The sequence below is a fragment of the Stagnihabitans lacustris genome (assembly GCF_025950525.1).
In the GTDB taxonomy this organism is placed as follows: domain Bacteria; phylum Pseudomonadota; class Alphaproteobacteria; order Rhodobacterales; family Rhodobacteraceae; genus Stagnihabitans.
Window position 1 is genome coordinate 1 of sequence record NZ_JAPDGS010000004.1, and the last position, 56,075, is coordinate 56,075.

Consider the following 56,075-nt stretch of genomic DNA (forward strand, 5'->3'; position numbering starts at 1 on the left):
GCGCCAGGGATCGAACCTGGGAATGTCGGTACCAAAAACCGATGCCTTACCGCTTGGCGACGCCCCAACCGTGCGGCTGTCTTAGGCAATCGTGTCGCCGATGTAAAGCGGTCAGGGGCCAGAAAGTTGTGGTCGAAATCTGATGGCAAGACCACATGGCAAAGGCCCGGGGTCCGGTGTGCATCCATTTGATATTGCGGGAAGATTGGCTGGGGCGCCAGGGATCGAACCTGGGAATGTCGGTACCAAAAACCGATGCCTTACCGCTTGGCGACGCCCCAACCGTGCGGCGGTATTTACCCAAAGCCTTTGTCCCCCGCAAGGGGTAGGGCGCGAAAACTGTAACGATTTTCCTTACCCTTTATGCAATGGTTGCCCAAAGGATTGCCCCGCGCCCCCGGGCGGCATAACAGAGGCCCATGAAAACGTATGATGCAATCATCCTTGGGGCCGGTGCGGCGGGCCTGATGGCCGCCATCGAGGCCGGCCGGCGCGGGCGTCGCGTGTTGGTCATCGACCACGCCAAGGCCGCGGGCGAGAAAATCCGCATCTCGGGCGGCGGGCGCTGCAATTTCACCAATATGACGGTGTCGGCGGACCGATTCCTGTCCAGGAACCCGCGATTCGCGCTTTCGGCGCTAAAGCGGTTTGGGCCGGCGGATTTCATCGAAAGGGTCGATGCAGCGGGAATCACCTGGCATGAAAAGGCGCTGGGGCAGCTGTTCTGCGACGGGTCGGCCAAGCAGATCGTCGACCTTTTGCTGCGCGACCTGGCCAAGGCGGGGGGCGAGCTGTGGCTTGACTGCGCGGTCGGCGAAGTGCGGGGGGGCGAAGTGCGGGGGGGCGAGGTGCGGGAGGGCTTCACCGTCTCGACCGCGCGGGGCGATGTCAGCGCGCCGGCCCTGGTCGTGGCCACGGGCGGCAAGTCGATCCCGAAGATGGGGGCGACCTCTTTCGGCTATAAGCTCGCCGAGGCCTTTGGCCTGCCCGTCACCGAGACGCGGCCGGCGCTTGTGCCGCTGACCTTTGCCACGCAAGAGCTGGAGTGGATGGCGCCCTTGTCGGGTGTCTCCTTGCCGGTGGTGGCGCGGGCCGAGGGCGGTCCGGCCTTCCCCGAGGCGCTTTTGTTCACCCATCGCGGGCTGTCGGGGCCGTCGGTGCTGCAGATCTCCAGCTTTTGGCGTGAGGGGCAGGGGGTGCGGTTCGACCTTTTGCCCGGCGTCGATGTGGCGGGTCATCTGCGGACGATGCGCGGGACGCAGGGCCGTCAGGGTCTGGCTGCGGCGCTGACGCCCTTGATGCCGGAACGGCTGGCGCGGCACATGGCGGGGCTTCTGGCACCCGATGCCGCGCTGTCGACCATGTCGAACGCGGCGGTCGAGGGGCTGGCGCAAAGCTTGCATGGCTGGCGCCTGACCCCGGTCGGCTCTGAGGGCTACCGGACGGCGGAAGTCACCCTGGGCGGCGTCGATACCGCGGCATTGGACGCCCGCACGATGGAGGCAAAGGGCGTGCCGGGCCTGTATTTCGTGGGCGAGGTGGTGGATGTGACCGGCTGGCTGGGCGGCTATAACTTCCAATGGGCCTGGTCTTCGGGCTGGGCTGCGGGGCAGGTCATCTAGACCGCCCTGCAAAGCCACACTGACCCCGGGGGAAACCGGGGTCAGGAATCAGGATCAGGCCTTGCGGCGCCGGGCCAGCACAAAGGCGCCAAGCCCCGCCACCATCAGGGGCGCCGTTGCGGGCAGGGGGACGGCGGGAACCGGCGTCGCGACCATACCCGCTTTGGCGTAGTGGATCGTATAGGTCTGATCCCAAAGGAAGAAATCATAGTTGGCCGATCCGGTGCCCGCATAAAGCTGGGCCACCGAAGTGAAACCACCGGGGCGGCTGATCGTCCAGTTGATCGCGGCCAGCTTGGCGCCAAAGTTCCAGACCGGGTTGAAACAGCCGCCCGCGGCGCAAAGGCTCATCATGCCCGGGGTGGTGTTGTTCGAAAACCCGCTTTGGACAAAGGGGCTGCCCAGGGCGTCAAAGCCGAAGCCGTTGATCTTGTGCGTCCCGGCCGACAAAGAGGCCGCAATCGTGCCATCCGCGTTCAACGCCAAGACCAAACGGCTTGCCGCAGCCGCATCAAGCCCCGCATTGGTGTAAAGGAAGTCGCTCGTGACGGTATCGGCCGCCGCCGGAAGGCCCGCAAGCGCGAAAAGCGCTGCGAAAGCCGTGGTCTTGAAGGTCATGGGTCCTGTTCGCTTTGCCAGAGGCGGCCAAGGTTCGGCCGCACGGTAAACGCGGTGTAAATTTCTGGCCGGGAAAGGCAAGCGGCATATTGGCTAACGATCCAATACGCCGCCTTTCCCTTGTTTGGCAAATATCCCGTAGGGACAGGCGCTTGCCCGCCCTTACAACCGCAGGGGATCGGCCTTGGCCAGGCGGTCGATGTCCATCAGCAGATGAACCAGCCGGGCCATGTCCTTCAGGTGGATCATGTTCGGCCCATCCGAGGGCGCGTGGTCGGGGTCCTCATGTGTCTCGATGAAGACGCCCGCGATACCCAAGGCCACCGCCGCCCGCGCCATGGCGGGCGCAAAGCGCCGGTCGCCGCCGGAACTGCCGCCCTGACCGCCCGGCGCCTGCACCGAATGGGTCGCATCCATGATCACCGGATAGCCGGTCTGCGCCATGATCGGAAAGGACCGCATATCGGCCACCAAAGCGTTATAGCCGAACGAGGCGCCACGTTCCGTCAACAAAATGCGCTCGTTCCCCGTGCTGGCAACTTTCGCCGCCACATTGGCCATGTCCCAGGGCGCCAGGAACTGCCCCTTCTTGATGTTCACCACCGCGCCGGTCTGGCCCGCCACCAGCAAAAGATCGGTCTGGCGGCACAAAAAGGCCGGGATCTGGATGACGTCGACGACATGGGCCGCCTCGACCGCCTGGGCCGCGTCGTGAATGTCGGTCAGCACCGGCAGACCCGAGGCCCGCACCGTCTCCAGCACCTGCAACCCCGCCTCAAGCCCCAGGCCGCGCTTGCCCGACAGCGAGGTCCGATTGGCCTTGTCGTAGCTTGCCTTGAAGACATATTGCGCCCCCGCAGCGGCGCAGGCCTCGGCCATGACCCCGGCGATCATCTGCGCATGGTCCAGGCTTTCCAACTGGCAGGGCCCGGCAATCACCAACAGCGGCCTGTCGTTTGAAACCGTCAGGCCGCCGATCTTCACGTCTTTCATGTCTTACCCCGAGACTTGCTCGCGCAGGATCGCGATCGTCATCGAGACCATGAGGTAAAGCCCGAGGAAGATCAACATCACGACGATCGTATCCTCGAAGGCCTTGGGATAAGAGGCCGTATCGGGCGCCACCGGTCGCACGGCCAGCTCCAGGTAGCGCGTCTTGCGCGCGGCCTCGATCCGTGAGGTTTCCATCGCGGTCGTGGCCTGGGCCAGCATCATCTGGCGCGTCGCAACCTCTGCCGTGGCCATGGCCAGGTCCGATTGCACGGTCGCCAGCGACGGCCCCGTCCCCTCGCCCTCGGTCAGGCCCGAACGCAGGCGGGCGATTTCGGATTCCAGCGTGGCGATGCGCGACTTGACGGGGGCCATGCGGGCCTGGTTCGGGCTGGCATTGGCCTCCATCTGGGCGATGGCCAGCCGTTCCTGGGTCAGCTGCGAATCCAGCGCGGCGATCTGGCTGGTGACAAGGCCAGCCTCGATCTCGGAGGACAGGGTTTTGTATTTGGTCTGCAGGTCAACCAGGTGGCGTTGCGCGTCGTTCAGCTTGGCCGTGGCATCGGCAAAGGCCTCCTTGGCCGAGGTCTCTTGGTCGCCGCGCAACGTGGCCGAAAGTTGGTCCACCCGTTCCTCGGCATAGCCGATCAGCGCGGTCGAGAACTCTACCGCGGCCTGAGGCGAGGCGGCAGAGACCTCCATGTTGATCAGCCCTTCGGTCGGATCATAGCTGACGCGGACGAATTTGGTGTAAAGCGCATAGGCGGCCGAGTTGGTGGCGTCGCTTTCCAGCCTTTGCAGCGGATCGACCGACGGGTCCGAGAAATGCGCGCGAAAGCCCTTGTCCTGGTCCAGCCTTTGCATCGCATCATTGGACTGCAGGAAGTTTTGCACCGCCACCGAATCTTGCGAGGTGGCAAAGGATGTCCCGGTGAACAGCCCGGCAAGGCTGGAGGTCGCCGAGGCCTGCTGGATCACGAATTTCGACGTGGCCGTATACATCGGCGTGGCCACGGCAAAGAAATACCAGCCTGCAATCAGCGTCGGCAAAAAGACAAAGACCGCCAGCTTGGCCCACAGCAAGGCAAAGCGGCGACGCCTGCGCGCCACCAGATCGGCCTGGATGCGGCGCACCTCGGCCAGGTGGCTGTCCTCGGCCTTGACCTCGGTCGAGGGCAGGGGCGCGGGTTTCATCGTCTGTGGCAGACGCTCGCCCTCGGGCGGGACGGTCAAAGCGCGCGAGCCTTCGGCGTCGCCCTCCACCAGCTCCAGCACGGCAGAGCGGCCAAAGGGGTCGATCCCCGCCTGACGCAACAGCCGCACCGCGTCGAAATCCGAGGTGGCGGGCAGGTTGTGCTTTTGCGCCATGCGCCGCGCGATGCGCAATTGGCGCCCGGTCAGCCCCTCTTTGCGGATGACGTCGATCTCTTCGCCGGGCATGGCATCGGGGTTCGAAACGGCGGCTTCGGTCTGCTTGGCCTCGGGCAAATAGCTTTGCGCGCCAAAGCCATCCTCGTCGGGGTCCGGGGCAAAGGCGTCATCGGGGATCTGCCCGCTCGCAGGGCGCAAAGCCGCCGGCGCCACCCTTTGGGGCACCACCCGGGGCGCCGCCGCTGCGGCGGGGGCGGGCGACACGGGCTGCAGCTCTGGGGCTGCGACCTCTGCCGGCGGGCTCAGGCGATAGCGTTCAACTTTGAGCTTCATAGTCATAAAGCTGTTTCGCCTCTTCGAGGGTTTCGAATTGATAGAGTTGGCCGGCCTTCAGCACCGCCGCGGATCGGCAGAACTTTTCCAGCGTCTTGGCCTGGTGGCTGACCACGATGACCGTGGCCTTTTGCAGCCGGTCGCGCAGGATTGCGCCCGCCTTTTTGTTGAATTCGACATCGGTGGAAGAGGGCATCCCCTCGTCAATCAGATAGATGTCGAAATCCAGCGCCAGCATCAGCGAGAAGTTGAAGCGCGACTTCATCCCCTGGCTATAGGTGCCGACGGGCATGTCGAAATAGGTGCCGATGTTGCACAGCCAGCGGCAGAAGGCCTCGATGTAATCGGGGTCCAGCCCATAGATCCGCGCGATATAGCGGCAGTTTTCCTTGGCGGTGTGTTTGGGCAACACGCCGCCCATGAAGCCCAGCGGAAAGGAAATGCGCGAGGTGCGGCGCACGATCCCTTCGTCGGGCTTTTCCAGACCGGCCATCATGTTGATCAGCGTGGTCTTTCCGGTGCCGTTGCGCGCCAGGATGCCCAGCGAATTGCCCAGGGTGACGCGAAAAGAGGCCCGGTCCAGGATGACCTTGCGCCCCTCCCGCGTCCAGAAACTCTTGCTGACATTCTCGAACTCGATCATGTCCCGGTCACGCCTTCTGTCATTCCCCGCCTCGCCCCAAGGCTAGCGCATTATCCTTAACGCACCCTTTCCGCCAGAGGCCGAAAGCAAAGCGCCGATCTTGCCGTTCTGCGCTACAATACCCGGCAATCTGTCAGGAATAAGGCCCCAGCGGTAACAAACTGGTGCATCGGGGGGCCGGGCTGCTAGCGGTGCCGCCAAAGCCGGCCCAGCGACAGCGCCAGCGGCCCGAACAAAAGCGACATCGCCAGCCCCGCCCGCGCGCCCGAAGCCGCCCCTCCGCCGCCCAGACCCTGATCCAGCGCAAGCAGAGGCAGCGTCAGCCCCGGCGTCAGCAACAGCGCCACAAGGATCAGGTCGCGCCCCCGCATCCCCTGCGGCAGGCTGGCGCCCAGAAGGCCTATGGCCAGGACCGCGCCCGCCACCAGCCCCACCGGCCGCAAGGCCAGCGCGCCCAAGGTGCGCGCGGTATCCGGCCCCAGCGCGCCAAAGTCGATGCCCCCCGCCGTCAGCCCGAACAGAAACACCACCACGGGCAGCGCGGGCAGGATCAGCGACTCCAGCCGGTTCAGCGGGTCATGCAACAGCGCCTCGGCCTCGGCGAAAAGGCCAAGGCTGCGCGGGGCATGGGGGATCATCGGGATCATCGGCAACAGCGCCAACGCCGCAGGCAGGCCCGCCATCAAGACCGAGCCCCAGGTGATCAGCGCCGTGATCAGGATCGGCGTCAGGGCCTCGGAGCGGCGGTGCTGGCGCTGGCTGTCTTGGACCGCGTGATGGCCCCAGGTCGCGCGGTAGATCAGGGGCGCCAGGGCCGCGGGCAAAAGCCACAAGAGCTTGACCGCGCCCGCGAGGCGGTTGGCGCTGTCATAGACCTCGGGCGAGGGCAAAAGCGCCAAAAGCGCCGCCGTCAGCCGTTCAAGGGCGATGCCGCCGGCGGCGATCATGTCCAGCGCCACGGCGAGGAACAGCAACAGCGGCAGGGCGGGATGATCCTGGCCGAACAGGCGGCGGCCAAAGGTCCAGGCAAGGGCCAGATCGGCGCCAAGGCACAGGCTCCAGCCCTCGATCCCCGGCAGGTCGGAAAAGCCCATCTGCCCGGTGACCGTCCACAGCGCCAGGGGCAAAAGCAGGGCTCCGGCAAGGGTGGGGGCCAGCAGGCGGCGCGCGGCAGGGGCGGCCAGAAGGCCCCCCTCCAGGCGCAGGCTCTCGAAGAACTCTTTGCCAAGGACGAAGAGGAACAGCGCCATCAGCCCCTGGGTGATCAGGACCTGCGGCGTCAAAAGCGGCAGGAAGGGGCTGTCGGGCAGAAGCCGCGTCTCGATCAGGTCGTAATACAGGTCGGGGCGCAGGTTGACGGCCAGGGTGGCCAGCGTGGCGCCGGCCAAAAGCGAAAGGGCAAGGCGGTCGAGATGGGGGGAGACGCGATACATGACGGCGGATGCTGCTTTGGGGGCCCTTGGCGGGCCTTCTGGTGGCCTGTGCGGGGCGGCCCGAGTCGGCCCAAGCGGACAATCCCGGCCCCAAGCGGCATCAGGAGGGGGAGAAGGGCGGGGTGTCAACGGGGGTTCGGGCTTGCGGTTGCCGGCGCGGGGGCAGGCGGGTGGTGTTTGGCGCGGGGAGGGCTGGACCTGGTCCGGGGAGTGGGGGGCAGGCGCGGGAACGAGGGGGCAGCCAGGTGGTTTCTGTCGTGGGGAGGGCTGGACCTGATCCGGGGGAGTGGGGGGCAGGCGGGGGAACGAGGGGGCTGCCGCCCCCTCGTGCTCCCCTGCCCGGGGAAAGGCGGGGCCTTTCCCCGGACCCCTATCGGCGTGGCGCCGGGGGAAAGGTCAGGCGAAGAGGCGGAGAAGCGTCAGGGCCAGGCCCAGGATCAGGACATCAGCCAGCCAGAGGCTTGGGGCGGGCAAGGCGCGGGCAATGGCCTGGGCCCGGGCTGCGGTCGGGTTGCGCGAAAGGGGCGCAGGCCTTTGGCCGGCAATCGTCGAGGCGCGGGAGCTGCCTGCCCCCTGCGATCCGGGTGCCCGCAATGGGCGGTGCAAGGCGGTATTCGGGCGGCACGGGCGATGGGACATGAGCCTGACTCTCGCTGGAACAATCCGTTCAGACTGACAGGCGGGTGTGAAGACAAGGTTAACGTCTTCGGCTCCAAGTGTCCGGTCTAATTCCGGCGCCCCCCAACTCTGCCCCCCAACTCTGCGCCCCCAAATTCTGCCCCCCCGACGTTGCACCTGCGACTCTGCGCCCGCGACAGGGTTGCCCCAATCTGGTTGCCCCAAGCCTTGGGGCCCTGCGGTCTGTGGAAATGACCTGCATTGGTCCTTTGCACCGCGCCCGCGGTCAAATGCCCGACATGTTGTGCCGCAATCCATGCGGCTTCATTCCCCGGCAACCCGTCCAATTCCCCAAGGCCCCCCGCACGAGCACGCCCGGCCAACCGACCGGATGGCCAACTGCAATGGGACCCCCTGCCATCCCCCCCTCACCAGCCCGTCTTGCTGCGCCCCCCGCCGAGGCGCCCGCCGATCCCCGCGGCCGAGGCGCGCATCACGGCCACGCCTTGCCAGCCCTTGCCCGTCCAGGTCTCGAATCCTGCGCCGCGGTGGTGGCCGATCAACAACCCCTGATCGACCCGCGCCCCCGACGCGACATCGCCGCCGCCGAACTGTTGCCCCAGCCTTTGCCCAACCATCACATCGGCCCCCCGCGCGGCCAGAACCACGCCCTGCGCGTCCAGGATCGCGGCCGAAAGCGGCGTCTCGCCGAAGGGCAGGCTGTCCAGCACCGCCCGCGCCTGGGGCTCCCAGTCGAACTGCGTCACGATCAGACCCAGCGCGCGGCCGTCCTGCGCGCCACCGGCCCGGATCACCGTGGCCCAGGCCATGGTCGGGCGCTGACCCAGAAGGCTGGAGACCTCGACATCGCCCGCCACAAAGCCCGAGCCGTCGCGGATCGCCCGCGCCGGGTCCAGCCAGCGGCTGCCCTTGACCGACTGGCCCGCAATGGCAAAGCGCCCGGGGCGGCCGTTGCACAGGATCATCCCGTCAAGATCACACAGCCAGATGTCAGAATAGACCGTATAGGCGTCCAGGATCACCCCCAGCCGCCGGCTCGCATGGGCCAAGCTGGACTCTGACGGTGCCGCCACCGCCGCCACCAGGTCGGCATCCGTCGCCCACCAGCGCACATCGCAGGACCGCTCATACAGATTGCGATCCAGGATATCTATCGCAGTAAAGGCCAGGTCGATCAGCCGCCGCGAGGTCGCCGCCTGCGACAGCGCCGTCACCATATCCTCAAGCCCCGCCAGCCGCCGCGCCAGTTGCTGCCCCAGCGCCTCGGCGATCTGGTCGATCTGGCCCGAAACCTTGCGCACCTCTTCGGCCACCAGGGCAAAGCCCGCGCCCTGCTGGCCGACCCGCGCGGCCTCGATCCTGGCGTTCAGGCCCAGCATGTTGGTCTGGCGCGTGATCTCGGCGATGTCCTCGATGGCGCGGCGGGCAAAGTCGGCGCAGTCGCGGGTTTCGGCCGCAATGGCGGGCAGGTCGGGGATGGTTGGCGGCGGGCTGGTGGGCGGAGGGATGGTTGACGGCGGGGCGGTGGCGGTTTGGGGCAGGGTCAAGGCGGGCTCCTGTGGCATGACGGGACCAGAGAAGCGCGCGGCAGGATGAAGCAGGGGTTAACCCCGACCCCTCCCGGTGGAAAAAGAAAAGCGGCCCCGGGCAGGGGCCGCTTTCTTGGGCAGGTTGCCCGTTATTGCGTCGCGTGTCGCGCGCCGGGCCGTCAGGCCAGCGAGCGCAGGACGTAGTGCAAGACGCCGCCGTGTTCGACGTATTCGACCTCGATTTCGGTGTCGATGCGGCACTTCAGCTGGATCACTTTCACCGTGCCATCGGCGAAGGTGATGGTGCAGGGCACCATGGACAGCGGTTTCAGGTCGCCTTCCAGACCGGCGATCGAGACGACTTCGTCGCCCTTCAGGCCCAGGGTCTTGCGGGTGTCGCCGCCGGTGAACTCGAACGGAATGACGCCCATGCCGACCAGATTGGAACGGTGGATGCGTTCAAACGACTCCGCGATGACCGCCTTGACGCCCAAAAGCGCCGTCCCCTTGGCCGCCCAATCGCGCGAAGACCCCGCGCCGTATTCGATGCCGCCAAAGATCACCAGGGGCGTGCCCTGCGCCTGCCAGGCCATCGACGCGTCAAAGATCGAGGTCTGCACCCCATCCGGCCCCTTGGAGAAGCCGCCTTCAACCGCATCCAGCATCTCGTTCTTGATGCGGATATTGGCCAGCGTGCCGCGCATCATCACCTCATGGTTGCCACGACGCGCGCCATAAGAGTTGAACTCGGACACCGGAACCCCACGTTCGACCAGATACTTGCCCGCCGGCGTATTGGCCTTGAACGACCCCGCCGGAGAGATGTGGTCGGTGGTGATCATGTCGCCAAAGATGCCCAGGATGCGGGCGCCGTTGATATCGGAGATCGTTCCCGGCGTGGCCGCCATGCCGCGGAAATAGGGCGGGTTCTGGATATAGGTCGACGAGGCCGGCCAATCATAGGTCTCGGCCTCGGTGATCTGCACGGCCTGCCACTTTTCGTCGCCCTTGAAGACATCGGCGTATTTCTTTTGAAACGCCGCTCGGGTCACGGTGGCATGGACCAGATCCGAGATCTCCTTGTTCGTCGGCCAGACGTCTTTCAGATAGACCGGGCCATCGGTGCCCATGCCCAGAGGCTCGGTGGTCAGGTCGATGTTCAGGTCACCGGCCAAGGCATAGGCCACGACCAGGGGCGGCGAGGCCAGGTAGTTCGCGCGCACATCCGGCGAAATCCGGCCTTCAAAGTTGCGGTTGCCCGACAGGACCGCGGTCGCCACAAGGTCGCCCTCGTTGATCGCCTTGGAGATCGGGGCCGCCAGCGGACCCGAGTTCCCGATACAGGTCGTGCAGCCATAGCCCACCAGGTTGAAGCCCACGGCATCAAGGTCTTCTTGCAGGTTGGCCGCGTTCAGATATTCGCTGACGACCTGAGACCCGGGGGCCAAAGAGGTCTTGACCCAGGGCTTCGATTTCAACCCCAAGGCGCGGGCTTTGCGCGCCACAAGGCCCGCCGCAATCATCACATAGGGGTTCGACGTGTTGGTGCAGGACGTGATCGACGCAATCACCACCTTGCCCGAGGACATGGTGTAATCCGCGCCCTCAACCGCGACTTCGACGCCCTGGGGACGCTTGAACGACCCCTCCATCTCGCGGGCGAACGAGGCCTTGGCATCGGTCAGCGCCAGGTAATCCTGCGGACGCTTGGGCCCGGAAATCGCGGGAACGATGGTCCCCATGTCCAGGTCCAGCGTGGAGGTATAGATCGGCGCGTAATCCGCCCCACGCCACATGCCATTGGCCTTGGCATAGGCCTCGACCAGGGCAATGCGCGATTCCTCACGGCCGGTCATGTGCAGGTAACGCAAGGTCTCGTCGTCGATGGGGAAGAAGCCGCAGGTCGCGCCATATTCCGGCGCCATGTTGGCGATGGTCGCCCGGTCGGCCAAGGGCAGATGGTCCAGACCCTCGCCGTAGAATTCGACGAACTTGTTGACCACGCCATGCTTGCGCAGCATCTGCACGACCTTCAGCACCAGGTCGGTGGCGGTGGTGCCCTCGACCATCGCACCCGTCAGTTTGAAGCCGACAACCTCGGGGATCAGCATCGACACCGGCTGGCCCAGCATCGCGGCCTCGGCCTCGATCCCGCCGACGCCCCAGCCCAGAACGGCCAGACCGTTGACCATGGTCGTATGGCTGTCGGTGCCCACCAAAGTATCGGGATAGGCCACTTCGGCGCCGGTCTGGTCGCGGTCGGTCCAGACGGTCTGCGCCAGATATTCCAGGTTGACCTGGTGGCAAATCCCGGTGCCCGGCGGCACAACGCGGAAGTTGTTGAAGGCCTTTTGCCCCCATTTCAGGAACACGTAACGCTCCATGTTCCGCTCATATTCGCGGTCCACATTGGCCTGAAAGGCGCGGGGCGTGCCGGCCTCGTCGATCATCACCGAATGGTCGATGACCAGATCCACCGGCACCAGCGGGTTGATCTTGGCGGCCGAGCCCTTCAGCCCGATGATCCCATCGCGCATTGCGGCCAGGTCAACCACCGCCGGAACCCCGGTGAAATCCTGCATCAAGACGCGGGCCGGGCGATAGGCGATCTCACGCGGGTTCTTGCCACCCTGGGCGCCCCATTGCGCGAAGGCCTTGATGTCGTCGATGGTGACGGTCTTGCCATCCTCGAAGCGCAGCATGTTTTCCAGCACCACCTTCAACGAGGCAGGCAAGCGCGAGAAATCGCCAAGCCCGGCCGCCTGGGCCGCAGGGATCGAGTAATAATCGACGGTCGCGCCGCCTGCGGTCAGTTTGGACCGGGTCTTTGCGCTGTCATGTCCGACGGTGACGGTCATCGTGGCCTCCATGGGTGGGATGCCCCCTTTTGCCGCAATGCGGCAGATGGGGCAAGGAATCATCTGCCTGCAAATCATTGTATGCAATTGTATGCCGAAAATCCAGAGCCCTGCGCAGGCGAACCCGTCAAATCCAACGCAACCGGGGCGCGCAAAACGCCCGCGGTCGCAAAAGGGTGATTGGCCCGCGTGCGGCAATGCGACTAGAACCATGCCAGACCAAGGGGACGTTTCGATGAAAGTTGCGCTGATCGGCGCCGTGGTGGCCTGGGCTGCCGTGGCCACAAGTGTGATGTCGCAAGAAACCGTGCAGTTCGGCACGGTGGTCGAACTTTACACCTCGCAGGGGTGTTCCTCTTGTCCGCCTGCCGATGAATACCTGCGCGACCTGGCGCAGCGTCCGGGCGTTATCGCCTTGTCGTTACACGTGGATTACTGGGATTACATCGGCTGGACCGACAGCTTTGGCCAGGCCCGCTTTACCGACCGGCAAAAGGCCTATGCGCGGGCAGAGGGGTCGCGCACCATCTATACGCCCCAGATGATCGTGGGCGGTCAAAGCCGGATCGAGGGCGTCAACCCCGAGGCCGTGGACCGCGCCCTGACCGATCAACCGGCCCCGGCGCTGCAGCTGCGGCTTGACCGGCAGGGCGACCGCCTGACCGTGACGGCCGATCCGCTGGCACAGGCTGCGGGTCCGCTGCGGGTGCAGCTGGTGCGTTATATCCCCCGCACGCAAGTCATGATCGAGGCCGGGGAAAATGCCGGCCGCCTCGTCGATTACACCAATGTCGTGACCTCGTGGTCGCTGATGGGTGAATGGGACGGCAAGACCCCCCTGGCCCTGACGGCCGAGGTCACGGGCCCTGAGGCCGTTGTGGTGATCTTGCAGGTCGAAGGGCCCGGCCAGATCCTGGCTGCAGCCGCCACCCGCTGAGCCTTTTGACGCAGCGGGGCCTTCCGACTCGGGCGGGCGCAGGGCCGGAAAGACAGCCTCCGGTTGCAGCTTTCGCAGGGGACGGGGAAGGACATTCTCCACCTTGAACCACAGGCCGACGACGCGCCGCGAAAAGCGGCACGGCCACAGGGCCCCTGGGCGGATAGCGGGCAAAGTTTGCGTCGCTCTGGGCTGCAAAGCGGCGCAAAACCCCCTATCACAGGAAATGTGACAAAAAACCGGGCGGCTTGGGCGGGGCCCGGACGATGCGCAGTTGACAGGCCTTACCCCCCGCGACGTAAGCTGCGGCACAGGGATACCCGGGCCGTCGTGGAATTGTCATCCGCGCGGCCTAGACACCCAAATGAACGGGGGCAAACCCCGGTCCAATCCGCCGCAAGGCGGTTCACCAAGGGAGACTGACGTGACCAAGAATTTCACTCTCAACCGCCGCGGCTTCATGGCGGCGACCGCTGCCCTGGCCGCTCCGGCGATCATTTCCTCGAAGGCGCTTGCCTCGTCGGGCGAGCTGAACTTCACCGGCTGGGCCGGTTACGACAAGCTGAAGGCGGAAGTCTTCCCGGCTTTCGAAGCCGCGACCGGCATCAAGGTCAACTTCACCGAACTGCCCGACCAGGACACGATGTTCGCCCAAGCCAAGGTTGCGCTGCAATCGGGCGGGATCGACATGATCGAGCCGACCATCGACCGCTGGGGCGGCTGGAACTCGAACGGGCTGCTGCAGTCGTTTGACCCGGCCAAGCTGGCGATGGAAAACTATCTGCCGGGTCTGGCCGATGGCGCGGCCGGCGTGCGTTCGGCCGATGCCGATGGCAAGCTGTTCTACGTGCCGTCGAACTGGGGCACCGAAGCGCTTGTCGTCAACACCGCCGGCGCGAAACTGTCGGCGCCTGCTTCGCTGGGCGACCTCTTCTCGGCCGACAACCAGGTCGTGTTGCGTCCCCATTCGGCGCTGGCCGCCATGGGCCGTTACCTTGACGCCACCGGCAAGCTGCCCTTCCCCTGGCTGGAAGGCTACACCGACATGGCCAAGATGACCCAGCTGTGGGACATCGCTTTGGCCGAGGCGATCAAGGCCAAGGCCAATGTCGTTCAGTTCTGGTCGGGCGAAAACGAGGCCAACGCCGGCTTTACCGCCAACGGCGCGACCGTGGGCCTGTGCTGGGATTCGACCGGCTTCAACCTGCGCAACGACGGCTATGCCTATGTCGCTCCGGCCGAGGGCGCCTTTGCCTGGCACCAAGGCTTCGTCCTGATGAAGAACGCCGCCAACCTCGACCAGGCGCATGAGCTGGCCAAGTGGGTCTCGACCGCCGATGGCGCGGCGATGTGGGCCACCGCCTTCTCGTCGAACCCGGTCGGCAAAGGCTCGGCCGACAAGATGAACCCGGATGTGGCCGCTTATTACAACGGCACGTTCAACGATGACGCCCTGGGCAAACTGTGGTGGTGGCCCGACCAGTCGGCCGAATTCATCGCCAAGCGCGGTGAATATGCCGACAAATACAAGGCCGCCTGATATCAGGTGAACCGAAGAACGCCGGGTCGTCTTGACCCGGCGTTTGCCATCCATGCGTGTGGATGAACAATCGCATGGGTGATCCGTGACCAAAGCCCCTTTTGGGGTGATCAATGACCAAAGCCCCGCAGGGGGCGATAAATGACCAAAGCCCCGCAGGGGGCGATAAATGAAACGACGGCAGGGCAATGACCCGTGCCGCAAGGGAACAGGGAGTGGGGTCCTATGGGTGCAGGGATCGACCTTGATAACGTCGTCTGCGATTTTGGCAGCTTTCGGGCCGTCGACAATGTGAATGTCTCGATCAAGCCGGGGGAGTTCTTTTCCTTCCTCGGGCCGTCGGGCTGTGGCAAGACGACGATCTTGCGGATGATTTCGGGGTTCAACGACCCGACCTCGGGCGCAATCCGCATCGGCGGCGCGCCCACTTTGGGCAAGCGTCCCAATCAGCGCCCAACCGCGCTGATCTTCCAGAACCTGGCACTTTTCCCGCTGATGACGATCTGGGAGAACATCGCCTTCGGTCTTGAAATGCGCGGCATGGGCCGTGCGGAACGCCGTGCCAAGGCCGACGAGCTTTTGGCGCTGGTCGATCTGCAGGGCGCGGCCGACAAGATGGTCAGCCAGCTGTCGGGCGGCCAGAAGCAGCGCGTGGCGATTGCCCGCGCCTTGGCCGTCGAACCCCAGGTGATGCTTTTGGACGAACCGCTGTCCGCGCTGGACCTGAAGCTGCGCCAGCACATGCGGGCGGAACTGCGGGCGATCCAAAAGCGCACCGGCGTCACCTTCATCTATATCACCCATGACCAGGGCGAGGCCTTGGCCATGTCCGACCGCGTGGGCGTCATGAGCCAGGGCCGCTTGCAGCAAGTGGCCGATCCGCGCGACATCTACAACAACCCGGTCAACGGGTTCGTGGCCTCTTTCGTGGGCGAAAACAACATTTTCACCGGTGCGGTTGGCGCCACCTCTTCTGGCATGGCGCGCTTTGACACCGCCCATGGCCAGTTCCGCGCCCGTCTGGGCGAGACGGGCGGCGCGGCGGTCAAGCTGTATGTCCGCCCCGAACACACGCTGTTCACCACCGATGCGGGGGTCGAAAACTCGGTGCCCGTCACGGTGCAGGAAGTGGCCTTCGAAGGCAGCTTCATTTCCGTCCATGCGACCTCGGACAGCGGCGCCAGCCTGGTGGCCGAACTGCGCAACGACGGCAGCCAACTGATCCCCGAGGCCGGCCAAAAGGGCTTCATGACCTTTGCGGCCGAACGCGCCTCGATCCTGCCCGATGGCATCGTGAGGGCCAAGTGAGATGGGAGAGCTTCTGAAACGCTATGGGGGCACGCTGACCGGCGCCTTCATCCTGCTGACGGGTTTTTGGCTGTTGATGCTGATCATCCTGCCCAATCTGGCGCTGTTCGAGACCTCGTTCCGGCCCTATTTGCCGGTGGTCGACATGGGCGGGCCCCTGGACACCTATTCGGTCAACAACTATGCGAAGTTCTTTGAAAGCCCGGGGCCGATGTCGATCTTCGGGCTGGAACTTTCGATCCCCTTGCGGGCCCAGACCTTCATCAACACGGTGTTCTATTCGATCATCGTGACGGTGGTGGCCTTTGTCTTTTCCTATCCGATCGCGTTTTATCTGGCCAAGGTCGTGCGGCCAAAGTCGGTGCCGACGCTGATCCTGTTGCTGTTCATCCCGCTGTGGGTCTCCGAGGCGCTGCGGGCCTTTGCCTGGTATATCATCCTGACACTGAACGGGCCGCTGAATGCGGTTCTGGTCGGCATGGGCGTGCTGGAAAAGGCGGTGCGCTGGCAACAAGGCGTGCTGACCAATTACGACGCCATCGTGATCGGCCTGGTCTACAACTACATCCTGTTCATGCTATTCCCGATCTATAACGCCATGACCTCATTGGACAGCAACCAGATCGAGGCGGCGCAAGACCTGGGGGCGCCGGCGTGGAAGACCCATCTGCGCATCGTGCTGCCCCATTCCAAACCGGGGATCGCCAGCGGGTCGGTCATGGTCTTCATGCTGGCGGCGGGATCGCTGCTGGTGCCGACGACGCTGGGGTCGACGCGGTCGAACTGGTTCACCCAGACGATCCAGCAAGCCATGCTGGAAAGCCAGGACTGGAACACCGGCGCGGCCTATTCCTTCCTTTACCTGCTCTTGTGCACCGTGGTCGTCTTTGGCGTCATGCGGCTGTTCAAGGTGCGGCTGTCTGACATTGCCCGCTAAGGAGGGGAGATGATGACCGATAAAATGCGCAAGGTCCTGTATCACCTCTATATGGGCAGCTTTCTGTTCTATCTGCTGGTGCCTTTGGTGATCATGTCGGGGGCGGCGTTCAACAACAACAAGACGCCCTCGGTCTATCCGTGGAAGGGCTTCAGCTGGCAATGGTTCATCGAGCTGTGGAACGACGGCACGATGTGGACGTCCTTCGGCAACACGATCTGGGTGGCTTTGGCGGTAGTGGCCTTGGCCGTGCCGCTGGGGACGGCGGGGGCGATCCTGATCAACTCGGTGACGGGGATGACCAGGTCCGTCCTGTATTTCTTCATGGTGGCGCCGATCCTGGCGCCTGGGGCCGTGATCGGGATTTCGACGATCCTGTTCTGGAACAAGCTTTCGGTGCCGGTGGGGCTGCATCTGTCGGTTCTGGGCCAGGTAAGCTATATCGCGGCCTTTGTGATGCTGTTGGTGCTGGCGCGGTTGCAAAGCTTTGACCAGAACCTTGAGGAAGCGGCGCTGGACCTTGGGGCGACCCATAATCAGGTGCTGCGGCGCATCCTTCTGCCGCATCTTTACCCGGCCATCGGGGCAGGGGCGGCGATTGCCTTCTTTCAGTCGATCGAGAACTTCAACGTGACGCTGTTCACCCGCGGCACGCAGAACACGCTGACGGTCTATGTGTTTTCCAAGGTGCGCTCGGGGATCACGCCTTCGATCAACGCGCTGGCCTTCATGCTGATCGCTTTGACGCTGATTGCGGCGCTGGTCTATGAACTGCGCCGCCGCAGGCAGGCCGCACTTGAGGCCGCCCGCGAAGAAGAAGGGCGCCGCGCCTCGGATGCCGAAATCGCCTGAGCGGGTCCGGGAGGTTTTGCAGGCATGAAATGCCTGCGAAACCTCCCGGAGGAAGCCGGGGGGCTTGCAGCCCCCCGGACCCCCCGCCCAAAGGGGGATACATCCCCCTTTGGAAACCCCGTGGATATTTGGGAAAAGATGAATGGACGGGGGCGCCGATGCGAAAGGGCGCCCTTCGTCTTTCATACTGACATAAATACTCACGGGGAGGTCTGGAGGGGGCCCGTGGGTACCTCCAGGCGGGGTCCGGGGTATGCCGCTTGGTTCGCCACTGGTTCGAGAAACAAGTGGCATGAGCCCCGGCGTGTCTTCAGGCCGTGCGGCTGGGGGTTTGTGCCTCGAACCAGCGGAACAGCAGCACGATCAGACCGGTCAGGCACATATAGATCACCGCCAAAAGCAACAGCGGCTCATAGATGATGAACGTGTCCTGGCGGATGCGGCCGGCGACTGCATAGGTCTCCATGATGGTGATGGTCGACACCAGCGGCGTCGATTTCAGCTGCAACACCGTCTCGCCGCCAATCGTCGGCAAGACGCGCTGCAGTGCCTGGGGCAGCCAGATGCGGCGGAAGAGGGTGAAGCGCGGGATGCCCATGGCCTTGGCGGCCTCAAGCTGGCCATGGGGCACGGATTTGAAGGCGCCGCGCAGGACCTCGCCCTCATAGCCCGCGACGGACAGCGACAGGGCCACGACCGCATAGGGCCAGGCCTGACGCAGGATCGGCCAGAGGTCGCTTTTCTGCACCCAGGTGCCGGGGAACAGCGACCCCAGCCCATAATACAAAAGCCAGATCTGCATCAGCAGCGGTGTGCCGCGGATCACGGTGCAGAACACGCGGGCGGGGGCGGCCAGATACCAGGGGCCGACGGCCTGGGCCAACCCGATCGGGATCGCCAGCACCATGCCGACGCACATCGTCACCACCGTCAGCCAGATCGACAGCCAGATGCCCTTGACGAACAGCATCTGATACTTCGGATTGGCCAGCCACTCCCAGCGGCCATAGATCACGGCAAGCGCCACCAGACCCAGGGCCACGACGGCCATTCCCACCCGGTGCGGTTTCCAGAACCCCGCCATCAGCCCCTCACATCGCGTTGGCCGCGCCGCGCCCATTTCTCGATCTGGCCGAAGCCCAGGATCGAAACCAGCGAGATCAGCAGGTAAAGGCCCATGGCGGCCGGATAAAAGACGAAAAACGCCTTGGTCGTCGACGAGGCCTGAAAGGTCGCCTTGGTCAGCTCGGCAAAACCGATGACGGCCAAAAGCGCGGTATCTTTGGTGGCGTTCAGCCACAGGTTGCCCAGTCCCGGGACGGCATTGGCGGTCATCAGCGGAAAGATCACCCGCCGCGCCACCAGAAGGGGCGACATGCCCATGGCGCGCGCGGCCTCGATCTGGCCATGGGGCACGGCCAGGATGGCGCCGCGCAGGACCTCTGTCTGATAGGCGCCCTGCACAAAGGCCAGCACCACAACCCCGGTCAGGAACTGCGGCAGAACGATGGTCTCGCGGCCCATGGCCACAAGCGCCTGGTTCAACAGCCCCGGCACGGCGTAATACAGGATCAGGATCAGCACCAGTTCGGGCACCGCCCGCACCAGCGTCGTGTAAACGGCGGCCATGTCCTTTGTGACCGGGCCGCCGTAAAGCTTGCCAAAGGCGCCGGCCACCCCGATCCCGAAGCCAAGCGCATAGGCGCCAAGCGCAATCAGGATCGAGTTGCCAAAGCCCAGAAGCAGCGTGTCCCCCCAGCCACATTCGCCGAGGCCAAGCAGGTCAAAGGCTGACAGTTGCGAGACAGGGGGACAGGCCATTACTTGCCGTAGATGTCGAAGTCGAAATAGGGCTTCGAGATGGCGTCATAGGTGCCATCCGCGCGGATCGCCTTGATCGCCTCGTTCAGCGTCGCAAGCAGCGGATCGCCCTTGCGCAGACCAAAGCCGACGCCTGCACCCAAGATCTCGGCGTCATCGGCCACGGCGCCGACCGCTTCGCAGCAGGCCATGCCGGCTTCCGACTTCAGGAAAGCGTCCATGGCAATCGAGTCGCCCATGACCGCATCAACACGGCCCGCCGCCAGATCCTGATTGTGTTCGTCCAGGGTCTGATAGGTTTTGACCTCGGCCGCGACCGGGGCGAAATACTTCTGCGTATAGGCCTCATGCGTGGTGGCAACCTGGACGCCGATGATCTTGCCGGTCAGACCGGCCGGATCGGCGGTGATGCCAGAACCCTTGGCGGTGACAATCATCGCCGGGGTGTTGTAATACTTGTCCGAGAAGTCGATGGTCTTGGCGCGTTCCGCCGTGATCGACATCGACGACATGATGACGTCGATCTGACCCGAGGTCAGGGCGGGGATGATGCCATCCCAAGCCGTCGGCGTGATCACACATTCAATCGCGGCCTGCTTGCAGATTGCGACCATGAAATCGACCTCCCAGCCCACCCAGTTGCCCGAAGCGTCGGGCGAGGTGAAGGGCGGATAGGGCTCGGCTGCGACGCCGATCTTGACGGGCTCGGCCAGGGCGGCGGTGCCCAAAGCCAGGGCCGCGGCGGTGGCGAGAAGGATCTTTTTCATGGGAGTCTCCTTGTTGGACGTCTTTTGGACGGATTTTTGGGGCCTTAGCCCACGGTTTTCAGGAACTGCTTCAGCCGTTCCGATTTGGGCGCGCCGAACAGCTCTTCGGGCGGGCCTTCTTCTTCGATCACCCCATTGTGGAGGTAGATCACATGGCTTGCCACTTCACGGGCAAAGCGCATCTCATGGGTCACAAGGATCATGGTGCGGCCCTCGTCGGCCAGCCCCTTGATCACCTGCAGCACCTCTCCGACCAGTTCGGGGTCAAGGGCGCTTGTGGGTTCGTCAAACAGCATGGCTTTGGGGTCGATGGCCAGCGCGCGGGCAATGGCGGCGCGCTGTTGCTGGCCGCCCGACATGAAGGCGGGATAGGCGTCCTCTTTGGCCGCAAGACCCACGCGGTCCAACAGCTTGCGGGCGCGGGCAATCGCCTGATCCTTGGGGACCTTCAGCACATGCACCGGAACCTCGATCAGGTTCTCCAGCACGGTCTTGTGGGTCCAGAGGTTAAAGTTCTGAAACACCATGCCCAGGCTCTGGCGGATGCGTTCCAGTTGCTTGCGGTCGGCCGGCGCGCCATCGGGCTTCATCTTGACCGCCTCGCCCGCAACCTCGATCTGACCGCCCGAGGGGGTCTCAAGGAAGTTGATGCAGCGCAGCATGGTCGACTTGCCCGAACCCGAGCCGCCGATGATCGCCACCACATCGCCTTCGCGTGCCGTAAGGGAAACGCCTTTCAGCACCTCGTGGCTGCCAAAGCTCTTGTGCAAGCCAGTCACACGGATGGCGTCAGGCTGCGACGATATCGCAGATGTCATTCAGAACTCCCCGCACCGGCATGTCTCTGCCGTTTCAGGCAGTTGACCCAAGGCCGCGGGATTGTGCAAGCGATTATTTTGTCGGCACCCTGTGGGCAGGGCGCGAGGCCCCCGGCCTGCCTATTCCATGTTCGTATGGCGGGCGCGCATCTGGTCGGCGCCCTGTTGCAGGCGGTCGCGCAAGGTCAGGACCAGAAGTTCAAAGGCCAGGAACATCGTGCCTTCAAAGACCGACCCCATGGGCAGGATGGACGAGGGCGCCGATTGGTCGCGCGCCATGGTCTGCACCGGGATCACCATGCGCACATCGGCGGCCCGGGCATCGGGGCCGTCGGGCTCAGCGGTGATGCAGGCGACCTTGGCCCCCGCGCCGCGCGCCTGGGCGATCAGGGCGTTGACCGTCGCCAACCGCCCCGGACCGGAGGCCACAAACAGCAGGTCGCCGCGCCCGACAGGCGGACAGGACATGTCGCCCTGCACATGCACATCGCACCCCAGGTGATACAGCCGCATCGCCAGCGCCCGCATCATCAACCCTTCCCGCCCACAGCCATAGACCACGATCTTCCGGGCTGACGCGATGGTTTCGGTCAGGATGCGGAAATCGGCGGCCGAGATGGCCGCTGCGCCCTGGGCCAATTCCAGGGCGGCGGCGGTGGCGAGATCGGGAAGGCTCATGACCGGCTCCAATGCACATCCGCGGCGGGGATGGTGACACCGTCATGGGTGACGGCATGAGGATTGTAGTTGATCAGGAAGGTCCAGTCACCAGAGGTCCTGCGGCGCAGCCCCTGCGGCATGTGTTGGATTTTAAGCTTACGTTCACTGGCCATCGTGGTGACGATGCGGTCCAAAGCCTCGTCATCAGCCCAACCGCACAGGTAATGGACATTGCCTTGCCGCACCAGGGCCGGAAAGCCGTCTTGGGTCATTTCGACCACATGGGCGGTTTCCACCTTTTCGCGCCAATGTTTGAAATGGCCACCCAAGGCGAGGGGCACGGTCACATCGGGGGGAAAGGATTCGACCCGCGCCACCGTCGCCTCCAGCCCCGGCAGATTGGGCGGCAGGGGGAGGGGGGTGGCGAAGCTTTCCGTCTTGGCATTGGTCCGGGGGCCCGCCAGGACCAGCCCCGTGTAGTCGGCCAGGGCCGCCTTCATGGCCGGCGTCAGGGTCGCCACACCGGGCAGGGCCACGATCTGATAGGCCGAAAGATCGGTCGTGTCGGGGGCCAGGATGTCGATGTCCAACCCCAGCCGCCGAAAGGCGCGGTAGGTGTCAAAGGCCAGGCGGAAATAGCTGAAATCGCGGCCCTGGGGCTGCGTGGTCCAGGCCCAATCGGATTTGTAGTCGAAGACCAGCGCCACTTGGGCGCGGGCGCCTGCGACATCGGGGAGGTCTTTCAGCTCGCGGGCGACGCGGGCGACTTCCTCATAAGCCGGAGCCGGGGCGCTGTCGGGGCGCAGGATACCGGCGTGCATGGTTTCCTGCGCAAAGGGCGCCTGACGCCAGCGGAAATAGCTGACCACCTCGGCGCCATGGGCAAAGGCCTCCCAGGCCCAAAGCCGCGCCATGCCGGGCAGGGGATCGGGGTTCCAGGGCGCCCAGTTCACCGGGCCGGGCTGTTGCTCCATCACCCACCAGCGGCCGCCGACCTGGTCCTTGCCCGACCGCCGCGCCCCCACGGCGCGGTAGAGGTCGTGGTGGAAGGCCTGGAAGTCGGGGTCGCCTTGGCGCAGGAAGTGGCGCTTGTGGGCATCGCTGGCAAAACCCCGGTCGCCCAGAAAGCCGATGGGATAGGCGTCCCAGGTGGCAATCTCCAGATCGTCGCCCAGGTCGAAATGGTCGAAGTCGGTGACTTGGCCCATGTAGTTATGCGAGATCGGCGCCGGTGAGTGTTTGCGGATGATGTCGGTTTGCAGCCGGTTAAAGCTGACGACCTCTTCGCTGGCGAATTTGCGGAAGTCCATGACCCAGGCCGGGTTGGGTTCGGTCACGGTCAGGTTCGGCAAGCCGATTTCGGAAAAGTCGCGGTATTCCATCGACCAAAAGACATTGCCCCAGGCGCGGTTCAGCGCATCGACCGATTGGTAACGCTGCGCCAGCCAGTCCTGAAACGCGGTCTTGGCGGCGTCGGAATAGGACAGCACCGTCTTGTGGCAGGCATATTCATTGTCGGTCTGCCAGGCGGCGACATGGGGGTTTTTCCCATAGCGAACAGCCATTTCCGTGACGATCTTCGCGCAATCCTGCCGATAGCCGCGGTGCGAAAAGTCGTAATGCCGGCGCGAGCCAAAGCCGCGTTGATGGCCCAGCGTATCGACCGCCAGCATGTCGGGCCATTTGTCCAGCATCCAGCGCGGCGGCGTCGCCGTCGGTGTGCCAAGAACGACCCGCAACCCCTTGGCGCCCAAGACTTCTATCGCCCGGTCCAGCCAGTCCCAGTCATAGCGGCCGGGTTCCGGCTCCATCCGGCTCCAGGCGAATTCGGCGATCCGGACATAGGTCAGGCCCAGGTCGGCCATGCGGCGGGCGTCCTCTTGCCAGACCGCCTCGTCCCATTGTTCGGGGTAGTAACAGACACCAAGCGCGCGTTTCATCAGGGCCTCAGGGCAGGAATTTCGGTTCGTCGAGGCCTTCGCCTACGCCTTCAAAGGCAAAGACCTTGCCGGCGTCGGGATATTGGGCCAGAGCCTCGGGGGACATGTCTTCAAGCGCGGTGGTCACATACAGCGTCGCCATCCCCGGACCGCCAAAGGCGCAACATGAGGTATGGGGCGCATCCACCTTGATTTCCCTCAGGAATTCGCCCGCAGCAGAGTAACAGGCGACCCGCGCCGACCCCCATTGCGCGTTCCAGAAGTTGCCGGCCGCGTCGATGGTCGCGCCATCGGGGTAAATCTCGGTGCCGGTGAAATCAAGAAAGACCTCGCGTTCGGCACAGGGCCAGCCCGCTTCGTCCAGCGCCACTTTCCACACCGTCTGCGCCATCGTGTCGGCGAAATAGCCGGTGCGGCCATCAGGGGCAAAGCAGATCGCATTGGGAATGGAAACGCCGTCATAGATCTTGCGCGTATCGCCCTTATACAGCCGATAAATCGCGCCCTTGCCCTGACGGTCGCCCGCCTTGGCCATGGTGCCGATCCAAAAGCCACCCTGACGGTCGACCTTGCCGTCGTTGCTGCGCATGTCGGGCCGGTCGGCCTCGATGGGCACCAGGAGTTCCGTCTCGCCGGTTTCCAGCGACATCAGGTAAACCCCATCCTCGGCCGCCACGATCGAGATGTAATAGCCCACCGCCCCCATGGCCGAAACCATGCCGGGGAAGTCCCATTCGCGCGGCCCATTGCCATCGACCGAGCGCAACTTGCGCCCCAGGATGTCGAACCAGAAGGGGCGCAGTTGCGACGGGTGCCAGATGATCCCCTCGCCCAGGGTGTTGATGCGGTCGTCGTAGATCACTTCAGGGCCTCATCATATGCGGTGACGATGTCGCGGGCGCGGGCGGTGACTTCGGCCACCGTCAGCCCGGGGGTGTAAAGGGCGGTGCCGATGCCAAAGCCGTCGCAGCCCGCCTTGATCCATTGGCCGAAGTTATGGGCGCCTGCGCCGCCGACGGCATAGACCTGCGTGCCCTTGGGCAGGACGGCGCGCATGGCCTTGACGCCATCGGGGCCGATCAGGCTGGCCGGGAAGATTTTCAGCCCATCGGCGCCAGCCTTCAGCGCGGCAAAGCATTCGGTTGGGGTCATGACGCCGGGCCAGCTTGCCATGCCGCGCGCCTTGGTCGCGGCGATGACCTCGGCGTCGGCATTGGGGGAAACGATCAGCGTGCCGCCCGCGTCCTGCACCTGCGCCACCTGTTCCACGGTCAGAACCGTGCCCGCGCCGATCTGGGCCTGGGCATTGAACGCCCGTGCCATCTGGCCGATGGAGTTCATCGGATCGGGCGAGTTCAGCGGCACTTCGATGCGGGTGATGCCGGCGGCGATCAGCGCCTCGGCCATGGGCAGGGCCTCGGACGGGGTCAGGCCGCGCAGGATGGCGATGATGTTGCGCAAGTTCAGGTCTCCAGGTTCAGACGCAAGCCCGCAAGCCCCGCAAGGGTGCAGGCGGTGGCGTCAAGGATTTCGGCGGTCAGGCCTTGGGTGGCCAAGGCCCGGGCATAAGAGGCCGAAAGCGTGGATGCCCCGATCAGCTTGACCGGCTGGCCCAGCCAATAGGGCTTGGCGCCCGCCAGTTCGATGCCAATCAAGAGCCCCGAAAGCCGGGCGCGCGCATGGGCACCGGGCAGGGCGTGCAACAGCCCCTCGGCGCGCAGGGAAAACAGCCGGGCCGCGATGCGGTCAGGGCGGGAAAGGGCCTCGGACAGGCCCTCATCAAAGGCCGTGTCGTCCCAGCCATCCGCCATGGAGTGACGCAGCACCGATTGCCCCGACAAAAGCGCAAACAGCTCTCCGGTCATATAGGTCTGGAACGAGACGACCTCACCCGCCGAGATATGGGCCCATTTCGAATGGGTGCCGGGCAGGCAGAAGACACCGTCGAACCCGGGGTAAAGCGCCAGGGCGCCGGCCAACTGGGTCTCTTCGCCGCGCATGACATCGGCGGGTTTGGATTGGCTCAGGCCGGGGGCGATGCGGACATCCAGGCGCGGGTCCTGGGTCGCAACCCGGATCAGGCCATGCGCATCGGTGGGGGTGCAGGGGACGGCGCGGTAAGTGGCCTCACGCCAGCCTTGACGCGCGCCGACCATGCCGCAAGCAAGGACCAGAGTTTCACCGGCATCCTTGGGGGCAAGCCAGGGCTCTGCCAGCTCCAACAGGGCGGCTTCGAATTCATGAGGGGCAAGTTTGCCCATGCCCTTGGGGCTTTCGCCATGGGCTGTGGGACCATCGGGTCCCATGGCCCAGGCCCGCAGGTTCGACGTGCCCCAATCGACGGCAATCCAAGGTTTCATTCTGCCCCCCTTTTAGCTCGCGCAGTTTTGCCCTGACATCGCGGTCAGGGCAAGTGTTTCCCAAAGGGGTGGGAAAATTTTACTAAACTTCCCCCGCAGGGCCGCGTCCAAAGCGTGAAGGGTCATGCTTCCACCGCTCAGCCCGGGTCTCAGCCCTTTTTCACCAGGCGCGCGGCGTGCAACAGCGGTTCCGTATAGCCCGAAGGCTGCGTGCGCCCCTTGAAGACCAGATCGCGCGCCGCGTTCCAGGCCACACCGTTATAGGCGGGCGCCATCGGCACATACAGGGGATCGCCCGCGTTCTGCCGGTCGACCACAAGCGCCATCTTGCGCAAGGCGGCCTCGACGTCCCCTGCGCTGACCACCCCGTGATGCAGCCAGTTCGCGATATGCTGGGCCGAGATACGGCAGGTCGCGCGGTCCTCCATCAGGCCTATGTCGTTGATATCGGGCACTTTGGAACAGCCCACCCCCTGATCCACCCAGCGCACGACATAGCCGAGGATGCCTTGGGCGTTGTTTTCCACCTCACGCGCGATTTGGTCGGGCGTCCATTTCTGATAGGCGGCCAGCGGGATTTCCAGGATGGTTTCCACATAGGTCCGCCGCCCGCCCTTGGCCAGCCGCGCTTGCACCCCAAAGACGTCGATCCGGTGGTAATGCAGCGCATGCAGCGTGGCGGCGGTCGGAGAGGGCACCCAGGCGCAATTGGCCCCGGCCTTGGGATGGTCGATCTTTTGCTCCAGCATGGCCGCCATCAGATCGGGCGCGGCCCACATGCCCTTGCCGATCTGCGCCCGCCCCGAAAGCCCACATTCCAGCCCAATATCGACATTCTGGTTTTCATAGGCGCCGATCCAGGACTTGCGCTTGATGAAATCCTTGCGGGAAAACGCACCCGCCTCCATCGAGGTGTGGATTTCGTCCCCGGTGCGATCCAGGAAGCCGGTGTTGATGAAAGCCACCCGAGATTTCGCCGCCCGGATGCACTCTTTCAGGTTGACCGAAGTGCGGCGTTCCTCGTCCATGATCCCCAGTTTGACCGTATTGGCGGGCAGGCCAAGGAAGGCCTCGACCTGGGCCATGGTTTCCACGGCAAAGGCCACTTCCTCGGGCCCATGCATCTTGGGCTTCACCACATAGACTGACCCGCGATGCGAGTTGCGCGCCCCTGCGGTCCGGCGCAGATCATGTTTGGCGATCAGCACCGTGATGGCGGCATCCATCAGCCCCTCGGGGACCTCGCGCCCCTCACGGTCCAGAATGGCGGGGTTGGTCATCAGGTGGCCCACATTGCGCACCCACAGCAAAGCGCGGCCCTTCAGCACCTTGGTGCCGCCATCGGGGGCGGTGAAGGTCCGGTCCTCGTTCAGGCGGCGGGTCATGGGATGGCCGCCCTTGTCGAAGCTTGCGGTCAAGGTGCCCTGCATCAGGCCCAGCCAGTTTTCATAGGCGCCCACCTTGTCCGCGGCGTCGACACAGGCCACCGAATCCTCGCAATCCATGATGGCCGAGACCGCGCTTTCGATCACCACATCGGCCAGCAGCGCCTGATCGCGCGCGCCGATCGGATGGGCGCGGTCAAAGACCAGTTCGACATGCAGCCCGTTGTTGACCAGCAAAACCGAATCCGGCGCCTTGGGATTGCCCTTGAAGCCCGCGAATTTCGCCGGGTGCATCAGGGGCAGGTCGTCGATCAGAAGCGCTCCGTCGCGGATATGATAGCGCCGCACATCGGCATGGCTGGCCCCCGCAATCGGAAAGGCCTCGTCCAGGAAAACCCGGGCTTTCGCGACAACCCGCGCGCCATGGCCGCGTTCATAGGGGCCCTTGGGCGGCGTGCCAAGCGCGTCGGTGCCGTAAAGCGCGTCATAAAGGCTGCCCCAACGCGCGTTGGCGGCGTTCAGCGCGTAACGGGCATTGGTGACGGGGACGACCAGTTGCGGCCCGGGGATCTTGGCGATTTCCGGATCGACGCCTTCGGTCTCGATCTGGAAGGCCGGACCTTCGGGCTGCAGATAGCCGATCTGGCGCAGGAAAAACAGATAGGCGGCGGGGTCATGGGTGCGGCCGCGCTGCGACATATGCCATTGGTCGATGGCCTCTTGCAGCGCCTCACGCTTGGCCAGCAAAGCGCGGTTTTTCGGCCCAAGCTCATGGATCAGCGCGGAAAATCCTGCCCAAAAGGCCGCGGCCTCGGTGCCTGAACCGGGCAGGGCGCGGGTCTCGATGAACCCCGCCAGAATGTCATCGACCTGCAACCCGTTGCGTTCGACCCGTGCCATGTGACCCTCCATTTTCGGGCAGTTGAACAGGGATCGGGCGGGGTCGCAAGCGGGGGCTTGGGGCGAAGCCGTATCAATCCAATCCGAAAAATCGGCTCAAAGCGCTTTGAATTGGGCGCAGCGGGTGGTAAGACCGCGCCACAAGGGGGCGCCATGGAATATCCTGACCAGTCTTTGGGCGATCTGTTCACCGATCTGCATCTGTCGGGGCTGTGGCCCGATGGCAAGGTGATCTCGGATGCCGTGCTTTTGGCGCCTGCCGATCAGATCGTCTGGGCCTATCACGAGGCGCAAAGGGCGGGGGCGGTCGACCTGAAGGCCTTTTTCGCCCGCTGGTTCGCGCCGGTTTCACGCGCAGAGGCGGCCTATCGGACCGATCCGGCGCATGGCCCCTTGCAGCACCTGCAGGCCCTGTGGCCGCATCTGACCCGGGGTCCTGACCGGACCGAAAGGTCAAGTCGCATCCCGCTTCCGCATCCCTATGTCGTGGTGGGGGGCCGGTTCCAAGAGGCCTATTACTGGGACAGCTATTTCACGCAACTGGGGCTGTTGAAGACCGGGCGTCACGCGCTCGTGGCCGACATGCTGCGCAATTTCGCCTGGTCGATTGGCACCTTCGGCCATATCCCGAACGGCTTTCGGACCTATTTCCTGACGCGCAGCCAGCCGCCGTTTTTCCCCTCCATGGTGCGCGATTATGGCCGGGCGACGGGCAACCTGACCGCCGCCTATGCCGAATTCGGCCCCGAGATGGAGGCGGAGTATCAGTTTTTTCGTGACCGCCGCCATGTGGATGGCCTTGCCGCCTATGCCGACGAATCCCAGGCGCCGCGGGTCGAGATGCTGGGCCATGACCTGACGACCGGCGGCAGCGCCACCTATTTCCTGAACCTGCGGGCGGCTTGTGAAAGCGGTTGGGACTTCTCGGCGCGCTGGTATGGCGCGGGGGGGCTGGAAACGATCCGCGCGCATGAGCTTTGGGCGGTCGATCTGAATTCCATCCTGCTGGTCAACGAAGAGATCCTGTTCGAGGCGACCGGGAAAGAGGTCTATGCCACGGCCGCCAAGGCCCGGCGTCAGGCCTTGCAAGAGCGGTTTTTCGCGGGCGGGTTCTTCCGCGATGTCGAGATTGCGACGGGGCGGCCCACGGATTTCACCTCGGCGGCGGGGCTGTTTCCGCTGTGGGCGGGGGCTGCGACCCAGGCGCAGGCGGCGCAGACGGTGGCGCATATGAAGGCGCATCTTTGGGCCCCCGGCGGGCTTTTGACCAGCGATGTCACCTCGGGTGAGCAATGGGACGCGCCGAACGGCTGGGCGCCCTTGCAATGGATCGCGCTGCAGGGGCTGCGGCGCTATGGGTATCACGCCGAGGCCGAAGACCTGCGCCGCCGCTGGCTGGCGACCTGCGATGCCGTGTTCCGCGCCACGGGCAAATTCGTCGAGAAATACAATGTGATGGACCCCACCGGCCCTTCGGGTGGCGGGGAATATGCGCTCCAAGACGGGTTTGGGTGGTCGAATGGGGTCTATCTGGACCTGACGGACCCCGTCTGATCCCGCCTGACCCGAATTGCACTGGAATTTTCGTTCCAGCTTGCTAGAACCTTGTTCCATACCCCGGCAGAAGGGCGCCGCGACACAAGGGCAGGGACATGGTCGAGACCGACGAGGATATGCGCGCGCCCGCCACGGTGGAGGAATTCCGCCTGCGCCTGGCCGAGGTGCTGGACGACCTGCCGCGCCGGTTGCGGCAATGCGCCGACTACATCGCGGCCAATACGGAACGGATCGCGGTGTCGACGGTCGCAGAGCTTGCGGCGGGGGCGGAAGTGCCGCCCTCGGCCCTGATGCGGTTTTGCCAGATCCTTGGGTTTTCGGGCTTTTCCGAAATGCAACGGCTGTTTCGTGACGCCTATTCCCCCGGCTTTCCCGATTACTCCACCCGGTTGAAAAACCTGCGGGCCGGAGAGGCGGGGTCGCCGGCCGCACTGCTGGCCGAGTTCGTCGAGGCGGGGCGGTTGTCGCTGGAAACCCTGGCCAAGCAGGCCGACGAAGAGGCCCTGACCCGCGCGGTCGATATCCTGGCGGCGGCGGGGACGCTGCATCTGGTGGGCTACAGGCGGGCCTTTCCGGTGTCGAGCTATCTGGCCTATGTGCTGGAGAAGATGGCGGTTCCGGCGATGCTGCATGGCGGGCTTGGCAAGCTGGAGCATCGCCATGCCCTGCGCCCCGGCGATGCGGTCCTGGCCATCACCTTTGCGCCCTATTCCGAAGAGACGATCCAGATGGCCGCCGAGGCCTCGGCCCGGGGGCTGCCGGTCGTGGCGCTGACCGACCGGATGACCTCGCCCCTGGTGCGGCACGCGACGGCAATATTGACGGTGCCGGAGGTGGATTTCGGCGCCTTCCGGTCGCTGTCGGCGACGATTGCCATGGCGATGGCTTTGGCCGTCGCGGTGGGGACGGCGCGGGAGGTTTTGTAAAAGGGGGGGGCTAGGTCCGGGTCTTGCCTGCGGGCTAGCGCCCTTGTCTCGACCCGGAGGTAGCGGGGGGCTTTCGCCCCCCGCACCCCCCAACCAAGGGGGAGCACGCTCCCCCTTGGAACCCCCGTGGATATTTTTGGACAGATGAAATTGCAGGGGGGTTCTGGAAAGGGGCTTTCATTTTGACTGGGCGTGGAATATTTATTCCACGACGGCCCGGGCGATTCCCGGGAGCGGCTGGGGGGGAGTGCCATGAAGAAGCTTGACGTCATCACCATCGGGCGGTCGTCGGTCGACCTTTATGGCGCGCAGGTCGGCGGGCGGCTGGAGGACATGGGGTCGTTCCAGAAGTATATCGGCGGATCGCCCACCAATATCGCGGCTGGGACGGCGCGGCTGGGGCTGAAGTCGGCCTTGATCACCCGGGTCGGCGACGAACACATGGGGCGGTTCATCCGCGAAGAGCTGGCGCGCGAAGGCGTTGACGTGCGGGGGGTGAAAACCGACCCGGCGCGGCTGACGGCCCTGGTGCTGCTGGGCATCCGCGACGAAAGCCAGTTCCCGCTGATCTTTTACCGCGAGAATTGCGCCGATATGGCGCTATGCGAAGACGACATTGACCCTGCTTTCATCGCCGAGGCCCGCGCCGTGGTGGCCACTGGCACGCATCTGTCGCATGCCCGCACCGAAGCTGCCGTGATGAAGGCGCTGCACCTGGCCCGCGCCTCGGGGGCGCAGACCGCCTTGGACATCGACTACCGGCCGAACCTTTGGGGCTTGGCGGGGCATGGCGATGGCGAGAGCCGCTTTATCGAGTCGGCCGCTGTCACGGCCAAGCTGCAATCGACGCTGCATCTGTTCGACCTGATCGTCGGCACCGAGGAAGAGTTCCATATCGCCGGCGGGACGACCGATACGATTGGCGCGCTTCGGGCGGTGCGGGCGGTCAGTGCGGCGACTCTGGTCTGCAAACGCGGGCCGATGGGCGCCGTGGCCTTCACCGGCGCCATCCCCGACACGCTGGACGAAGGCCAGTCCGGCCCCGGTTTCCCGATCGAGGTCTTTAACGTCCTGGGCGCAGGCGACGGCTTTATGTCCGGCCTGATCAAGGGGTGGCTGGACGGCGAGGCCTGGCCCGTCGCCTTGAAATATGCCAATGCCTGCGGGGCTTTCGCCGTCTCGCGCCATGGCTGCACCCCGGCCTATCCGTCCTGGGAGGAGCTGCAGTTCTTCCTTGCGCGCGGCGTGGTGCAGCCCGCATTGCGCAAGGACAAGGCGCTGGAGCAGGTGCATTGGGCGACCAACCGCCACAAGGACCTGTCGACGATGCGGGTCTTTGCCTTTGACCACCGGATGCAACTGGAGGCGATGGAAGGGGCGACGACGGCCAAGATCGGCGCCTTTAAAAAGCTGTGCCTGAAGGCGGCGTTGCAGGTAAGCGCGGGCCGTCAGGGCTATGGCATCCTGTGCGACAGCCGCCTCGGCCGTGAGGCGCTTTATGCGGCTGCGGGCACCGGCCTTTGGATCGGCAGGCCGGTGGAATGGCCGGGCTCGCGTCCCCTGACGCTGGAACCCGAACTTGGCCCCGATTTCGGCGGCTTGCAGGAATGGCCCTTGGAACATGTCTGCAAGGTCCTGTGCTTCTATCACCCCGACGACACGCCCGAGATGAAGGCCGACCAAGAGGCGACCGTGGTGCGGCTTTTCCACGCCTGCCGCAGGAACCGGCTGGAAATGCTGCTGGAGGTCATTCCGTCCAAGGTGGCGTCCGTGAATGATGACACCTCAGCCGCGATCATCCAGCGGTTCTATGACCTCGGCGTCTATCCCGACTGGTGGAAGCTGGAGCCTTTTGCGACTGATGCCGCCTATGCCAAGGCTTGCGACGCGATCACAAGGAACGATCCGCATGTGCGTGGCGTGGTGGTCTTGGGTCTGGATGCGCCGGCCGAACAGCTGGCGGCCTCGTTTGCGCTGGCGGCCAAGCATCCGCTGGTCAAGGGCTTTGCCGTCGGCCGCACGATCTTTGGCGATGCGGCGCGGGGCTGGATGGCGGGGGCCTTGTCGGATGATCAGGCCGTGGCGATGATGGTTGAGAGATATACGGGGCTTTGTGGCGTCTGGGATGCGGCACGCGGGGGAGTGAAGTGATGGCGACGATCCGTTTGACGGCTGCGCAGGCCATGGTGAAATGGCTTTCGGTGCAGATGACGCCCGAGGGCGAGCGTTTCATCGAGGGCGTCTGGGCGATCTTTGGCCATGGCAATGTGGCGGGGATCGGTGAGGCCTTGCACGGCGCGCGCGACGTTCTGCCGACCTGGCGCGGCCAGAACGAGCAGACCATGGCCCACGCCGCCATCGCCTATGCCAAGACGCACAAACGGCGCCGGGCCATGGCGGTCACGACCTCGATCGGGCCGGGGGCGACCAATGTGGTGACGGCTGCGGCCTTGGCCCATGTCAACCGGCTGCCCTTGTTGATCATCCCGGGCGATGTCTTTGCCAACCGTGCGCCGGACCCGGTCCTGCAGCAGATCGAGGATTTCGACGATGCCACTGTCAGCGCGAACGACTGCTTCCGCCCCGTGGTGCGCTATTTCGACCGGATCAGCCGCCCGGAGCATCTGTTGACCGCTTTGCCCCGCGCCATGCGGGTGATGACCGATCCGGCCAATTGCGGCCCGGTCTGTCTGGCCTTTTGCCAGGACACCCAAGCCGAGGCCTATGATTACCCGGTCGCCTTCTTTACCCCGACCGTCTGGCACATCCGCCGCCCCGAGCCCGATGCCCGCGAACTGGCCGAGGCTGTGGCCGCGATCAAGGCTGCGACCCGTCCGCTGATCGTGACAGGCGGCGGGGTGATCTATTCCGGCGCCGAGGCCAGGCTGGTGGACTTTGCCCGCAAGCACAACATCCCGATGGTGGAAACCCAAGCCGGCAAGGGCGCGGTCGATTGGGAGGAGCCTTTGCACTTCGGCTCTCCGGGCGTCACGGGGACGGCTTGCGGCAACAAGCTGGCGGCCGAGGCCGATCTTGTGATCGGTGTGGGCACGCGGTTTCAGGATTTCACCACGGGGTCCTGGACGGTGTTTTCGCGGCCCGGTCGCAAGATCCTGTCGATCAACATCCACGGCTATGATGCGGGCAAGCGCGGCGCACAGGCCCTGGTCAGCGATGCGCTGGTGGCGCTGGAGAAGATCTCGGCCTTGCTGGGGGATCACCGTTTCGCCGATCCGGATTTCGCCGCGCGCGAGGCCTGGTTTGCCACGACCGATGCGCTGTTTGCGGCACCAGGGGGCAATGACCTGCCGACCGATGCCCAGGTGATCGGCGCCGTGGCGCGCAACACGGGGAAAGATTCGGTCATCATGTGTGCGGCGGGCACCATGCCGGGCGCGCTGCATGTGCTGTGGCGCGCGGCGCAGGGCGGCTATCACATGGAATACGGATTTTCCTGCATGGGCTATGAGGTCGCCGGCGCCATGGGGATCAAGATGGCGGCTCCGGATAAGGACGTGGTCTGCATGGTGGGCGATGGGTCCTATATGATGGCGAATTCGGAACTGGCGACGGCGGTGATGATGGGCGTGCCCTTTACCGTCGTGCTGACCGACAACCGCGGCTATGGCTGCATCAACCGGCTGCAACAGGGCACCGGGGGCGCGCCGTTCAACAACATGCTGGACGACAGCTATCACGTGAACCCGGCCAAGCTGGACTTCGTGGCCCATGCCGGGTCGATGGGGGCCAATGTGGTCAAGGTTGCGGGGATTGCCGGTTTGGAGGCCGCGATGCAGGCGGCCAAGTCGGCGACCCTTCCCACGGTCATCGTGATCGACACCGATGCAGGCCCCGGGACCGGCGCGGGCGGCACCTGGTGGGATGTGGCGGTGCCGGAAGTCTCCGAGCGCGCCGAGGTGCGGACGGCGCGCGCGGGCTATGAGGCGGGGGTAAAGCGCCAGGTCCTGCTGAACTAGGCGATTGCGGTTGGCGCCGGGGGTTTCACACCCCCGGACCCCCGTGGAGGTATTTGAGCCAGTATGAAAGAGAAAGAGGCGGAGATGGTCGATCTGTTGCGCAAACCAAAGGGGACGCGGGGCAAGGTGCATGACATCTCGGCCGCGGATGCCGGTTGGGGCTATGTCGGCTTCGGGCTTTACCGGCTGGAGGCGGGGGATGTGGCGGCCGAGCTGACCGGCGACCGTGAGGTCATCTTGGTGCTGGTCGAGGGCAAGGCGCGTGTCTCGGGCGCGGGGCAGGATTTCGGCGAGATGGGCGCGCGGATGGATGTCTTCGAAAAGACCCCGCCGCATTGCGTCTATTTCCCCGGCGGAGTCGATTGGCGGGCCGAGGCGACCACGGCTTGCACGCTGGCGGTCTGCACGGCGCCCTACATGGGCGACTATCAGGCGCAAAGGCTGGGGCCCGAGGGGATATCGCTGTTGCCGCGCGGCGCGGGGGCCAATCTGCGGCTGGTCAACAACATCGCGATGGAGGGGCGTGACGTTGCGGGCTCGCTTCTTGTGACCGAGGTCTTCACGCCGCAGGGCAACTGGTCGTCTTATCCCAGCCATCGCCATGACGAGGACGACTTCCCCCGCATGACTTATCTGGAAGAGACCTATTACATGCGGCTGAACCCGGGGCAGGGCTTTGGCATCCAGCGGGTCTATACCGAGGATGGGTCGCTGGACGAGACCATGGCGGTGAAGAACCACGATGTGACGCTGGTGCCCAAGGGCCACCACCCCTGCGGCGCGCCTTATGGCTATGAGATGTATTACCTGAACGTGATGGCGGGGCCGCGGCGGAATTGGCGGTTTCAGAACGACCCGGATCACGACTGGATCTACCGGCGCGACACTCCCACGGCATGAGAAAGGCGCGTCGCAAGGGGGCGCGCCTTTGGCTTTGCGGGGGGAGCGGCGGGGTTAACCCCGCCCTACGGCCCCAAATGCCAACGCGGCGCAGGCATCGGGTGAAGGTGGCGGTGGTGCCCGTAACAGCGGACAGAAGATGGGCCATTCCCTTCGAGGCAGAACGGCCTGCAGTTGCCGACCATTCTAGTCTTTCACATTGGCCCAAATACTCACGGGGTTTCCAAAGGGGAGCGTGCTCCCCTTTGGCGCGGGGGTGCGGGGGGCGCGAGCCCCCCGCTTCCTCCCGTTGGTATCCGTGGCATTTCATGCCTCGGATACCAACGGGACCCCGTCAAATCGCCATTTGTTGCCCCATCTCGACCACGCGGTTCGAGGGCAGGCAATAGAATGCCGTCGCATCGGCGGCCGATTTCGACAGGCCGATGAACAGCCGCTCTTGCCAGAAGGGCAATCCGTGATGCTTGGCTGACCGGAAGGTCCTGCGGTTCAGGAAGAAGCTGGTCGTCATGATGTCGAACTTCTCGCCGCGTTTCCTCGCCAGGGACAGCGCCTTGGGCACATTCGGCGTTTCCATATAGCCGAAGGTCATCACGATGCGGACAAAGCGGTCCGACAGGCGCTCCATCACGATGCGCTTTTCATCCGACACCGTGGGCGTGTTCGCCACCGTCACTGTCACGATGAAATTCTGGCTGTGCAGCACGCGGTTGTGTTTCAGGTTGTGCAACAGGGCCGAGGGCGCCGTATCGGGGTCTTGGGTCAGGAAGACCGCGGTTCCGGGCACAGCCATGGGCTGACTTTTGTCCAGCATCGCGATCAGCTTGGTCAGCGAGATCGCCGAATCCGCCGCCTTGTGTTTGACATGGGCCGTTCCGCGCATCCAGGTGAAGATCACCAGGCACATGGTCGCGGCCAGGATCACCGGCACATAACCGCCATCGACGATCTTGATCAGGTTGGCACCCAGGAACAGCAGCTCGACCCCAAGGATCGGCAGGATCACCGCCAGACACAGGACCAGCGGCCATTTCCACGCCTTGCGGAACAGCACAAAGGCCAGGATCGTCGTGATCACCATGTCGCCCGTCACCGCGATCCCGTAGGCCGAGGCCAGCCGGGTCGAGCTTTCAAACGCCACGACCAGGATGATCACCGACACCATCAGGATCATGTTGACCCGCGGCATATAGATCTGGCCGTGCTGGGTCTCGGAGGTGTGGCGAATCTCCAGACGCGGCAAAAGCCCCATCTGCACCGCCTGTTGCATCATCGAAAACGCCCCCGAAATCACGGCCTGGCTGGCGATGACCGCCGCGGCGGTGGCCAGGATCACCATGGGGAACAAGAGGAACTCGGGCACCATCAGGAAGAAGGGGTCGCGCGCGGCCTCGGGATGGGCCAGCACGAAGGCGCCCTGACCCAGGTAGGACAGCGACAGGGCCGGAAAGACCAGGCCGGTCCAGGCCAGCCGGATTGGCTTGCGGCCGAAATGGCCCATGTCGGCGTAAAGCGCCTCGCCCCCGGTGACGACCAGAAAGACCGAGCCCATGACGAAAAAGCTGGCCAGCCCATGGGCGGTCAGGAATTCGACCGCGTGGATTGGGTTCAGCGCGTTCAGGATCTCGGTGTTGTCGCCGATATGCATCAGCCCCATCACCGCCATCGACCCGAACCACAGGACCATGATAGGGCCGAAAAAGATCGAGACCCGCTCGGTCCCCTGGCTTTGGAACAGGAACAACGCGATGATGATGCCCAGCGTCACCGGCACGATGAAGGGTTTGAAGCCGGGGGCGACATAGGTCATGCCCTCGACCGCCGAAAGCACCGACATGGCGGGCGTGATCATCGCATCGCCAAAGAACAGCGAGATCCCCACGACGCCGACGCCGATCAGCCAGGCCGGACGCCGCGCCAGGGCCTGTTGCACCAGGGCCACCAGGGACAGGGTCCCGCCCTCGCCCCGGTTGTCGGCCCGCATGATCAACAGCACATATTTGACCGTCACGATCAGCACCAGTGTCCACAAGAGCAGCGAGACGATGCCGTAAACATCGCTGGCCGTCTTGCCATCCCACTTTGCCCAATGCAGCGATTCGCGCAGGGCATAAAGCGGCGAGGTCCCGATGTCGCCATAGACGACCCCGATCGACCCAAGGATCAACTTGGCCAGATTGGCCTGTTTGCCATGGCCCGAGGCGGTGTGCCCCTCTGCCTTGGCGGTGTTATTCTCGGAGTCTGCGGGAGAGTTTTCTGCCGAAGCAACCGTCGCGTCTTGCGGGTTCTTTTCGTTCATGACCTTGGCCGTGGACCTGTCCAGAGGCGCTGACTACACCGCCCCGCGCCCGGCGTCCAGCGCTGCCGTAACGTCGCTGTGAGCCCCGCGTGAGGTCGGCCATTCTTCGCCTGAAACATCAGGATTCCGTTAACGCCGACCTCAGGGCGCAAGAAGCTTGCGAAACAGCTGTTCCAGAAAGCTGCCGGCCTCGGCAAAGGGGTCATGACCCGGCCCCAGGACCGCACGGACCTGGACGTCGAAATCGGCGTAATGCTGGGTCATGGCCCAGATGGCAAAGATCAGATGCACCGGCGACATGCGCGCGATGCGGCCCTCGGACATCCACCGGGTCAGGATGGCGGATTTCTCTTCGACCAGCCGTTTCAGCGCGCCTTCGATTTCCGGCATCAGGCGGGGGGCGCCTTGCAGGATCTCGTTGGCGAAAAGCCGGCTTTCGCGGGGGAAGTCGCGCGACAGTTCCAGCTTGCGGCGGACATAGGCCATGACCTCGGCCAGGGGGTCGCCCAAAGGGTCCATGGCGCGCAAAGGGTACAGCCACGTTTGCAGCTGCTGTTCCAAAAGCGCCAGATAGATCGCATCCTTGGAGGGGAAGTAGTAAAGCAGGTTGGGTTTCGACAGGCCCGCCGCCTCGGCGATCTGATCCAGCGTGGCGCCGCGAAAGCCCTGGGCGGAAAACACATCCAACCCCGCCTCCAGGATGGCGCGCGAATTGCGCTCCTGGATCTTGGTCTTGGTCTTGGCTTGCGGCTTGGTCATGCGCGGATCAACTGCCCCAGGGCTTCGACGACCAGCCTGTGATCCTCCATCTCTGGCAAGCCCGAGACCGTGGCCACCGCCACCATCGCGCCGCCCAACCGCAAGGGCACCGCCCCCCCCGACAGCGCGTAATCGGCCTCGGACAGGCCTTCGGTGGCCAGATCGCGCCCCTTGGCGCGGAAGTCCAGCGTCACCGCCATCGAGGCCCGCCCCATATACAGCGCCAGGTTCGACTTGCGCCGCGCCCAATTGTCATTCTGCGCCGAAGACCCGGGCAGCGCCGCATGAAAGAAGCTGCGCCCCGCGTCGCGGATGTCGATGACCACCGGCAGATCACGCGCCCGCGCCAGCCCCAACAGAAGGTGCCCCAGCTCCAGCGCCACATCCTCGCCCCAGGCCTGCAGCCCCAGCCCCGCCAGTTCGGTGTCGATATCTTGGCCCATGGTCCCCCCCGGTTTTTCGCCAGAATGGCGGAAAGGGTGGCGGAGTCAAATGGCGCCGATGCCGCGCAGAAGGATAGATTTGACCGCCTCGGTCGCCTCTTGCCATTCGGCATCGCCATAGGCCCCGCCATTCAGCGTCGCGGTCTGATGGCCGAAATCAGCATAATGCTGGGTCGTGGCCCAGATCATATACAAAAGATGGCGCGGCGAGATGGGCTTGATCTTGCCCTCCGCGATCCAGGCCTCGATCCGCGCGATCCGGTCTTCGGTCCAGCTGCGCAAGGTGGTTTCCAGGTAATCCTGGATCACCGGCGCGCCATGCATGACTTCGAATCCCCAGACCTTGGACCCATCGGGATGGGCGCGCGACAGGGCCATCTTGGCCTCGATATAGGCGCCGATCCCCAGGGCCGGGTCATCCGAGACATCCATCGCCTCGGCCGCCTTCAGCCAGATTTCAAAGATGTTGCGCACGACGCGGCGGTAAAGGTCCTCTTTGGTGGCGAAATAATAATGCAGGTTGGCCTTGGGCAGGCCCGCAAGGTCCGCAATCACCTGCATCGTGGCGCCGCCAAAGCCCGCCTCGGCAAAGACCTTTTCGGCGGCCTGCAGGATCAGCGCCTCGTTGGCCTGCCGGATTTCCGAGCGTTTGGCGGGCGTCTTTGCGTCACTCATCGCGGGCTTTCAGATTTATCTTGACCGATTGGTCAGGTCGGGCGTTCACTCTGACCATAAGGTCAGGAAAAGAGTCGCGGCAAGGGCGTTAAGACCTTTGGGCGACAGGGAGACGAAAATGGCGGGACTTGGTCAAAACCAGCGCATCAATTCTGCGCGTCTGTGGCAGAGCCTGGAGGATATGGCGCTGATCGGCCCCGGGGTTGCCGGCGGCTGCAACCGCCAGACCCTGACGGACGCGGACGCCGCGGGGCGCCGTCTCTTTCAGTCCTGGTGCGAGGCGGCCGGCATGACCATGGGCGTCGACACCATGGGCAACATGTTCGCGACCCGGGCGGGGGTCGATGCTGCGGCGCTTCCGGTCTATATGGGCAGCCATCTGGACACCCAGCCGACGGGGGGGAAATACGACGGTGTGCTGGGGGTTCTGGGGGCGCTGGAGGTCGTGCGCACGATGAACGACCTGGGTTTGCGCACCAAGCATCCGATCGTGGTGACGAACTGGACGAACGAAGAGGGCGCGCGCTTTGCCCCCGCCATGCTGGCCTCGGGCGTGTTCGCGGGCTTGCACACCGAGGATTACGCGAAATCGCGCCGCGATCTGGACGGCAAGTTGTTCGGTGAGGAACTGCGCCGCATCGGCTGGGAGGGCTCCGAAGTCACCGGCGCCCGCAAGATGAAGGCCATGTTCGAGCTGCATATCGAACAGGGCCCGATCCTGGAGGCGGCTGGCAAGACGATTGGCGTCGTGACCCACGGGCAGGGGCTTTGGTGGCTGGAAATCACCCTGACCGGCAAGGACGCCCATACCGGCAGCACGCCGATGGCGATGCGGGTGAACGCGGGTCTTGGCATGGCGCGGATCACCGAGCGCGTGCATCAGATCGCGATGTCGCATCAACCCGGGGCGGTGGGCGCGGTGGGGCAGGTGAAGGTCTTTCCGAACTCGCGCAACGTGATCCCGGGGAAGGTGGTGTTCACCGTCGACATCCGCTCGCCCGAATTGGAGAAGCTGACCCTGATGCGCGGCGAGGTCGAACGCGCGGCGGCGGCGGTGGCGGCAGAACTCGGCCTTGGGTGTTCGATCGAGGCCGTCGGCCATTTCGATCCCGTCACCTTCGACCCCGGCCTGGTGGATATCGTGCGCAGCCAGGCCGAACGCCTCGGCCATAGCCACATGAACATCGTGAGCGGAGCCGGCCACGACGCCTGCTGGATCAACCGCGTGGCACCGACCACGATGATCATGTGCCCCTGCGTGGATGGCCTAAGCCACAACGAGGCCGAGAGCATCAGCCCTGAATGGGCGGCCGCTGGGACGGACGTGATGCTCCATGCGGTCTTGCAGGTAGCGGAGGTGGTGGAGTGAGGCTCTTTCTTAGCACGTTGGTGCTGGCTTTTCTGACGGCTTCTCCCGTTTTCGCGCAGTCAACTTGCCAGGTGGCGGAAATCCTCTTTGGCCCGATCAAGTTAGACAAAGTCATCTACCCTGACGGTGGCTATGAAACGGCAATCGTTCGCTCTGACACGTTTGACAACCCCGACAAACCCTATGGCGCCATATTGGGTGAGATAACGGTGGATCGCGGAGGATTCGCAGTTCGAACACCCGCTCAAACAGTCGTCGGGGTAATTGGGCCAGACCTTAAGGTTGAGGGCTGGGACGAAGTTTGTGGCGGGTCAAGTGAGGTCGTCATCGCCCCGATCAACAAGGGAAACTACGCAACTCTGATCGACAACAAACCTGTCGGAACTGTCAGCGGTTTTTTCCCAGCGAATGATTTCGGTGTCCCTAGCGAGTAGGACCTCACCGAAGCTTTCTTTTGACTTTGGCTCCACACAACGAGGTAGGGACCATGACCACCATCATCAAGAACGGCACCATCGTCACCGCCGACCTGACCTATCAGGCCGATGTCCGCATCGAGAACGGCGTGATCACCGAGATCGGGCCGAACCTCAAGGGCGGCCAAGAGCTTGACGCCACCGGCTGCTATGTCATGCCTGGCGGCATTGACCCGCATACCCACCTGGAGATGCCCTTCATGGGCACCTACTCGGCCGACAATTTCGAATCCGGCACGCGGGCGGCGCTGAGTGGCGGCACGACCATGGTTGTCGATTTCGTCCTGCCGGGCCAGGGTCAGGGGCTGATGGATGCCGCCCAAATGTGGCACAACAAGTCGGGCAGGGCCTCTTGTGACTATTCCTACCACATGGCCGTCACCTGGTGGGGGCAGAAGGTCTGGGACGATATGGAGCTGTCGGTCAAGGCCGGCATGACCTCCTTCAAGCACTTCATGGCCTATAAGGGCGCCTTGATGGTCAATGACGACGAGATGTATCAGTCCTTCCGCCGCGTCGGAGACCTCGGCGGCCTTGCCATGGTCCATGCCGAAAACGGCGATGTGGTGGCTGAACTCACCGCCCGCCTGATCGCCGAGGGCAACACCGGCCCCGAGGCGCATGCCTATTCCCGCCCCCCCCAGGTCGAGGGCGAGGCCACCAACCGCGCCATCATGATCGCCGACATGGCGGGCGTGCCTTTGTATGTCGTCCATACCTCGTGTGAGGAGGCCCATGAGGCCATCCGCCGCGCCCGCCAACAGGGCAAACGCGTCTGGGGCGAGCCCTTGATCCAGCACCTGACTTTGGACGAAAGCGAATACATGAACCCGGATTGGGACCATGCCGCACGCCGCGTCATGTCGCCGCCCTTCCGGGACAAAAAGCACCAGGACAGCCTTTGGGCGGGTCTGCAAAGCGGGTCGCTGTCCTGCGTGGCCACCGACCACTGCGCCTTTACCACCGACCAGAAGCGCTTCGGGGTGGGCAATTTCTCCAAGATCCCGAATGGGACTGGGGGGCTGGAGGACCGGATGCCGATGCTTTGGACGCATGGGGTTGCCACCGGCCGCCTGACGCCCAATGAGTTCGTGGCGGTGACAAGCACCAACATCGCAAAGATCCTGAACTGCTATCCGAAAAAGGGCGCGGTTCTGGTGGGGGCCGATGCCGATCTGGTCGTCTGGGACCCGTCGCGCGAAAAGACCATCACCGCAAGCGCCCAGCAATCCGCCATCGACTACAACGTCTTCGAGGGCCAGAAGGTCAAAGGCCTGCCGCGCTATACGCTGACCCGCGGCCATGTGGCGGTGAACGACGGCAGGGTCGAAACCCGCGAGGGCCACGGGGCTTTCGTCGCCCGCGAGGCCCGTCCGGCCGTCAACCGCGCGCTGAGCGCCTGGAAAGACCTGACCGCCCCGCGTCCCGTGGCGCGGACGGGAATTCCTGCGACGGGGGTGTGATGAGGAGCTGGCTGGCACGATCAGGCCTCGATGGCAGGTTTCTGGTTCTTTGCCTTGCCTTCGTGCTGGCTCCCCTCGTCTTGAGCAGCATGACGTTTGCCGGAAACTACAGCGGCCTTCCCCTGGTCGCGATCATCTCCTTCGGAGGTCTCGTCCTTGGCAGGGCTGGGCTTTGGTCGCTGGTCTGGCGCATCACGCAGGCCAGGGGCAGCAACGAGCGGCTTTCGGCCTTGCTCTCATCATGGGCGCTGTCGCTGGCGGGGGCGCTGTGCCTGTCGCTTGTGGCACGGTCTGGCAGGGAAGAGGTCCCATGGTCTCTCGTTCTGCGCGACACGGCAGGATTGGGGTTTCTGGGCATGGTCGTCATGTGCCTTCTGGTGCCCCACCTCTATTCGGATAGCGCCCCTACCAAGGACGTGCGAGCCCCATGACCCTCCGCACTCTCCTCCGTGACCGCCTCGGCTTCGACGCCATCTACGCCCAATCCGTCGTCGTTGTCCTCTGCGGTGTGATCCTGGAACTCGGCGCGGTCGTCCTGATCAATGCCATCGGACAGGACATTACTTATTTCGGCGTCATGGGCCCCGAGTTGCTGATCTTTGCCGCCGCCGGAGCCTATTACCTGGCCAGCGCCAGCATCGGCTATGGCCTGGCCTTCTGGACCCTGCAGGCCTTCGGCCCGCCCGCCCTGATCACCCGCGTCCTGGCCCTGCTTCTCTCGCCCCTGGGCTGCGCTTTCATCGGCGCCACGGCCTTCATCGCGATGGAGGACGGCAGCTTTGGCCCCAATCTTGCGGGCATCCTGACCGGCGCGCTGGTGATCTCTTATGCGCCTTTGGGCTTGCCCCTTCTCGTGGCCTCCTTCATGGCGGCCCGCACCATCAAAAAATCCCGCGTCAACGCGGAAGCCGTCTTCGGAGGAAGCCTTTGACCGACCCCATCACCCAATCGCCCGTGATCGAGGCCAAATCCGTCAACCTGGTCTTCCAGACGAATGACGGCCCGGTCCAGGCGCTGAAAGACGTGAACCTGATTATCAACCAGGGCGACTTCGTGTCGTTCATCGGTCCTTCGGGCTGCGGCAAGACGACCTTCCTGCGTGCCATCGCGGCTTTGGAGCATCCGACCTCGGGCACGCTGACCGTCAACGGCATGCCCCCCGACGAGGCGCGGCGCAAACGCGCCTATGGCTATGTCTTTCAGGCGGCGGGCCTTTATCCCTGGCGCACGATTGCCAAGAACATCTCGCTTCCTCTGGAAATCATGGGGTTTTCCAAAGAGGAACAACAGACCCGCACCCAGCGCGTCCTTGACCTCGTCGACCTTGGCGGCTTCGGCCAGAAATTCCCCTGGCAGTTGTCGGGCGGCATGCAGCAACGCGCCTCTATCGCGCGCGCCTTGGCCTTCGACGCCGATATCCTGTTGATGGACGAACCCTTCGGCGCGCTGGATGAAATCGTCCGCGACCGGCTGAACGAGGAACTGCTTTCCCTCTGGGCCCGCACCGGGAAAACCATCGGCTTCGTCACCCATTCGATCCCCGAGGCCGTCTATCTTTCGACCAAGATCGTCGTCATGTCGCCGCGCCCGGGGCGGATCACCGATGTCATCGACAGCCCCCTTCCGCGCCACCGCCCGCTGGATATCCGCGACACCCCCGCCTTCATCGAAATCGCCCACCGCGTGCGCGAGGGCCTGCGCGCCGGTCACGCCCATGACTGACCCGAGAGCCGCCGAAATGCCGTCCCTTCATTCATCTTTTCAGAAATATCCCGGGGGGTCCGGGGGGCTGGCCCCCCGGCGCTCTCCCCTAAAATCAAGGGTGCAGGCATGAACGCCGTCACCCTCACCTATCTTGGCCTGTCGACCGGGGTCTTCATGGTGGCCAACAGCCTGCTGAAGACCTATGCCACGGGCAGCAAGCCGCTGTTTCTGATCGCGGCGCTGGCTGCCTTCTGCCTTGGGAATTTCCTGATGGTCAAGGTCATGCAGGCCAATGGCCTGGGCCTTGCGCTGGCCCTCAGCCTCGTCTTCCAACTCGTGGCCGTGACGCTCATCGCCTTCCTCTTCTTCGGCGAGCGCCCCAGCGCGCTGCAAGTGGCGGGCGTCGTCCTGGGGTTGGTCTCCATCGCCCTGATCGCCTGGCCGCAGGGGGGCGCGACATGAGGACCGCAGCCCCCGTCCTTGCCGTGATCGGTCTGATCCTGGTGCTGTGGTATGGCGCGACGGTCTGGCTGAATGCGGCCTGGACCTATGACCAGGCGGCGCGCGATGGCACCGAGGTGACGTTCGCCACGCTTGTGTCCGATACGATGGCGCAGGAACGTCCCGTGCTGCCGCCGCCCCACCAGGTTGCGGCGGAGCTTTGGAAGGGCCTCACCGCCTATGCGCCCACCTCCAAGAAATCGCTGGTCTATCATGGGCTTGTGACGCTGACGTCAACCTTCTGGGGCTTTGTCTTTGGCACCCTGCTGGGCAGCCTCATGGCCGTGGTCATCGTGCGCAGCCGGGTGGCAGAGATGGGCTTGATGCCCTGGGCCGTCATCAGCCAGACCATTCCCGTCGTGGCCATCGCGCCGATGATCGTGGTCTTGTCCAACACGCTGGGCTTTGGCGAGCGTCTGGGCGTCGAAAACCAGCTGGTGTCGAAAACGATCATCGCGGCCTATCTGTCTTATTTCCCGGTCCTGGTCGGTATGGTCAAGGGGTTGCGGGCGCCGGATCAGATGCAACTGGACCTGTTGAAAACCTGGGGCGCCTCGGACCTGCAGACCTTTCGGCTGCTGCGCCTGCCGTCCTCGATGCCCTATCTTTTCGCCTCGCTGAAGGTGGGGATCGCCGCCAGCCTGGTCGGCGCCATCGTGGGCGAATTGCCCACCGGCGCCATCGAGGGGCTTGGCGCGCGGATGCTGATCGGGTCGCAGTTCGGCTCTCCCATCGTCGTCTGGTCCGCGCTTTTTGCCGCGGCGATCCTGGCGGGCGGGTTGATCCTGATCCTGCGCGCGGCTGAAACCGCCATCAACAAGCGCATGGGGGGGCGGACATGAGCCTGACACTGGCCATCCTGATCTGGCTTGGGCTTTGGGGGGTGAACACCTGGGCCGCGCAAAGCCGCTTTGCCCGGTCGCGGGCCGTGCGGCTGATGATCCCGACGCTGTTTGGCCTGGCGGTTCTGTGCCTGTGGCAAGGCATCGTCACCGGGCTGAACGTGCCCGAGGTCGTGCTTCCCGCCCCCTCGCGCATCGCAGGCGCCATTGCGGCGAATGGTCCGATCCTTTGGGCCGATTTCGTCCAGACCATCCTGAAGGGCGGTCTTGCGGGCTATGTGATCGGCGCGGGGGCGGCTGTGGTTGTGGCTGTCATCGTCGACCGCGTGCCCTTTTTGCGGCGCGGCCTTTTGCCGGTGGGGAATTTCGTCGCGGCCCTGCCCATCGTCGGCGTGGCGCCGATCATGGTCATGTGGTTCGGTTTCGACTGGCAGTCCAAGGCCGCCGTCGTCGTCATCATGGTGTTCTTTCCGGTCTTGGTGAACATGGTGGCGGGGCTTGCCGCCGCCGACCGGATGCAACGCGACCTGATGGAGACCTGGGGCGCTTCGGCGGGTCAACGCCTGCGCCACCTGGGCCTGCCTGCCGCAATGCCGTTTTTGTTCAACGGGTTGAAGATCGCGGCGACCTTGGCCCTGATCGGGGCCATCGTGGCGGAGAACTTCGGCTCTCCGACTTTGGGGATGGGGTTTCGCATCTCGACCGCGGTGGGGCAACTGGATTTGCCCCTGGTCTGGGCCGAGATCGCGGTGGCGGCCTTGGCGGGGTCGGTGTTTTACGCGCTGGTCTCCTGGATCGAGACGCGCGTGACCTTCTGGCACCCCTCGCAGCGCGGCGCCTAAAGCAAACCCCCCGGCGATGGGCCGGGGGTTTCCGTTGTTCAGGCCTTGCGACGGCGGCGCAGCGCGGCCACACCGGCAATCGCACCGGCCAAAAGCGGCAGGCTGGCGGGGACGGGGACCGTGGGGACCACGTCGAAGGTAAAGTTCGCAAAGCCATAGCCGGCCCCGGTCGAAGACTGGTCGAACACCAAGCCGCTGACCGAACCATAAGAGGCGAGATTGACCAACTGGTCCGGCGTGCTGAGGTTCAGGGTCCCCAAAAGCGCGTTGCCTTGACCAAGGATCGACAGCGCCACGTTGTCACCGGCGTCGCTCCCAAAAAGGTAGAAGGACAGGCCCGACACCAGCGTCCCGAAGGTGATCGACAGGTCAGAGGTGCAAACCGACCCCGACTGATCCACCGAACAGATGGAAAGACCAACAGGGGTGGGCAAAGCGAAAAGCGAAAAGCCTTGGGTGTTGGTCACGGTTGCACCGCTGACAGTCACCGTGGTCGGCAGGTATTGACCCTGCGGCAGCGTCGCCAAGTCCAGTGTTGCGGCAGAAACGGCGCTGGCAGCCATGGCCAGACCTGCTGCGAGGACGATGGTTTTCATCAAATTCTCCAACTGACATTTACGAAGTGTTAACACTGTCCCGACCTTGCCAATGCCGTCAATCCTCTTGCGCCGAAGACTTGCGTGCGAGGGCGAAGCAATGTTGTGCGTTGGTGTCGTGAAAACACAGCGTCGCCAATCATTTGGGCGCCACTTCTCATGCATCGCATGAGCCCGGACGCAGACTTTCGCCGGACTTGACTTTGGCCCGGGGTTTTCGCCGAATGAGCCTATAATTCCAAAACACGACAGGGAGTCTGAAATGCAAAATGTGATTCGCGGCGCGGCGCTTGCGGCGCTGGCTTTCGCGGCGGGCACGGCCCAGGCCGAGACGGTCAAGCTGCAGCTGAAATGGGTGACGCAGGCGCAGTTTGCGGGCTATTACGTCGCCGAAGCCAAGGGTTACTACAAGGAAGAGGGTCTTGAGGTCGAGATCCTTCCCGGTGGCCCCGATATCGCGCCGGCTCAGGTCATCTCGGGCGGCGGGGCCGATGTCATCATCGACTGGATGCCCTCGGCCCTGGCTGCGCGTGAAAAGGGCCTGCCGCTCGTGAACATCGCCCAGCCCTTCAAATCCTCGGGCCTGATGCTGACCTGCCTGAAAGAGACCGGCATCACCAGCCCGGCCGATTTCGCCGACAAGACCCTGGGCGTCTGGTTCTTCGGCAACGAATATCCCTTCCTGTCCTGGATGAGCGCGCTTGGCCTGAAAACCGATGGCTCGGCCGGCGGAGTGACGGTGCTGAAGCAGGGCTTCAACGTCGATCCGCTGTTGCAAAAGCAGGCCGCTTGCATCTCGACCATGACCTATAACGAATATGGTCAGGTTCTGGATGCCGGGATCAAGGCCGAGGATCTTGTGACCTTCAAGTATGAAGAGCAGGGCGTGGCGACGCTGGAAGACGGGCTTTATGTGCTGGAAGACAATCTGAAAGACCCGGCCTTTGAGGACAAGATGGTCAAGTTCGTCCGCGCTTCGATGAAGGGCTGGAAGGACGCCGAGGCCAACCCCGACGAGGCCGCGATGATCGTGCTGGAGGCCGACCAGACCGGCGCCCAGACCGAAGCGCACCAGAAGTTCATGATGGGCGAGGTTGCCAAGCTGACCGCCGGGTCGAACGGCGCGCTGGACGAGGCCGATTACACCCGCACCGTGACAACGCTTTTGGGCGGCGGGTCGGACCCGGTCATCACCAAGGAGCCGGTTGGCGCCTGGACCCACCAGATCACCGACAAAGCCCTGCAATAAGGGCCAAGTCCGGGACTTTCGGCGCGCGGGGCAACTCGCGCGCTGTTTTATTTGCAAATTCTTCTGAAATTCCCGCTTCGTTCCGCGATCCTAACCATTTGATAACCGCTTTCCGCCAGTCTTCAGGTCAAGGCAGGGTGTCGATGGCAGAAGCAGGAATCATTCGCAAAAAACTCGCCGCAAGTCGGGTGGAACGGGCCGAGGGTGGCCCGGGCGCCGACAGGGCATGGCGTGTCTCGCTGGCACGGGCGGTTCAGGATCACCTGAAACTGTCGCTGGATGTGCGCAGCCTGTCGATCGAACGGCGCAGCTTGGCCGAATTGGCCGAACTGATCCCCGAACGCGCGCTGATCGCCATTCTGGAGGGCCCGTCCGAAGGGTTGGGGGCGATCATCGTCAGCCAACCCGTCCTGACCGGCTTTATCGAGGCGCAGACGATCGGCCGCCTGCGGTCGCAAGAGGTGGTTCCCCGCAAACCGACGCGCACCGATGCCGCCATGGTGGCCTCGGTGATCGACGCCGCCCTTGAAGGGTTGGAAACTCAGCTGGCCGAAGAGGCGGATCTGGTTTGGGCGGGGGGCTTTCACTATGCCTCTTTCCTGGATGATCCGCGGCCTTTGGTCCTGTTGCTGGAAGATGCGCCGCTGAAACTGCTGCGGGCCGAGGTGTCTTTGGGGGGCGGCGTGCGGGTCGGCTCGATCCTCTTGGCCGTCCCGGCAGAGGGGCGCGGGCAACAGCCCTCTGCCGCCGATGACTTGCCGGCGATTGAAAGCCACGGGCCGGCCTTCGCGACGCTTTTGGCCGAAAAGGTGATGGATGCCCAAGCGCGGGTCGATGCGGTTCTGGCACGGGTGACGCTGTCGCTGGGTCAGATCATGGGGCTGGAGGTTGGCGCGGTGGTGCCCCTGGGTGATGCGGCTCTGGATGCGATCCGGCTGGAGGGGCTGGACGGCAAACATGTGGCCGATGGCAAGCTGGGGCAGAACCGTGGCCTGCGCGCGATCCGCATTGCCGAGGCGATGGGCCTGCGCAAAGCCACCGGCGAGACCGAGGGCGAAATGGGCGGCCTGTCGCTTGGCGGCATGGGCGGGGGTTTTGGCGGCGGCATGGCTGCGGGGCTTGGTGCGGGCTTGGGGTCAGGTTTGGGCGGCTTCGGGTCCGAGGCCGCGGGGGATGCCGGGTTCGAGATGCCCGAGCCGATGGCCGCCGACCTTGGCAATTTCGACTTCGCGGCCGTGGACATGTCGGCCGGTCTTGAAGAGGGCGCCGATTTCCCGGCGATGGATTTCCCCGCCATGGGGGCCGATGCCTTGGGCGAATTCCTTCCCACCGGGACGGACTGACTCCACCTGTCCATCCGGTCAAAGCTTGGGCTGCTTGGCCTTTGCGGGCTCTGGCCGACCGGGCTCTGGCCTCGGGGTCTGGCTTCATATCCCGCGGTCCTTTGGCCTGCGAACTGGGAGGCGGTCGATCAGGGCGCAGAGGCGTTCCAACAGCGCCTCTGGGTTCAGGTCCCTCGGTCCTTTGGCGCACAAGCCGGGATGTGGTCGATCAGGGCGCAGAGGCGTTCCAACAGCACCTCTGGGTTCAGGTCCCTCGGTCCTTTGGCGCACATGCCGGGAGGCGGTCGATCAGGGCGCAGAGGCGTTCCAACAGCACCTCTGGGTTCAGGTCCCGCGGTCCTTTGGCGTGCAAGCCGGGATGTGGTCGATCAGGGCGCAGAGGCGTTCCAACAGCGCCTCTGGGTTCAGGTCCCGCGGTCCTTTGACGCACAAGCCGGGATGTGGTCGATCAGGGCGCAGAGGCGTTCCAACAGCGCCTGAGGGTCTAGGGCGACATTGTCCAGATGCGCGCGGCGGTCCAGGGCGCCGCGGCGCTGACCGGCGGCGACGGGCGCGCCGATGATGTAATCGGGCAGGGCCGAGCCCTCTGCCTCCCAGGACCCCGGCAGTTTTTCCGCCACCAGGGGACGCGCGCCGCGGGGGGGCGAATAGACCAGGCCGGGCGCCTGTGACAGCCAGCCGACCTTGTGTTGCGACGACCCCACCGGGGTCAGGTAGACATCCGTTCGCTCGGCCCAAAGCACGGCATCGGCCAGCGTCGTGCCCACCAGATTGACCACCGCCCGCCCGGGCAGGGCTGCAATCACGCGCGCGCCCAGGGCGTGAAGCTCGGCAATCACCGCCGCCCATTTGCCCGAGATCTCATCCCGGCCCACCGGATAAGAGAACCCGTCCAGCAGGATCAGAGCCCGGGGATGGCGCGTAAAGAGCCCCTCGGCCAGGGCCTGAATCCCCGCCTCTTGGTCAGCCCAGCTTTTGTCGCCCAGCCGCATCCCGATCCAGACCACGGGAAAGGCGCCCGTGGTCAGCTCTGCCATCTGCGCCTCGGTAAAGCTGCGGTGGGTCGCAGCCCGCGCCACGGCGCGCATCCGGTCCTTGAGGCTTTGCGGGATGAAATAGCCGCCGACGGTCAGCAGCAGATGCCCGGGGTCAAACGGATGCGGATCAAGGACACCGGGCTTGGCGTCGTCCTGGATACGGTCGGCAAACTCGGGAAAGATCGCGGCAAGCTTGCCGTAGAATTCGGTGCCACCGGTGATCAGGCGGGCGACGCGGTGGGCTTGGCCTGCGCGGATGATCCGTTCCAGCGGGGTGAAAAAGTTCCACAGGTGATGGGCGGGATTGGCCGCCAGATGGGTGGTCAGGGTCAGCGCGGTCTGTGCGGGCAAGGGGGCCTGCAGGACGGCGTTGTAAAGCGCGCGGTGCTGCAGGAACCGGGTCGACAAGAGCGAGAAGGTATTGGCGAAAAGCCCGACCGTCAGGAATTTGCTGACGCCAGAGCCGAGGTCGATCAGCGTGGCATGGCGGGGGAAGTAAAGGCACAGCGCCTTGGCCCCGGCCCCGGCGCAGATCAGGTAGAAAGGCTGGGCGCCCAGAAAGAAATAACAGCTGCGCCCAAACAGAAGGCAGCTGTCCACCGGGGTCAGGGGCCGGCCTGTGACAGGGTCGGGCAGGACCAGATGGCCTGCGGCCACGGCGCGGTCCTGATAGCTGCAAAAGGCCTCGTTGCGGGTGACGATCTCGCGGGCTTCGGAGCTGGCGAAACTTGCGCCGTCGAGGATCGCCTTCCATCCCTCGTCCAGCCGCAGAAATTCGGCCAGGCGCGCGCGCAGGGCCTGGGGGTCAAGGCCGATTTCGACAAGCCAGGCCTCGTCCTCGGGTTTGCGCGGCCCCAGGCGCAGGACGTGGCAGTCGGGCGCGCGCAGGGCATGATGGGCCCGCGCGGCCTCGGCGGTAAAGGTCAGGTCGTCGGGCAGGGGGGCGGCGGCGCCCACGGCCTGCCACAGCCGGGACAGGTCGCGCTGTTCGGGGTCATGCGCAAGATGAGCCTCGCGCAGCGCGCCAAAGACGGTGCTGTCAAAGGTCTCGTCCAGCTCCAGGATCGTGACCAGGGCTTGCGTGAACAGCCGCCCGGCCCGGTGCTGCGCCGCAAACAGCGCCGCGATCTGTTCGGCCTTGGGCCAAGGCGCCAGCAGCGACTTGAGCGCCCGGCGGTCCTTGGGTTGCGCGGTCAACAGCGCCAGGACCTGTGTCCCCAGGTCAGCTTCCGTCGTCATCTGGCCGTTCCGATCCTGCAAAAAGCCGCGCCTGTTTACCCCACCCGGGCGGCGATCATCGCGCGCAGGGGTTCCAGGTTATAGCCATGCTCGGCCGGGATGGCGATGCGGGCGTCGATGTCCAGGTCCTCGGGCGTCGACAGCGCCCAGGCGCAGGACGACCGGTTGCCGCTGGCGCAATAGGCAAAGACCTTTCCCGTCGCGATGGCCGCGCCTTGGGTCGCAAGCACCGTGTCCGAGAAATCGCCCGGCCGGATCGGGTTGATGACAAAGGTCAGGCCCAGGGCCTCGGCTGCGGCCTTCATGACCTCGGTGGACAGGGCGGCCGGGATTTCGCCGTCGGGGCGGTTGTTGATGACCGTGGTGAAGCCCAGGGCCTGCAGCGTGGGCAGGTCCTCGGGGGTGATCTGCGGCGAGACGGCGTAGTCGGGGGTCAGGTGGCGGATGTCCATGAGGCTTCCTTGAAGGGGGGCGGCGAAACGGGCGCGCAGGGGTTTGGCCGCAAGCATACCGCCACACATCGCGACAAGAAAGACCAGACCGGCGAGGCGCGTGCCCGGATAGGTCAAAGAGGCCAGCGCCGGGCCGGGGCAAAGCCCGACCAGCGCCCAACCCGCCCCAAACAGGACCGAGCCCAGGATCAGGTCGGGCCCGATGTCGCGCCGGGCGGGGCCGGGCAGGGGCGCGCCCAGGACCGCGCGGGTCCGCCCTGCCGCCAGCGCCCAGGCCGCGGCCATCGGCAGCATCGCGCCGCCCATGACAAAGGCCAGCGTCGGGTCCCAGGCGCCCAACAGGTCCAGAAAACCCTGGACCTTGACCGTATCGGTCATCCCCGACAGCCAAAGCCCCAGGCCAAACAGCGCACCCGCAAGGAATTCGGTCAGGCGGCGCATCACAGGACCCCCAGGCCCTGACGCAGGACGGCCATCACAAGGGCTCCGGCCAGGATATAGGTCAGGCTGGCCAGGATGCCGCGCGGGGCCAGGCGCGACATGCCGCAGACCCCATGACCCGAGGTGCAGCCATTGGCAAGCCGCGTGCCAAAGCCCACCAGCACCCCGGCCAGCGCCACAAGGCTCAGGTTGCCGGTCAGGTGGCTTTGCCCGCCCCAAAGTGCCGCCGCCAGCGCCGGGGCCAGGATCAGCCCGGCCAGAAAGGGCAGGGCGCCGCGCCGCTCGGTCCCGTCGACCAGCCCGCCCAGAACCCCCGTGACCCCCATGATCCGCCCGTTCAGCAGCAAAAAGGCCGCCCCCGCCGTGCCGATCATCAGCCCGCCCACAAGGCCCCATATCCAGTCCGTCGGCATCTGATCCTCCTGTTTTCGCCTGAGTGGCACTTCTGTTGACGTGGATCAAGGCGGGCGGGGCGGGATTGGGCCAGTCTGGCGCAAAAGGAGGCCCATCATGGCAACGATCACAGCACGCAAGGCCGAACTCCTGGCCCGGGCCGAGGCGCTGAAGGCGCGGGCGCGGGGGATCGAGGCCGAGTTGACCTCGCACAACACGCCCGACTGGGAAGAGCTTGCGACCGAGCGCGAGGGCGATGAGGTTCTGGAGGGCATGGGCCAAGAGGCCGCGCAAGAGCTGCGCGCCATCGCCGCCGCCCTGACCCGGATCGAGGGCGGGGATTACGGCCTGTGCCAGGTCTGCGGCGCCCCGATCTCGGAGGCGCGGTTGGACATCGTGCCCTTTACCCCCTTTTGCAAGGATTGCGCGAAATGACCCAGGCGATGCATCTGCCGATCCTGGAGGCCTTCAACCAGATGGCGCAGGACATGACCCTTGCCGGTCTGAAGGCCGAAATGGATGGGCTGGCCGCGATGTTCTCGGTCCTGTCCGCCTCGGGGCTTTTGCCGGCCACGATGGGGCTGGTTGCTGCGGAGCGCGCCCATCCGGCGCGGGACTTCGACAACCTGCCCGTTTAGGCCTGCGCTGTCCCCCCGCCCCCACAACCCATGGACAAGCGGTGGAAAATCGCGGTCTAATGGGCCTGACAAACGGGGGGCGTTGGATGGCAGAGGCATTGGGCACGCTGGTGCGGGTCGACCGCATGGGGTCGGTGGTTGTGCTGGTGCTGGTCCATCCGCCAGCGAACCTGTGGCGCGCCGAGATGGAGGCGCCCTTGACCGCGGGGCTTCAGGCGGCCTTGGCCGATCCGGGGGTCAGCGCGGTGATCCTGCGCGGCGAGGGGCGCGGCTTTTCGGCGGGGCGCGCGCTGGATGCGGCGCTGGATGCGGCGGCCCAAGAGGCGCTGACCCGGGTTTGCGCCCGGATCGAAGCCAGCCCCAAGCCGGTGATCGCAGCCATTCACGGCATGGCGCTTGGCGCGGGATGCGCGCTGGCGCTGGCTGCCCATTGGCGCATCGCCCACGAGTCCGCGATGTTCTCCCTGCCCGAGGTCAGCCTTGGCCTGATCCCCGGCGCGGGCGCGACCCAGCGCCTGCCCCGGTTGATCGGCGCCGAGGCCGCCTTGCGCGTCATGCTGGAGGCCCGCCCCCTGAGTGCCGCCGAGGCGCTGGCCTTGGGTCTGGTCGACGAGGTCTCGACCGGTGTTCTGGGCCAGGCGGCGCTTGCGATGGCGGCCCGGGCTTCGGATGGGCGGGCTTCGGATGGCCGGGCTTCGGATGGCCGGGGCTTGGCGCCGCGTCCGACCAGCGCGATGATGCCGCGCGACCTGGGCCGCCTGACCGGACTGGTCGAGGCGGCGCGGGTGGCGGTTGCGGCCTCGCCCTTGCCCGCGCCGCTGCGGCTGATCGACTGCGTCGAGGCCGCGGGGCTGTTGCCCTTTGACATGGGCGTCAACCTGGAGGCCGCGGCTTTTGGCGATCTGTCGGCCACGCCCGAGGCCGCGGGCCTGGTCCATGCCCTGCGTGCCGAGCGTATCGCGCTGGAGCCGCCGCGCGAACTGGCCGGCCAGGTCGCGCCCGAGGTCCGCTTGATCGGCATCCTGGGCGCGCAGGGCTTTGCGGCCGATCTGTCCTTGCAGGCGGTGCGCGCGGGACTGGAGGTCGTCTTGGTCGATCCCGACCGCGCGGCGCTGACGGCGGCCTTGGCCACGGTGGTCGGCGCGCTGGATGCCGAGGTTGCGGCGGGTCGCCTGACCGAGCCCCTGCGTGAAGCCGCCTGGGCCCGGATGGCCGCGGGTCAGGGCGCCTTGCCCCAGGGGTTGGACCTGGTCTTTGTGGCGCCGGGGGTCGAACCCGCGCCCGATCAGGTTGTCCTTGGCGCCAGTGTGCGCGGTCTGGGTCTGACGCTGGCCGAGACCCTGGGCGGCTTGGCGGAATTGTCCATCGGGCCGGGTGCGGACCTTGTGACCCTTGCCCGGGCTGCGGCCTTGGGGCGGCGGCTGGGCTGGCGCGTGGTGACGGTGGGGCCGGGCGGTCCGCTGGAGCTGGGGTTGCGCTTGGCGCTGGAAGCCGCGGTCGAGGCGCTGGCGCCGGTCTTGGGCGAAACCGTGGTGCGCCAGGCGCTTGCTGCGGCCGGGATCGGCGAGCCTCCGCTTGGCCCCATGCCGCCACAGGGCGCAACCGTTGTGCGTGCGGCCTTGGCGGCGCTGGCTGCGGAATCGGCGCGGATGCTGCACGACGGCCGCGCCCGGCGCCCTGCCGATATCGACGC

At 65.0% G+C, this 56,075-nt stretch carries 51 protein-coding genes, 1 tRNA gene and 1 pseudogene (1 of these 53 running past the window's edge); 25 read left to right on the plus strand and 28 right to left on the minus strand.

Going from position 1 to position 56,075, the window contains the following annotated elements; all coding sequences use genetic code 11:
• Positions 1–206: 206 nt before the first annotated feature.
• A tRNA-Gln gene (locus NX862_RS11005) sits at positions 207–281 on the minus strand.
• 138 nt (positions 282–419) lie between these two features.
• Here NX862_RS11005 and NX862_RS11010 point away from each other — a divergent pair.
• Positions 420–1,622, plus strand: a complete 1,203-nt coding sequence (locus NX862_RS11010; protein ID WP_264493968.1) for a BaiN/RdsA family NAD(P)/FAD-dependent oxidoreductase — start codon at positions 420–422, stop codon at positions 1,620–1,622.
• 54 nt (positions 1,623–1,676) lie between these two features.
• Here NX862_RS11010 and NX862_RS11015 read toward each other — a convergent pair whose 3' ends face one another.
• The 8 genes from NX862_RS11015 to acnA form a co-directional block, all read right to left on the minus strand.
• Entirely contained in the window at positions 1,677–2,240 is a 564-nt protein-coding gene (locus NX862_RS11015) for a VPLPA-CTERM sorting domain-containing protein (protein WP_264493969.1), read from the minus strand.
• A 162-nt stretch (positions 2,241–2,402) separates the two neighbouring features.
• Complete coding sequence (gene kdsA, locus NX862_RS11020; protein WP_264493970.1) at positions 2,403–3,233, minus strand: 3-deoxy-8-phosphooctulonate synthase; 831 nt, start codon at positions 3,231–3,233, stop codon at positions 2,403–2,405.
• A 3-nt stretch (positions 3,234–3,236) separates the two neighbouring features.
• Positions 3,237–4,934, minus strand: coding sequence for a KpsE/RkpR family capsule polysaccharide export protein (locus NX862_RS11025; RefSeq protein WP_264493971.1), 1,698 nt, complete (start codon positions 4,932–4,934; stop codon positions 3,237–3,239).
• On the minus strand, positions 4,918–5,577 hold the full coding sequence (locus NX862_RS11030; RefSeq protein ID WP_264493972.1) for an ABC transporter ATP-binding protein: 660 nt from the start codon (positions 5,575–5,577) through the stop codon (positions 4,918–4,920). The genes NX862_RS11025 and NX862_RS11030 overlap by 17 nt, the downstream gene beginning before the upstream one ends.
• A 185-nt stretch (positions 5,578–5,762) precedes the next feature.
• The gene (locus tag NX862_RS11035; RefSeq protein WP_264493973.1) at positions 5,763–7,010 is read right to left on the minus strand and encodes a Na+/H+ antiporter NhaA; all 1,248 of its coding nucleotides are present in this window, start codon (positions 7,008–7,010) and stop codon (positions 5,763–5,765) included.
• Between the two features lie 396 nt (positions 7,011–7,406).
• Complete coding sequence (locus tag NX862_RS11040) at positions 7,407–7,604, minus strand: hypothetical protein (protein WP_264493974.1); 198 nt, start codon at positions 7,602–7,604, stop codon at positions 7,407–7,409.
• A gap of 452 nt (positions 7,605–8,056) precedes the next feature.
• Positions 8,057–9,196, minus strand: a complete 1,140-nt coding sequence (locus NX862_RS11045) for a methyl-accepting chemotaxis protein (RefSeq protein WP_319800875.1) — start codon at positions 9,194–9,196, stop codon at positions 8,057–8,059.
• 161 nt (positions 9,197–9,357) lie between these two features.
• Positions 9,358–12,036: an aconitate hydratase AcnA gene (gene acnA / locus NX862_RS11050; protein WP_264493976.1), complete on the minus strand. Its 2,679-nt coding sequence runs from the start codon at positions 12,034–12,036 to the stop codon at positions 9,358–9,360.
• A 235-nt stretch (positions 12,037–12,271) separates the two neighbouring features.
• On the opposite strand from acnA, the gene NX862_RS11055 reads away from it, so the two are divergent.
• The 5 genes from NX862_RS11055 (at position 12,272) to NX862_RS11075 (ending at position 17,610) form a co-directional block, all read left to right on the plus strand.
• The gene (locus NX862_RS11055; RefSeq protein WP_264493977.1) at positions 12,272–12,973 is read left to right on the plus strand and encodes a DUF1223 domain-containing protein; all 702 of its coding nucleotides are present in this window, start codon (positions 12,272–12,274) and stop codon (positions 12,971–12,973) included.
• A gap of 424 nt (positions 12,974–13,397) precedes the next feature.
• Positions 13,398–14,513 carry a type 2 periplasmic-binding domain-containing protein gene (locus tag NX862_RS11060; RefSeq protein WP_264493978.1) on the plus strand — a complete coding sequence of 372 codons (1,116 nt, stop codon included), beginning with the start codon at positions 13,398–13,400 and terminating at the stop codon, positions 14,511–14,513.
• Positions 14,514–14,738: 225 nt separating this feature from the next.
• Positions 14,739–15,821 (plus strand): ABC transporter ATP-binding protein, encoded by a 1,083-nt coding sequence (locus NX862_RS11065; RefSeq protein ID WP_264493979.1) that lies wholly within the window; start codon positions 14,739–14,741, stop codon positions 15,819–15,821.
• 1 nt (position 15,822) lies between these two features.
• Positions 15,823–16,758, plus strand: coding sequence for an ABC transporter permease (locus tag NX862_RS11070; protein ID WP_264493980.1), 936 nt, complete (start codon positions 15,823–15,825; stop codon positions 16,756–16,758).
• Between the two features lie 12 nt (positions 16,759–16,770).
• Positions 16,771–17,610, plus strand: a complete 840-nt coding sequence (locus NX862_RS11075) for an ABC transporter permease (RefSeq protein WP_264493981.1) — start codon at positions 16,771–16,773, stop codon at positions 17,608–17,610.
• A gap of 310 nt (positions 17,611–17,920) precedes the next feature.
• Here the strand turns inward: NX862_RS11075 and NX862_RS11080 are convergent, their stop codons facing one another.
• The 10 genes from NX862_RS11080 to NX862_RS11125 form a co-directional block, all read right to left on the minus strand.
• Positions 17,921–18,661, minus strand: coding sequence for an ABC transporter permease (locus NX862_RS11080; RefSeq protein ID WP_264493982.1), 741 nt, complete (start codon positions 18,659–18,661; stop codon positions 17,921–17,923).
• 32 nt (positions 18,662–18,693) lie between these two features.
• Positions 18,694–19,431 (minus strand): ABC transporter permease, encoded by a 738-nt coding sequence (locus tag NX862_RS11085; RefSeq protein ID WP_264493983.1) that lies wholly within the window; start codon positions 19,429–19,431, stop codon positions 18,694–18,696.
• Complete coding sequence (locus NX862_RS11090) at positions 19,431–20,198, minus strand: transporter substrate-binding domain-containing protein (RefSeq protein ID WP_264493984.1); 768 nt, start codon at positions 20,196–20,198, stop codon at positions 19,431–19,433. Before NX862_RS11090 ends, NX862_RS11085 begins: the two co-directional genes overlap by 1 nt.
• Before the next feature lie 44 nt (positions 20,199–20,242).
• Positions 20,243–21,016, minus strand: a complete 774-nt coding sequence (locus tag NX862_RS11095) for an ABC transporter ATP-binding protein (protein ID WP_264493985.1) — start codon at positions 21,014–21,016, stop codon at positions 20,243–20,245.
• A gap of 120 nt (positions 21,017–21,136) precedes the next feature.
• Positions 21,137–21,694 carry an SIS domain-containing protein gene (locus NX862_RS11100; protein WP_264493986.1) on the minus strand — a complete coding sequence of 186 codons (558 nt, stop codon included), beginning with the start codon at positions 21,692–21,694 and terminating at the stop codon, positions 21,137–21,139.
• Complete coding sequence (locus NX862_RS11105) at positions 21,691–23,616, minus strand: beta-galactosidase (RefSeq protein ID WP_264493987.1); 1,926 nt, start codon at positions 23,614–23,616, stop codon at positions 21,691–21,693. Before NX862_RS11105 ends, NX862_RS11100 begins: the two co-directional genes overlap by 4 nt.
• A 7-nt stretch (positions 23,617–23,623) precedes the next feature.
• Positions 23,624–24,478: an SMP-30/gluconolactonase/LRE family protein gene (locus tag NX862_RS11110; protein WP_264493988.1), complete on the minus strand. Its 855-nt coding sequence runs from the start codon at positions 24,476–24,478 to the stop codon at positions 23,624–23,626.
• Complete coding sequence (locus NX862_RS11115) at positions 24,475–25,077, minus strand: 2-dehydro-3-deoxy-6-phosphogalactonate aldolase (RefSeq protein WP_264493989.1); 603 nt, start codon at positions 25,075–25,077, stop codon at positions 24,475–24,477. Before NX862_RS11115 ends, NX862_RS11110 begins: the two co-directional genes overlap by 4 nt.
• A 2-nt stretch (positions 25,078–25,079) precedes the next feature.
• A complete protein-coding gene (locus NX862_RS11120; RefSeq protein ID WP_264493990.1) occupies positions 25,080–25,976 on the minus strand; it encodes a 2-dehydro-3-deoxygalactonokinase in 897 nt (298 codons plus the stop codon).
• Between the two features lie 149 nt (positions 25,977–26,125).
• Positions 26,126–28,261: a malate synthase G gene (locus NX862_RS11125; protein WP_264493991.1), complete on the minus strand. Its 2,136-nt coding sequence runs from the start codon at positions 28,259–28,261 to the stop codon at positions 26,126–26,128.
• Between the two features lie 153 nt (positions 28,262–28,414).
• Between NX862_RS11125 and NX862_RS11130 the strand changes: the two genes are divergently transcribed.
• The 5 genes from NX862_RS11130 to iolB all read left to right on the plus strand — a co-directional run bounded on the left by NX862_RS11130 (position 28,415) and on the right by iolB (position 35,621).
• A complete protein-coding gene (locus NX862_RS11130; protein WP_264493992.1) occupies positions 28,415–29,815 on the plus strand; it encodes a trehalase family glycosidase in 1,401 nt (466 codons plus the stop codon).
• Between the two features lie 98 nt (positions 29,816–29,913).
• On the plus strand, positions 29,914–30,744 hold the full coding sequence (locus NX862_RS11135) for a MurR/RpiR family transcriptional regulator (protein ID WP_264493993.1): 831 nt from the start codon (positions 29,914–29,916) through the stop codon (positions 30,742–30,744).
• A gap of 252 nt (positions 30,745–30,996) precedes the next feature.
• Positions 30,997–32,895, plus strand: a complete 1,899-nt coding sequence (locus NX862_RS11140; RefSeq protein WP_264493994.1) for a bifunctional 5-dehydro-2-deoxygluconokinase/5-dehydro-2-deoxyphosphogluconate aldolase — start codon at positions 30,997–30,999, stop codon at positions 32,893–32,895.
• Positions 32,895–34,721, plus strand: coding sequence for a 3D-(3,5/4)-trihydroxycyclohexane-1,2-dione acylhydrolase (decyclizing) (gene iolD, locus NX862_RS11145; protein ID WP_264493995.1), 1,827 nt, complete (start codon positions 32,895–32,897; stop codon positions 34,719–34,721). The genes NX862_RS11140 and iolD overlap by 1 nt, the downstream gene beginning before the upstream one ends.
• Before the next feature lie 84 nt (positions 34,722–34,805).
• Positions 34,806–35,621, plus strand: coding sequence for a 5-deoxy-glucuronate isomerase (gene iolB / locus NX862_RS11150; protein ID WP_264494303.1), 816 nt, complete (start codon positions 34,806–34,808; stop codon positions 35,619–35,621).
• Positions 35,622–35,955: 334 nt separating this feature from the next.
• Here iolB and NX862_RS11155 read toward each other — a convergent pair whose 3' ends face one another.
• The 4 genes from NX862_RS11155 to NX862_RS11170 all read right to left on the minus strand — a co-directional run bounded on the left by NX862_RS11155 (position 35,956) and on the right by NX862_RS11170 (position 39,797).
• On the minus strand, positions 35,956–37,920 hold the full coding sequence (locus NX862_RS11155; RefSeq protein WP_264493996.1) for a potassium transporter Kup: 1,965 nt from the start codon (positions 37,918–37,920) through the stop codon (positions 35,956–35,958).
• A gap of 141 nt (positions 37,921–38,061) precedes the next feature.
• Positions 38,062–38,679, minus strand: a complete 618-nt coding sequence (locus tag NX862_RS11160) for a TetR family transcriptional regulator C-terminal domain-containing protein (RefSeq protein WP_264493997.1) — start codon at positions 38,677–38,679, stop codon at positions 38,062–38,064.
• Entirely contained in the window at positions 38,676–39,122 is a 447-nt protein-coding gene (locus NX862_RS11165; protein ID WP_264493998.1) for a heme-binding protein, read from the minus strand. The genes NX862_RS11160 and NX862_RS11165 overlap by 4 nt, the downstream gene beginning before the upstream one ends.
• A 45-nt stretch (positions 39,123–39,167) precedes the next feature.
• Entirely contained in the window at positions 39,168–39,797 is a 630-nt protein-coding gene (locus NX862_RS11170; protein WP_264493999.1) for a TetR family transcriptional regulator C-terminal domain-containing protein, read from the minus strand.
• Positions 39,798–39,915: 118 nt separating this feature from the next.
• Between NX862_RS11170 and NX862_RS11175 the strand changes: the two genes are divergently transcribed.
• From NX862_RS11175 to NX862_RS11215, 9 genes are all read left to right on the plus strand, one after another.
• Positions 39,916–41,166, plus strand: a complete 1,251-nt coding sequence (locus NX862_RS11175) for a Zn-dependent hydrolase (protein WP_264494000.1) — start codon at positions 39,916–39,918, stop codon at positions 41,164–41,166.
• A complete protein-coding gene (locus NX862_RS11180; protein ID WP_264494001.1) occupies positions 41,163–41,600 on the plus strand; it encodes a hypothetical protein in 438 nt (145 codons plus the stop codon). Before NX862_RS11175 ends, NX862_RS11180 begins: the two co-directional genes overlap by 4 nt.
• A gap of 53 nt (positions 41,601–41,653) precedes the next feature.
• A complete protein-coding gene (hydA, locus tag NX862_RS11185) occupies positions 41,654–43,105 on the plus strand; it encodes a dihydropyrimidinase (RefSeq protein WP_264494002.1) in 1,452 nt (483 codons plus the stop codon).
• 89 nt (positions 43,106–43,194) lie between these two features.
• A complete protein-coding gene (locus NX862_RS11190; RefSeq protein WP_264494003.1) occupies positions 43,195–43,536 on the plus strand; it encodes a hypothetical protein in 342 nt (113 codons plus the stop codon).
• A complete protein-coding gene (locus tag NX862_RS11195; RefSeq protein ID WP_264494004.1) occupies positions 43,533–44,036 on the plus strand; it encodes a hypothetical protein in 504 nt (167 codons plus the stop codon). Before NX862_RS11190 ends, NX862_RS11195 begins: the two co-directional genes overlap by 4 nt.
• Complete coding sequence (locus NX862_RS11200; RefSeq protein WP_264494005.1) at positions 44,033–44,827, plus strand: ABC transporter ATP-binding protein; 795 nt, start codon at positions 44,033–44,035, stop codon at positions 44,825–44,827. The genes NX862_RS11195 and NX862_RS11200 overlap by 4 nt, the downstream gene beginning before the upstream one ends.
• A gap of 108 nt (positions 44,828–44,935) precedes the next feature.
• Positions 44,936–45,271, plus strand: coding sequence for a hypothetical protein (locus NX862_RS11205; RefSeq protein ID WP_264494006.1), 336 nt, complete (start codon positions 44,936–44,938; stop codon positions 45,269–45,271).
• Positions 45,268–46,152 (plus strand): ABC transporter permease, encoded by an 885-nt coding sequence (locus NX862_RS11210; RefSeq protein WP_264494007.1) that lies wholly within the window; start codon positions 45,268–45,270, stop codon positions 46,150–46,152. Before NX862_RS11205 ends, NX862_RS11210 begins: the two co-directional genes overlap by 4 nt.
• Positions 46,149–46,994, plus strand: coding sequence for an ABC transporter permease (locus tag NX862_RS11215; protein ID WP_264494008.1), 846 nt, complete (start codon positions 46,149–46,151; stop codon positions 46,992–46,994). Before NX862_RS11210 ends, NX862_RS11215 begins: the two co-directional genes overlap by 4 nt.
• A 38-nt stretch (positions 46,995–47,032) precedes the next feature.
• Here the strand turns inward: NX862_RS11215 and NX862_RS11220 are convergent, their stop codons facing one another.
• The gene (locus NX862_RS11220) at positions 47,033–47,590 is read right to left on the minus strand and encodes a VPLPA-CTERM sorting domain-containing protein (RefSeq protein ID WP_264494009.1); all 558 of its coding nucleotides are present in this window, start codon (positions 47,588–47,590) and stop codon (positions 47,033–47,035) included.
• Between the two features lie 262 nt (positions 47,591–47,852).
• Between NX862_RS11220 and NX862_RS11225 the strand changes: the two genes are divergently transcribed.
• Positions 47,853–48,839, plus strand: a complete 987-nt coding sequence (locus NX862_RS11225; RefSeq protein ID WP_264494010.1) for an ABC transporter substrate-binding protein — start codon at positions 47,853–47,855, stop codon at positions 48,837–48,839.
• A gap of 143 nt (positions 48,840–48,982) precedes the next feature.
• Positions 48,983–50,182: a FliM/FliN family flagellar motor switch protein gene (locus NX862_RS11230; RefSeq protein ID WP_264494011.1), complete on the plus strand. Its 1,200-nt coding sequence runs from the start codon at positions 48,983–48,985 to the stop codon at positions 50,180–50,182.
• Positions 50,183–50,586: 404 nt separating this feature from the next.
• Here NX862_RS11230 and NX862_RS11235 read toward each other — a convergent pair whose 3' ends face one another.
• From NX862_RS11235 to NX862_RS11250, 4 genes and pseudogenes are all read right to left on the minus strand, one after another.
• Complete coding sequence (locus NX862_RS11235; protein WP_264494012.1) at positions 50,587–52,458, minus strand: hypothetical protein; 1,872 nt, start codon at positions 52,456–52,458, stop codon at positions 50,587–50,589.
• Positions 52,459–52,493: 35 nt separating this feature from the next.
• A complete protein-coding gene (locus tag NX862_RS11240; RefSeq protein ID WP_264494304.1) occupies positions 52,494–52,910 on the minus strand; it encodes a protein tyrosine phosphatase family protein in 417 nt (138 codons plus the stop codon).
• Positions 52,911–52,937: 27 nt separating this feature from the next.
• Positions 52,938–53,351 (minus strand): annotated as a pseudogene (locus NX862_RS11245) (DUF6691 family protein); the annotation flags it as partial.
• Positions 53,351–53,764: a YeeE/YedE family protein gene (locus tag NX862_RS11250; RefSeq protein WP_264494013.1), complete on the minus strand. Its 414-nt coding sequence runs from the start codon at positions 53,762–53,764 to the stop codon at positions 53,351–53,353. The pseudogene NX862_RS11245 and the gene NX862_RS11250, both read right to left, overlap by 1 nt.
• A 97-nt stretch (positions 53,765–53,861) precedes the next feature.
• On the opposite strand from NX862_RS11250, the gene NX862_RS11255 reads away from it, so the two are divergent.
• The 3 genes from NX862_RS11255 to NX862_RS11265 form a co-directional block, all read left to right on the plus strand.
• Positions 53,862–54,179 carry a TraR/DksA family transcriptional regulator gene (locus tag NX862_RS11255; RefSeq protein ID WP_264494014.1) on the plus strand — a complete coding sequence of 106 codons (318 nt, stop codon included), beginning with the start codon at positions 53,862–53,864 and terminating at the stop codon, positions 54,177–54,179.
• On the plus strand, positions 54,176–54,382 hold the full coding sequence (locus tag NX862_RS11260) for a hypothetical protein (RefSeq protein WP_264494015.1): 207 nt from the start codon (positions 54,176–54,178) through the stop codon (positions 54,380–54,382). The genes NX862_RS11255 and NX862_RS11260 overlap by 4 nt, the downstream gene beginning before the upstream one ends.
• 86 nt (positions 54,383–54,468) lie before the next feature.
• On the plus strand, positions 54,469–56,075 hold the 5' portion of the coding sequence (locus NX862_RS11265; RefSeq protein WP_264494016.1) for an enoyl-CoA hydratase/isomerase family protein. The gene runs 178 nt beyond the window's last position; the window shows 1,607 of its 1,785 coding nt (coding positions 1–1,607); it begins with the start codon at positions 54,469–54,471; the stop codon falls past the right edge of the window.

What these genes read in the sequence shown, in the direction of transcription:
- NX862_RS11220 (WP_264494009.1), bottom strand. Translation starts at nt 47,590, where the DNA reads ATGAAAACCATCGTCCTCGCAGCAGGTCTGGCCATGGCTGCCAGCGCC.
- NX862_RS11135 (WP_264493993.1), top strand. Translation starts at nt 29,914, where the DNA reads ATGGTCGAGACCGACGAGGATATGCGCGCGCCCGCCACGGTGGAGGAA.
- NX862_RS11055 (WP_264493977.1), top strand. Translation starts at nt 12,272, where the DNA reads ATGAAAGTTGCGCTGATCGGCGCCGTGGTGGCCTGGGCTGCCGTGGCC.
- NX862_RS11215 (WP_264494008.1), top strand. Translation starts at nt 46,149, where the DNA reads ATGAGCCTGACACTGGCCATCCTGATCTGGCTTGGGCTTTGGGGGGTG.
- NX862_RS11255 (WP_264494014.1), top strand. Translation starts at nt 53,862, where the DNA reads ATGGCAACGATCACAGCACGCAAGGCCGAACTCCTGGCCCGGGCCGAG.
- NX862_RS11155 (WP_264493996.1), bottom strand. Translation starts at nt 37,920, where the DNA reads ATGAACGAAAAGAACCCGCAAGACGCGACGGTTGCTTCGGCAGAAAAC.
- NX862_RS11035 (WP_264493973.1), bottom strand. Translation starts at nt 7,010, where the DNA reads ATGTATCGCGTCTCCCCCCATCTCGACCGCCTTGCCCTTTCGCTTTTG.
- NX862_RS11160 (WP_264493997.1), bottom strand. Translation starts at nt 38,679, where the DNA reads ATGACCAAGCCGCAAGCCAAGACCAAGACCAAGATCCAGGAGCGCAAT.
- NX862_RS11225 (WP_264494010.1), top strand. Translation starts at nt 47,853, where the DNA reads ATGCAAAATGTGATTCGCGGCGCGGCGCTTGCGGCGCTGGCTTTCGCG.
- NX862_RS11065 (WP_264493979.1), top strand. Translation starts at nt 14,739, where the DNA reads ATGGGTGCAGGGATCGACCTTGATAACGTCGTCTGCGATTTTGGCAGC.
- NX862_RS11070 (WP_264493980.1), top strand. Translation starts at nt 15,823, where the DNA reads ATGGGAGAGCTTCTGAAACGCTATGGGGGCACGCTGACCGGCGCCTTC.
- NX862_RS11240 (WP_264494304.1), bottom strand. Translation starts at nt 52,910, where the DNA reads ATGGACATCCGCCACCTGACCCCCGACTACGCCGTCTCGCCGCAGATC.
- NX862_RS11250 (WP_264494013.1), bottom strand. Translation starts at nt 53,764, where the DNA reads ATGCCGACGGACTGGATATGGGGCCTTGTGGGCGGGCTGATGATCGGC.
- kdsA (WP_264493970.1), bottom strand. Translation starts at nt 3,233, where the DNA reads ATGAAAGACGTGAAGATCGGCGGCCTGACGGTTTCAAACGACAGGCCG.
- NX862_RS11210 (WP_264494007.1), top strand. Translation starts at nt 45,268, where the DNA reads ATGAGGACCGCAGCCCCCGTCCTTGCCGTGATCGGTCTGATCCTGGTG.
- NX862_RS11165 (WP_264493998.1), bottom strand. Translation starts at nt 39,122, where the DNA reads ATGGGCCAAGATATCGACACCGAACTGGCGGGGCTGGGGCTGCAGGCC.
- NX862_RS11080 (WP_264493982.1), bottom strand. Translation starts at nt 18,661, where the DNA reads ATGGCCGTCGTGGCCCTGGGTCTGGTGGCGCTTGCCGTGATCTATGGC.
- NX862_RS11025 (WP_264493971.1), bottom strand. Translation starts at nt 4,934, where the DNA reads ATGAAGCTCAAAGTTGAACGCTATCGCCTGAGCCCGCCGGCAGAGGTC.
- NX862_RS11015 (WP_264493969.1), bottom strand. Translation starts at nt 2,240, where the DNA reads ATGACCTTCAAGACCACGGCTTTCGCAGCGCTTTTCGCGCTTGCGGGC.
- iolD (WP_264493995.1), top strand. Translation starts at nt 32,895, where the DNA reads ATGGCGACGATCCGTTTGACGGCTGCGCAGGCCATGGTGAAATGGCTT.
- NX862_RS11090 (WP_264493984.1), bottom strand. Translation starts at nt 20,198, where the DNA reads ATGAAAAAGATCCTTCTCGCCACCGCCGCGGCCCTGGCTTTGGGCACC.
- hydA (WP_264494002.1), top strand. Translation starts at nt 41,654, where the DNA reads ATGACCACCATCATCAAGAACGGCACCATCGTCACCGCCGACCTGACC.
- NX862_RS11030 (WP_264493972.1), bottom strand. Translation starts at nt 5,577, where the DNA reads ATGATCGAGTTCGAGAATGTCAGCAAGAGTTTCTGGACGCGGGAGGGG.
- NX862_RS11230 (WP_264494011.1), top strand. Translation starts at nt 48,983, where the DNA reads ATGGCAGAAGCAGGAATCATTCGCAAAAAACTCGCCGCAAGTCGGGTG.
- NX862_RS11190 (WP_264494003.1), top strand. Translation starts at nt 43,195, where the DNA reads ATGACGTTTGCCGGAAACTACAGCGGCCTTCCCCTGGTCGCGATCATC.
- NX862_RS11100 (WP_264493986.1), bottom strand. Translation starts at nt 21,694, where the DNA reads ATGAGCCTTCCCGATCTCGCCACCGCCGCCGCCCTGGAATTGGCCCAG.
- NX862_RS11235 (WP_264494012.1), bottom strand. Translation starts at nt 52,458, where the DNA reads ATGACGACGGAAGCTGACCTGGGGACACAGGTCCTGGCGCTGTTGACC.
- NX862_RS11260 (WP_264494015.1), top strand. Translation starts at nt 54,176, where the DNA reads ATGACCCAGGCGATGCATCTGCCGATCCTGGAGGCCTTCAACCAGATG.
- NX862_RS11120 (WP_264493990.1), bottom strand. Translation starts at nt 25,976, where the DNA reads ATGAAACCTTGGATTGCCGTCGATTGGGGCACGTCGAACCTGCGGGCC.
- NX862_RS11095 (WP_264493985.1), bottom strand. Translation starts at nt 21,016, where the DNA reads ATGACATCTGCGATATCGTCGCAGCCTGACGCCATCCGTGTGACTGGC.
- NX862_RS11175 (WP_264494000.1), top strand. Translation starts at nt 39,916, where the DNA reads ATGGCGGGACTTGGTCAAAACCAGCGCATCAATTCTGCGCGTCTGTGG.
- NX862_RS11195 (WP_264494004.1), top strand. Translation starts at nt 43,533, where the DNA reads ATGACCCTCCGCACTCTCCTCCGTGACCGCCTCGGCTTCGACGCCATC.
- NX862_RS11130 (WP_264493992.1), top strand. Translation starts at nt 28,415, where the DNA reads ATGGAATATCCTGACCAGTCTTTGGGCGATCTGTTCACCGATCTGCAT.
- NX862_RS11205 (WP_264494006.1), top strand. Translation starts at nt 44,936, where the DNA reads ATGAACGCCGTCACCCTCACCTATCTTGGCCTGTCGACCGGGGTCTTC.
- acnA (WP_264493976.1), bottom strand. Translation starts at nt 12,036, where the DNA reads ATGACCGTCACCGTCGGACATGACAGCGCAAAGACCCGGTCCAAACTG.
- NX862_RS11140 (WP_264493994.1), top strand. Translation starts at nt 30,997, where the DNA reads ATGAAGAAGCTTGACGTCATCACCATCGGGCGGTCGTCGGTCGACCTT.
- NX862_RS11125 (WP_264493991.1), bottom strand. Translation starts at nt 28,261, where the DNA reads ATGGCACGGGTCGAACGCAACGGGTTGCAGGTCGATGACATTCTGGCG.
- NX862_RS11085 (WP_264493983.1), bottom strand. Translation starts at nt 19,431, where the DNA reads ATGGCCTGTCCCCCTGTCTCGCAACTGTCAGCCTTTGACCTGCTTGGC.
- NX862_RS11075 (WP_264493981.1), top strand. Translation starts at nt 16,771, where the DNA reads ATGACCGATAAAATGCGCAAGGTCCTGTATCACCTCTATATGGGCAGC.
- iolB (WP_264494303.1), top strand. Translation starts at nt 34,806, where the DNA reads ATGGTCGATCTGTTGCGCAAACCAAAGGGGACGCGGGGCAAGGTGCAT.
- NX862_RS11170 (WP_264493999.1), bottom strand. Translation starts at nt 39,797, where the DNA reads ATGAGTGACGCAAAGACGCCCGCCAAACGCTCGGAAATCCGGCAGGCC.
- NX862_RS11105 (WP_264493987.1), bottom strand. Translation starts at nt 23,616, where the DNA reads ATGAAACGCGCGCTTGGTGTCTGTTACTACCCCGAACAATGGGACGAG.
- NX862_RS11010 (WP_264493968.1), top strand. Translation starts at nt 420, where the DNA reads ATGAAAACGTATGATGCAATCATCCTTGGGGCCGGTGCGGCGGGCCTG.